The sequence below is a fragment of the Thaumasiovibrio subtropicus genome (genome assembly GCF_019703835.1).
Classification (GTDB): Bacteria; Pseudomonadota; Gammaproteobacteria; order Enterobacterales; family Vibrionaceae; genus Thaumasiovibrio; species Thaumasiovibrio subtropicus.
Genome location: NZ_AP023054.1, coordinates 691,436 through 749,106, shown reverse-complemented (window position 1 = coordinate 749,106; position 57,671 = coordinate 691,436). Strand labels below are relative to the sequence as shown.

Genomic DNA, 57,671 nt, shown 5'->3' with positions numbered 1-57,671 from the left:
GTCACCTTTACGCATCTTACGGAAGTTTTCACGAATACGGTCAAACACAACAACGGTATCATTGAGCGAGTAACCCACAACGGTCAGCAATGCTGCAACAATCGTCAGATCAACTTCAATCTTCAAAATCGAAAAAATACCGAGTGTGATAATAATATCGTGTGCGAGCGCGGCAACCGCACCCGTTGCCAAACGCCACTCAAAGCGCATCGATACATAAGCCAGAATACACAGTAGCGACGCTAAAATAGCTAAACCACCGGCTTCTGTTAGCTCATCACCAATCGCAGGTCCTAAGAACTCTAAACGACGAACTTCGACTTTCTGCTGTGTCCCTTTCTCAATTGACGCTAAGATCTGTTGGCTCAGTTGCTCACCTTTAACTCCGTCACGAGGACGAAGACGAACCATCACATCGCGCGTTGTACCGAAGTTTTGAACAACAGCATCACCGAACCCATCAGCGTCTAACGATTCACGAATAAGCTCAAGATCAGCAGGCTGCTCAAAGCCCACTTCAATCAAGGTACCACCGGTAAAGTCTAAGCCCCAGTTCAACTTATTGGTCGCAAGGGAAGCAAATGACCCCAAAATAACCAAAACAGAAAGAACAAAGGCAAAGCGAGACCAACGCATGAAGTTGATCGTATTTTCCGTTTTTAAAATCTGGAACATATCTTCAACTCCTAGATAGATAACTTATCAATGCGCTTCCCACCGTACACCAAGTTCACGATTGCTCGTGTCCCGATGATGGCGGTGAACATGGAAGTTACAATACCGAGCGATAGCGTGACCGCAAAGCCTTTGATCGCACCTGTACCGACTGCAAACAAGATAATCGCGGTGATCAAAGTGGTAATGTTGGCATCGGCAATCGTGCTCAATGCATTCGCATAGCCATGGTGAATCGCTTGCTGAGGAGAACGTCCTTCGCGAAGCTCTTCGCGTATACGTTCAAATATCAACACATTGGCGTCAACGGCCATACCGACGGTGAGTACAATACCGGCAATCCCTGGTAGCGTCATCGTCGCCCCCGGAATCATCGACATTAAACCAATCACCAGAATCAGGTTCATCAACAATGCCATGTTGGCAAACAGACCAAAACGACGGTAGTAAACCAAAGTAAACAGCATTACCGCAGCCATACCCCAAAGCATCGCCGCCATACCTTTATCGATATTTTGCTGTCCCATTGATGGACCAATGGTACGCTCTTCGACAATTGAAATCGGCGCTATCAAAGCACCAGCACGAAGTAGCAGTGCCAAGTTCATAGCTTCAGCTTGAGAGTCGATACCCGTAATACGGAAGTTACGACCAAGCGCCGTCTGAATGGTTGCCTGGTTAATCACTTCTTCGTGTTTATCCAAGATAACGCGACCATCTTCGGTACGTTCACCGCTGTCTTTATACTCAGCGAAAACTGTTGCCATCAACTTACCCACGTTGTTACGTGAGAATGCAGTCATCTTGCTTCCACCTTCGCTATCTAGCGAGATGTTCACTTGCGGGCGACCATACTCATCAGCGCTTGAACTCGCGTCAGTAATATGAGAACCGCCAAGAATAATGCGTTTTTTCAGTACAACAGGTTGACCATTACGATCGAACTTCACTTCGCTGTCAGCAGGCACGCGACCAGACGCTGCTGCTGCTAGATCAACCACCGAATCGACTTCACGGAACTCGAGTGTTGCCGTCGCACCCAGAATTTCCTTCGCTCGCGCAGTATCTTGAACACCCGGCAGTTCAACAACAATACGGTTGGCACCTTGGCGCTGAACGAGTGGCTCAGCCACACCCAGTTCATTAACACGGTTACGTAGAATGGTGATGTTCTGATTGACTGCATAGTTGCGAACTTCAAGCAGGCGCGCTTCAGTAAACTCACCAACTAACGTCTGACGAGCCTCATCAATTTCAAACGTCATATCTTGATGAAGGGGAGCAAGCACAGCGCGCGCTTCTGCTGCATCTTCGGCATTGCGAAGACGCACTTCAACAGCATCTGATGTTTTTGTTATTGAACGATAACGAAGTCGTGCTTCACGGAGCTCAACACGAAATGCTTCTTCTTGTTGGGATAGCAGCTTTTCCATCGCCGCGTCCATGTCTACTTCCATCAGGAAGTGAACACCACCACGCAGGTCAAGACCAAGTTTCATCGGTTGTGCACCAATGGACTGCAGCCAACGAGGGGTTGCAGGAGCAAGGTTTAAAGCAACAATGAAATCTTCATCTTCAAGCTGTTCTGAGAGTAGGTCTCGAGCACGGATTTGAGATTCAGTATCGTTGAAACGCACTAACACAGAGCCATTTTCAAACGCGACTGCTTTTTGGGAAAGATTTGCATCTGAGAGAATATCGGTGACGAGATCAAGGGCTGACATATCAACCGAGGCGCCACGCGCCCCGGTTACCTGTACAGCTGGATCTTCACCGTAAATGTTGGGAAGCGCATAAAGGCCACCGATCAGCAGTGCGAACACGACCATCAGCGTCTTCCACAAGGGATAACGGTTTAACACAGCTTATTTCCTTGATTACAGCGACTTCATTGTGCCTTTTGGCAATACAGCAGTCACAAAGTCCTTTTTAATGGTCACTTCATTGTTGTCGTTTAGCGCGATAACGATGTAGTCATTTTCAGCAGAGATCTTAGTGATTTTACCAACAAGGCCGCCACCAGTAAGTACTTCATCACCTTTACCCATCGCTTCCATCAGGCTTTTGTGCTCTTTCACACGCTTCGCTTGCGGGCGATAAATCATGAAGTAGAAGATAGCCCCGAACATCACCAGCATGAAAATTAACTGCATGCCACCACCTTGTGGCGCACCTTCAGCTGCTGCATGGGCTTGAGAAATAAACAGACTCATTGATTAACGTCCTCGTTGATTATTACTTATTCATTGGTGGAACTTCACGATCGCGACGAGCGTAGAACTCTTCTACAAATTGCTCGAATCGATCTTCTTCAATCGCATTACGGATGCTCTCCATCAAACGCTGGTAATAGCGCAAGTTGTGAATGGTGTTTAATCGAGCACCCAAAATTTCGTTACAACGGTCTAAGTGGTGGAGATACGACTTAGAGTAGTTGCGACAAGTGTAACAGTCACAGTGCGGATCTAAAGGGGTGGTATCCGTTTTATGTTTCGCATTGCGGATCTTGATCACACCGCCAGTAACAAACAGATGTCCATTACGTGCATTTCGGGTCGGCATCACACAATCGAACATATCGATACCACGACGAACACCTTCAACCAAATCTTCTGGTTTGCCCACACCCATGAGATAACGTGGTTTATCTTCAGGGAGTTGCGGGCAAGTGTGTTCTAGCACCTTGTGCATTTCTTCTTTTGGTTCGCCAACTGCAAGACCACCGACAGCATAACCGTCAAAGCCGATATCTGTCAGCCCTTTTACAGAAATATCACGTAAATCTTCATAAACACTACCTTGAACAATACCAAACAAGGCATTTGGGTTTTCAAGCTTGTCGAAATGATTGCGGCTACGCTGTGCCCAACGCAAAGACATCTCCATCGATTTCTTTGCTTCATCATGCGTCGCTGGATATGGCGTACACTCGTCAAAGATCATCACCACATCAGAGCCAAGGTCGTCCTGAATTTCCATTGATTTTTCTGCATCCATGAAAATCTTGTCACCGTTGACCGGGTTACGGAAATGCACACCCTCTTCCGTGATTTTACGAATATCGCCTAAACTAAAGACTTGGAAGCCACCAGAGTCAGTCAAGATAGGACCCTGCCAGTTCATAAAGTCATGCAGGTCGCCATGCATCTTCATCACTTCTTGCCCGGGGCGAAGCCAAAGATGAAAGGTATTGCCCAACAGGATTTGCGCGCCAGTCCCTTCAACTTCTTCCGGCGTCATACCTTTTACCGTACCGTAGGTACCAACAGGCATAAACGCAGGCGTCTCAACTGTACCACGCTCAAATTTCAATCGACCACGTCGGGCACGACCTTGCTTTTTATCTAATTCAAATTTCACAGGAACCTCCAAAAGCCAGAAAAACAATCTGACGTTGCCCCTATTATAGGGAAAAATGCCACCGAGATTGACCTCAGCGCATGGACTCACACCTTTGTAAGGCGTATTCAGACAACAAGGGTAACCATGTCGGTTACCCTTGATTCAGAATTCAGTGGGGGATATTAACGGGTTTTGCGGCGAATAAACATCGCATCACCGTAACTGAAGAAGCGGTATTGCTCTTGAACCGCCGTTCTGTAAGCATTCATCGTATGCTCATAGCCTGCAAACGAGCTGACCAACATGATCAATGTTGATTCCGGTAAGTGGAAGTTAGTTATCAAGGCATCGACGACCTGCCAGTCGTAACCGGGGTAGATAAAGATCGAAGTGTCGTTGAAAAAGGGGGATAGCCCTTCTCCTTTTTCTTTCGATGCTTGTGCTGCACTTTCTAATGAACGGACGGATGTCGTGCCTACCGCAACCACTTTCCCCCCACGTTCACGGGTGGCGTTCACCGCATCGACCACATCTTGTGGCACTTCAGCATATTCAGCGTGCATGTGATGATCATTGATGTTCTCTACACGCACAGGTTGAAACGTCCCCGCTCCGACATGCAACGTCACGAACGCAACATCCACACCTTTCGCTTTGATTTTTTCAAGCAATGCATCATCAAAATGCAACCCCGCAGTTGGCGCAGCGACCGCACCGGGTTTTTCATTGTAAACCGTCTGATAACGCTCTTTATCTGCATCTTCATCAGGACGATCAATGTAAGGAGGAAGTGGCATATGCCCCACTTCTTCCAAGATCTCCAACACGGTTTTGTCACTCTTAAAGCGGATTTCAAACAGCGCGTCATGACGGGCAACCATTTCGGCTTCATAGTCGTCATTATCACCGAGAAACAGCTGTGTGCCGGGCTTTGGTGATTTAGATGAACGGACATGCGCGAGTATAGATTCATCATCTAACATGCGCTCGACAAGCACTTCCAGTTTGCCGCCACTGGCTTTTTTGCCAAACAAACGAGCAGGAATAACACGGGTATTATTAAAAACTAATAGATCCCCCGCCTCGACTTGTTCAAGAATATCCGTGAAGCCACCATGGCTTAACGCACCGGTGTTGCCATCTAGCTGCAGCAAGCGACTTGCAGTGCGCTCTGATTGTGGATAACGCGCGATCAACGCATCTGGAAGATCGAAATGAAAGTCTGAAACTTGCATCGAAGTTGGCATGGTCCCTCGTCTATTCTTGACCCAAAAAAAAGCAGGCAGCTAGTATAGGCTGCCATCGCTTATAATCAAGAATAGAGTATTTATCAGACGGATTATTTTCGTAACTTAATACGTCCAACTGCCGCAACACCCAACAGAAGCAGTCCCCATAGTGAAAAGCTACTGCCGCCACCGTTTGTACCAATAATTCCCCCGCCTGAGCCAGGCTCATCGCCTACACCACTGTACTTACTCGCATCAAAGGGATTTTCGGTAAACGTCGGGTTAACAACGGGTAAAGAGCCACCTGTATTTTCTTGGATAAAGTCCAAATAATTTGAGACTTGAGCATAAACGCCTGGCGGCTTTGTTTGATCACAAGTCTTAATACCAAAAGAGACGATTCCAGCCAAACGCAAACCACGATCCGCATCTGCTACATGATCAGGATCTTGCCAGACTAGTGGCCCCCCAGAATCACCAGAGCAAGATTCTCGAACTAGCTCAGGTTCAGAGCTTGTAGCACATAAATGTATGCTATTGACAATAGTCGCTCCCCCTCCCCACTGTGTTCGACAAATGTTATCAGGCACCCCACCAAGCACAGTCTGTCTTAAAATACTCGATGTAAAAGCACTGTTCCCAGACGTTTTTCCCCAACCAGAAACCAACAAATTAAACTGTGTCGACTGTGTCTCACTATAAGTATTCGCAAACAGCTGATCCATCGCGACCTGATCTGCCTGTGAAGCTAGCTTTATTGGCTGAATGTTTGCCGGCAAATCACCTTGAATCTTGAGCAATGCGATATCATCGCTAATTAGCTGAGCGTTGTAATTCGGATTGATAACAACAGTGGCGCCGAATCCCGTTCCTTGTTTAAATCCCTCACTAGACGTGGCGCCACCGAATAGTTCTAAACTAATATTACGGTTTCCTTGGTTATTAAAAAAACAATGTGCCGCTGACAGCGCGTAGCCATCACCGATATAAACAGCTCCACACTGCTGAGGTCTTGTACCTATATATTCAGTAACCAAAAAGAGCTGCCAAGGCACTTCATTATTTGCACTTGGAATGCCACCTACAACTCGAGGTTCAGCCTCATACGGTTCACCCGCCAATGCCACCAGCGGGAAGAATAACATAGTCAGTACCGACAAAAACTTCATCATTCCCTCTCCTTATACATTTACGCTAGCTCTACCTTAGCGGATATTTTAAGCAAGACCACAGTTTTTAGAGTACGTTATTAGTAGTACGAGCAATATCAATGACAAGGTCCATTATTCTTGAAAATTATGCCTAGGAATCTCTTTTCCTATTCAGACTATAGTTGCCGAAACTGTTAACTGCCATACAGATCAACGCAAACAAAAAACAGAGCCACACAAGGTATAGTTCTGTTTATTTGAGAAAAATTTCACTAGCTATTTCGGCGGCGCCCAATACCAAGCAAACATAACACCAAGAACGCGAAGGACACACTACTCGCATTTCCGGCTCGATTACTTGCCATCCCGCTGCCAGGTCGATCCCCCGCGTTGCCGACATCGGCATCAAAGGCATTTTTTTCATAATTGGCCGTCGCTTGGGGTAAACCGCGCGGTGTATTTGCATTGATGAAGGTCGAGTAAGAACTGACTTGAGTAAACACAGCAGGCGCGTTTGCATTGCATAGCTCGTAGTTGTACAGAATCCCAAACGAGGTTAGACCGATCAAGCGAATACCGAAATCATTATCATCAATTTTATCCGCATTTTGCCAAATCAGTGGCCCCCCAGAATCACCTTGGCAAGTATCTCTAACCAAAGTAGGATCTGGAGTAGCCGCACAAACATAATAACTAGTAGGGTGTGCCGAAAGCATGCCTTCCCACAACTGACTACAGGTATTATCAGGCACACCAGTTAATTTGGTGTGGCGCAACACATCGGAGCCCACCTGAGCATTACCAAACGTTTTCCCCCAACCGGACACCATCACATTTTCTGGGCTGATCCCACTCACCACATAACTATTCGAAAACGTCAGATCAGCATCTCTCTGTTCGTCTGTTGATGCAATAGAGATCGGCAACACTCCGTCAGGTACCGAGCTAAGATCAAGCACGGCGATGTCATTAATGAAAGTTTCGGCATTGTAGTCTGGATGAGGGACATAGGTCGCCAGTGAGGCGCGTCCCGAGACAAAACTGTTTTTATCGACGCTCCCGCCATAAACCTCAACAACATCTGAGGCAATGGCCCCTTGATACTCAAAGCAGTGTGCCGCTGAGAGTGCATAGTTATTGCCTATATACACAGCCCCACAGTTGAACTCGTTTCCACCAATATCCACCCGTAGGAAAAGTTGCCAAGGGTGTTGCTCAATCTCAGCTGAGACGCCGCCTACAACATATGGAGTAATTTCCGCTGCACTCGACGTAGCAACGTTGCACATTAAAGGAAGAGCACTCAATCCAAGTAACCAATATTTTTTCATCACAATCCCTGACAAAACTTGCTGTAGATATGACCAAACTACCAAATTGGCATTCTCGGTAAGGGGCATTTTGTGGGAGAAAAGAAAAACTCCGACAGATCTCTAAGCTTTTGTTAGCAATTTCCGCTAGTTTTATAAATAAGTGCTTTGTCCATCGAAAATTTTCGGAGGTGCAGTATGTTTACCGTCGCCGATATGATGACACCCAACCCACATACCTTGACCCTATCAAGTACTGTGGGTGATGCTAATCAGTTAATGAAGCGTGCCGACATTCGCCATATCCCCTTGCTTGATGAAAACAACACGCTTTGCGCTATTATCACTCAACGTGATCTCCTCGCCGCCCAACACTCGCAACTCGAATCTCTCACCGATCAGCAGAGCTCGATACTGCAAGCGCCTCTATCGAGATTAGCGAAGCGAGAGTTCATTACTGTGAGTCGACACGCTAGCTTGAAACAAGCGGCTATTTATATGCAAAAGCATAAGATTGGCTGCCTGCCCGTCGTGGATGACGGTGAACTTTTCGGTATCATTACCGACAGTGACTTTGTCACCATCGCCATTAATTTGTTGGAGATACAGGAAGAAAGCGAGCCACTCGCGTATGATGAGTAACCTCATTTAAACCGTGTGGTACGCATTTGAACTATCTTGCCCATTTACATCTTGCTGAGTTAGCAAATAGCCACTTAGCGGCTAACCTATTAGCGGATTTTGTCAGAGGAAAACCCGAGGGGCGCTTCTCAAGTGAGGTTGTGCAAGGCATTTACCTACATCGATTTATAGATGGGCAAGTCGATAGTACACAGCAAGTCAAAGCCGCCAAGCAGTACTTTCCACCCTCCCTACGCCGCTTTAGCGGTATCGCGCTAGACATGTTCTGGGATCACTTTCTTGCGGTTCATTGGCATCAATACCACGACAAAACGTTGAACAATTTTCTTCACCATGCCGAGTTGCAAATCACGCAGTACCACCCACCCCACTTACCCGAACGTTACGTGAAACTGCAACAAATGATGTGGCAAGGCCGATGGCTAGAGAGTTATCAGCAAACCGAGAATATCCGCTTCGCCCTGCAACGTATCTCACTGAGGCGACCACGGTTCCAACCTTTAGCCGATTGCGGGGATTACCTCGAAAAGCACTATGATAGTTTTGAAGCCCTCTTTTTTAGCCTTTATCCAGAGATGATGAATCGAGTACTCGAATGGAAAAAAAAGCGCTGAGTGAGAAACCCAGCGCTGGCGTGATAGATACATACCAAAACCACACTCTTTTTCACCTTCATATGGCGCAAAAATTGCGCCATATGAACTCGATATCAAAATTGATCTTCTTCTGTCGATCCTGTCAGTGCTGTCACAGATGATTGGCCACCTTGAATGGTATTCGTCATCTTATCAAAATAGCCTGTTCCGACTTCTTGCTGGTGAGCAACAAAGGTATAACCTCGTTCTGCGGCAGCAAACTCTGGACGCTGCACCATTTCAACATAGTGCTTCATACCTTCGCCTTGGGCATACTTGTGAGAAAGCTCAAACATGTTAAACCACATATTGTGAATACCCGCTAAGGTAATGAACTGGTAAACATATCCCATGTTAGCGAGCTCTTGCTGGAACTTAGCAATCGTCTCAGCATCGAGGTTTTTCTCCCAGTTGAAAGAAGGCGAGCAGTTATAAGCAAGCAATTGATCTGGGTATTTCTCATGAATGGCATCAGCAAACTTTTTCGCTTCTTCTAAACAAGGTGTTGCTGTTTCACACCAGATTAAGTCCGCATAAGGGGCATAGGCTAATCCGCGAGAAATGGCTTGGTCGATGCCAGCACGCACACGATAGAAACCTTCAGAAGAGCGCTCCCCTTCAATAAAGTCGCGATCATACGGGTCACAATCTGAAGTCAGCAGGTCCGCTGCATTCGCATCAGTACGCGCGATCACTAAGGTCGTTGTCCCAGCAACGTCAGCAGCCAAGCGTGCCGCAATCAGTTTTTGCACAGCCTCTTGCGTAGGGACTAAGACTTTACCGCCCATATGGCCACATTTCTTCACGGATGCGAGCTGGTCTTCAAAGTGAACTCCGGCTGCACCCGCTTCTATCATATGGCGCATCAGCTCAAACGCATTCAACACACCACCAAAACCCGCTTCTGCATCCGCAACAATCGGGATAAAGTAATCAGTACCTTCTTCGGGCGACTTACCATTTGACCATTGGATTTGATCGGCGCGGCGAAACGCATTATTGATCCTTTTCACCACAGATGGCACAGAATCGACAGGGTAGAGAGATTGATCCGGATACATAGTCGACGCGGTATTATTGTCCGCTGCAACTTGCCAGCCAGATAAGTAGACCGCTTCAATGCCAGCTTTCGCTTGCTGAACCGCTTGTCCGCCTGTGAGCGCACCTAAGCAATTAACATAACCTTTTTTCGCGCTACCGTTGACGAGATCCCAGAGCTTATCAGCCCCACGCTGTGCGATGGTTTGCTCCGGCGCAAACGAACCTCGCAAGTTAATCACTTCTTCAGCACTGTATGTACGTTTTACATTTTTCCAGCGTGGATTCTCTGCCCAATCTTTTTCCAACGCTTCAATTTGCTGTTGACGTGTCAAAGTCATAGTTCTGTCCCTCTTTAAACTGTACATGGCTATGCGCTTAGCATCTCGAAGTTACAGGCGAAACACTCTCGCGCGCGGTAAATCATCCTTCTGCGCTAGGGCAGATATTCGTAACCTGGTAATGTTAAGAAATTCGTTAACTCATCGCTGGTTGTCAGTGATGCCATTAGCTCTGCCGCTTGAGCAAATTGCCCTGCATTGAAGCGCGCCTCTCCGAGTTCTTCTTTAACCACTAACAACTCTTGTTCTAGCATTTCGGTAAACAACGCTTTCGTCACGACCTTGCCATTGCTCAACGCTTTGCCGTGCTTGATCCACTGCCAAATGGATGCTCGTGAAATCTCGGCTGTCGCCGCATCTTCCATCAGCCCATAGATAGGCACACACCCATTACCTTGAATCCAAGCTTCCACATACTGAACCGCAACACGAATGTTATGGCGCATCCCCTCTTCCGTGCGATCGCCGTCGCAGGGTGCTAACAACTCTTGTGCAGAAATGGGGGCATCGTCTTCACGTAGAATGTTGAGTTGATTGCTTCTCGCTCCCAAAGCGTTATCAAAAACGGCGATTGCCGTATCAGCCAACCCTGGATGCGCAATCCAGCTGCCGTCATGGCCATTATTGGCTTCTAAAGATTTATCCGTCTCAATCTTATTCAGCACCCAAGCGTTCTTTTCAGGATCTTTGGACGGAATAAAGGCGGCCATTCCCCCCATGGCAAATGCACCTCGGCGGTGACAGGTTTTGACAAGCAATCTTGAGTAAGCATTGAGGAAAGGCTTATCCATTGTCACCACTTGTCTATCAGGTAACACTCGGTCTGGATAGTTCTTCAATGTCTTGATATAGCTAAATATGTAGTCCCAACGCCCACAGTTTAAGCCAACAATATGTTCTCTAAGCGCATGCAGGATTTCATCCATTTCAAACACCGCAGGCAGCGTTTCGATCAATACGGTTGCTTTGATAGTGCCACGAGGCAGTTTGAAATGATCTTCTGTAAAGGAGAAAACATCACTCCACCACTGTGCTTCTTGGTGCGCTTGTAGTTTAGGAATATAGAAGTAAGGCCCAGAGTTTTTGGATAGCAGTTGGCGGAAGTTATGAAAAAAATAGAGCCCAAAATCGAGCAACGCACCCGGCAGAGGATTACCACTATAAAAAACATGCTTCTCAGGTAGGTGTATCCCACGAACACGGCAGATTAACACCGCTGGGTCCTCTTTTAACTGATAGTGCTTGCCGTTCTCGGGGTTGGTGTATTCAATCACGCCCATGTTGGCATCACGTAGGTTTCTTTGCCCTTCGATTAGCTGAGGCCAGGCTGGTGCAAACGAGTCCTCAAAGTCCGCCATAAACACTTTTACATTCGCATTGAGGGCATTGATCACCATCTTGCGATCAACCGGTCCTGTGATTTCAATGCGGCGGTCCTGCAAGTCTTGAGGAATACCAGCAATTTTCCAGTTACTTTCTCGAATAGACTCAGTTTCCGGCAGAAAGTCAGGCAACTGACCAGAGTCAATCTCTGCTTGACGTCGCTCTCTTGTCGCCAGTAATTCTGGAATTCGTCCTGCAAACTTTTCTGCTAACTGCTCAACAAACGCCAACGCTTCTGTAGACAAGATGTCTTGTTGCTGCTCAGACACTGGCTGCTGGAGAGATAGCTTTACTTGGTATTGTTCTGACATTTCGCCCCCTTTCATTTGTAATCAAATAACCACAATTACAATGTAATTTATCAATGAGAACCGGCAACAAACCACTCACTTCCTTGATTAACAATGCACCAGACAACCAAATAGAATCAATAGCACCAAAGTATAACCAGTTTATTTAAAAACATGAACATATTAAAAACAAAGACTTATAAATATAACCACAAAATACCCAACAAGCATTATATTGCATAAACGTGACTATCTTCATCTTGATATACTAATCATTAAAAGAGCGAAAAAGTAAATAAATTACGTAATTAAAAACCAAAATAACCGCACCTAAACAGCAGTTATAAACCCGTTTTAAACGATAATTTTTTAGGTAAATCATTTAAAACAATGTGTTAACAACTTAATTCAAACGAAAAACACCCCAAAGTTCACTTTCAGTTATGGTTTTTTTCTGAAGCGAAACAAAAAAAAACCTCATTGCTGAAACAATGAGGTCTTTAAGAGGTAAATAAAAACAGCAGGTTAATTTGAAAAAAGGATCAAATCAGAGCGACCAAACGTGACTGTTATCACAAGCTTGAATTTTTTTCGAAAGCCGCCATCAGAAAACGCATCACTGTGGTCATTTCGCTATTCATTACAAGAGGTCGCTGACAATTTCAGCCAGACGATTAAACACAGCAATACGGTTTGATGTAGGCCGCCACACTAAGCCTATTTGTCGATAGGCTTGCTTACCCGGAGGATCTACAACCATAAGATTCAAGTTATCAATCAACCCGTGCTCAATGGCCATTTGGGGGATAAACGTCGTGCCTAAACCATTCGCAACCATTTGCACTAACGTATGGAGACTCGTCGCCGAGAATGGATTAATTTTCTCTTTACTGGTCAGTTTACAGGCAGACACTGCGTGATCGGTTAAACAGTGCTCTTTCTCCAATAAAAAAACTGACTCATCGGGTAAATGGGTATATTGAACTGGCAATGGCAGAGAAGAAGCTTGATAGCGACTAAACACCATTTTAAATGGATCAACACCAACGACTTTACTCTGCATGTTACCAATCTCGACCGGTAACGCTAGTATCAACACATCCATCTCACCATTGCGCAGCGCCGCAAGCAGGTTAGTCGTCGTATCTTCACGCAACAGTAAATTCATTGCTGGATATTGGCGACTCACCTCCTGAACTAAATCACACAGCAAAAACGGCGCGATGGTTGGGATACACCCTAGCCTAAGGTTTCCCTCCATTTGGTTATGATTGATTTGCGCGATATCTAAGAGATCTTGACTCCTTGCGAGGATATCTCGACTCCGCTGCACCACCTCTTCACCAATAGAAGTAAAGACAAGTGTTTTGTTGTCACGCTCAATCAGTTGTGTGTTCATCATCTCTTCGAGATTCTGGATCCCAGAACTCAGGGTAGATTGACTGACATAACACTGTTTGGCGGCAGCACCAAAGTGCCGAGTTTCATAAAGTGTCGTGAGGTAATGAAGTTGCTTTAATGAAGGAAATTTACTCATCGTTTTTTTCGATTATTACAATCTGTTTATTCCGCTTTTTTCAATGTACCAGCTTAGCTATAGTTTGTCTTGTCGAAACGGAATCAGTCACGAATGACTGAAAACTTCATCTTTTTAGGAGCACCATCATGGTACTAGTAGGTCGTCAAGCACCAGATTTCACAGCTGCAGCAGTTCTAGGTAACGGTGAAATCGTTGAGAACTTCAACTTTGCTGAGTTCACAAAAGGTAAGAAAGCGGTTGTTTTCTTCTACCCTCTTGACTTCACTTTCGTATGTCCATCTGAGCTAATCGCATTCGATAAGCGCTTTGAAGATTTCCAAGCTAAAGGCGTTGAAGTTATCGGTGTTTCTATCGATTCTCAGTTCTCTCACAATGCATGGCGTAACACTGCTGTTGAAGACGGCGGTATCGGTCAAGTTAAATACCCTCTAATCGCTGACGTTAAGCACGAAATCTGTAAAGCATACGACGTAGAGCACCCAGAAGCTGGCGTTGCTTTCCGTGGTTCTTTCCTGATTGACGAAGAAGGTGTTGTTCGCCACCAAGTTGTTAACGACCTACCTCTAGGCCGTAACATCGATGAAATGCTACGCATGGTTGACGCGCTAAACTTCCACCAGAAAAACGGTGAAGTTTGCCCAGCACAGTGGGAAGAAGGTAAAGCAGGTATGGACGCATCACCAACAGGTGTAGCGGCTTACCTATCTGAGCACACTGAAGATCTATAATTACCGACGAAAGCACTCTGCAGGCGCTCAACCCTGCTAAAGAGAAACAAAGTCAGTAAAATGAGGCCCGGACCACCGGGCCCTTTTTATTTCAACCGATAGCAAAGCATTTAACCGGTTGACGTCAAAGACCTTTTCTTTTTCTCCAAGCCAAACTCTTTCTCTTCCTCGCCTTCGCTCCGATCCTGTTTAGGTATATACTCAATACTTTGGTGTTGCGCTTTTGCAACCCGAGAATACGCTTGATTACTAACGGGAATCACCATGGAAATAGAAGTCTGTATCGATAACATCGAGTCTTTGCATACTGCACAAAAAGCGGGTGCGACACGTATTGAGCTTTGTTCTTCTCTCGCGGTAGGTGGATTAACACCAAGTATTGGATTGATGCGACAAGCCGCACTCCATGCACACGTTCCCGTGTATGCGATGATCCGTCCACGCCAAGGCGACTTCCTATTTAATGATGGTGATTTGGCTGTCATGCTTGATGATATCCGTGCAGTAAAAGAATCAGGATTACACGGTATTGTTATCGGCTGTCTCACACCCAATGGGGAAGTTGATATGCCGATGTGCCAACAACTTGTTGACGCCGCAAACGGATTGGGAATCACCTTTCATCGTGCCATTGACCAGTGTGTTGACTACCATGCCGCACTCGACAACATTATTGCTTTAGGGTGCGAGCGCGTATTAACGTCAGGCTTAGAAGCCTCTGCCCACCAAGGTATCAATACATTAAAAGAGATGGTCAATTACTGCGGTGATCGTCTATCCATCATGGCAGGAGCAGGAGTCAGTGCTCAGAATGTCTCAAGCATCATTAGAAATTCGGGTGTTCAAGAAATTCATCTTTCAGGTAAAACGACCCGCCCTAGCTATATGACAAACTTCTCTTCGGCAGCAAGCATGGGCAGTGTTGATGACTTTGCTATTCCTGTCACTGACTATGACAAAATTGCAGCCGTGAGCGTCATGTTGAAGGGAAGACCACAATAGAAAAGATCATCGCGCGGTCGCATTCTCGCACCTCGGTCAACCCAATCCGTGTGTTCCTCTTTACAAATGCGCCATTCTCAGTGTTTATTAAGTCATGCTCAACAACTCGCTCGATGTCTCTATCGAGCGCCATCGCAAGGAAGTATTATGGCTAAACTCAGTAAAAAAACCTACGAAGCCGACTTGGCTGAACTGCAAATTGAACTGGTGAAACTTCAAGAATGGGTCAAACACAAAGAACTCAAAGTCGTTGTCCTTTTTGAAGGTCGAGATGCAGCAGGTAAAGGCGGAGCCATTAAACGTATCACTGAAAAGCTCAATCCTCGCGTCTGCCGTGTTGTCGCTCTAGGAACGCCAACCGAACGTGAAAAAAGCCAATGGTATTTCCAACGTTACGTACCGCACCTCCCCGCCGCTGGAGAAATGGTACTGTTCGATCGTAGCTGGTATAACCGAGCAGGCGTAGAAAAAGTGATGGGATTTTGTAGTGATGATGAATATGAAGAGTTTTTACGCTCTTGCCCAGAGTTCGAACGAATGCTGATGCGCTCTGGTATCATCTTGATTAAATACTGGTTTTCGGTTTCTGATGAAGAGCAAGAAAAACGCTTTAACGAACGCATTAACACGCCAATAAAAAGGTGGAAGTTCAGCCCAATGGATCTTGAGTCTCGCAACCGCTGGGCTGCCTATTCAGAAGCCAAAGACAAAATGTTTGCCTACACAGATACTAAGCAATCACCTTGGTGGGTCGTTGAGGCGGATAACAAGAAAAGAGCGCGTTTGAATTGCATTCGTCATCTCCTCAGTCAAATCGAATATGAAGAGATCAGTTACCCTGAGTTAACGCTACCACCGGTCAATAAGGAAGGCTATTTACGCGCCCCGCTCGAAGAGCAGACCTTTGTCCCAGATCACTACAGCGAAGACTGATTTTATCTCGGCCAAGTCTTGCTTGGCCTTTTAACACCACGACTCCAAGACACATTATGGCTAAAGATCTCTACCAGAACCTCGACCTCAACCTACTTCGTACTTTGCTAGTGATCTATCAAGAGAGAAACTTGCGTAAAGCGGCTGAACGTTTGTTCGTAACTCAACCCGCTGTCAGTCAAGCATTGCAAAAACTCCGCCATCATTTCGATGACGAGCTGTTTGTCAAAGTGAGATCTGGGCTCGCGCCAACGCCATATACAGACGAGCTTTGCCTCAACCTCATCCCGGTGCTTGAACACCTCAGCGCGACACTCAACCAACAGCAGCAACTCGATCTTAGTCACTTAGAACGTACGGTTCGCATTGCCGTGAGCCCCCAGTTCCTTTGCCGCCTTGGAAGCCATGCTTACCACTTCTTTAAACAAGCTGCACCGCACGTCAGAATCGAGTTGCACGAGTGGCACAGAACCACTCTATCGCTCATAGAAGAAGGATTCATTGATCTTGGCATCAATCGGCAGTTGGCTGTGTCGAGCGCTATTTACACTCACCCTATATTGGAGTCTTTGCGGGGTTGCATCTATGTTCGCCAAGAACACCCTTTCAAAGGTGACGTCATCCGAGCGGAAGATACTGCTCAATTTCAATGGGTTAACTTAATTCTCCCTGGATTTACTGACATCCAAACGGAAGTGGAGAAGATCTTGAATGCCCGCGATATTCCTTGCCGAATCGCGCACCGTACTACCAGCACCTATAACTTAATCGAGACACTGAAAAGCACTGACTTACTCTTTCCAAGTGGTGCAAATTTTTTCCCGCACACCGAAACCGCTTTTCGGACGATTCCTATACATGAAGAAGATGAGTTCGCCCTATACGATGTCGTTGCATTCATGCATAAGAAGCACACCAAAGACCCTCTTCATACCTGGTTACTCGATAACATGAGCAAGCTTCTTTAAGGCGGCGATAAGCCAAACTTATCACCGACTGAAGCACTGCTCATTTCAAAATAAAACACCGTGCAATTAAGATAAGCGTCATTCCTTGTTATGAAGTATTGATTACTGCCCATGAGAAAATTACTTGCACTTACCCTCCTCACCCTGCCCATTAACGTGTTTGCTAACAGTATTTATGTTGGCGGCAATATCGCGTTAGGCTCATCAGATCGTTCAGTTTTTGGTGATTCCGCTTCTGTGCTCATTGGTTATGATTTTCCAGTCAGTGCAGAACTGAGTCTCGGTATTGAAGCTGAATATCGTGACTTTGGTGATGAGAGCTACTATTTCAATTGGAGCGGTTTACGCGATCATCACGTGAAAGCGAAATCCTATGGCCTCAATATAAAACCGACGTACCACTTTGATTTTGAGGGCAGAAACTTTTACCTCAGTGGTATCTTGGGTGTGCATGAGCATAAAGAAAAATGGCGGGTACCGCTGGGGAATCAAGGCTACGAAATGCAAACATTCTCAGATACAGCGGTGACTTGGGGGGCAGAATTTGGCTTAAAGCTCAATCAAACATTAGCTTTAAACTCGGGGTTCAAACGCTCTCGTCCTCATCTAAAAGGAGGCAGTGTCGAATATGATCAGTTTTTTATGGGGCTTAACCTATACTTCTAGCTCGCCAATCAAAAACAGCGACCATTGGGTCGCTGCTTAAACTCGAACTGCCTCAAGATGCGCAATTCGGGAAGCTTACCACTGCCTCAATCAAACCTGTGTTAGTCGAGATAACTGGTGATTTCGTTAGGGTCAATATGCCGAATATCCTTACCTTTCACATAATAGATGATGTACTCACAAATATTCTGACAACGATCGCCGATACGCTCGATAGAACGCGCAGACCACATCACTTGCATCACATTCGGGATTGAACGCGGATCTTCCATCATATACGTCATCAATTGGCGAATGATCGCTTCATACTCTTGATCTATACGATCATCTTCTTGGTAAATATCTATCGCCGCGTTGACATCCATGCGTGCGAAAGCGTCCAAAACGCCATGTAACATACGCACCACTTGCATACCCAGCGCATCCAATGACACCAAGAGTGTCTGCTGATTATTGGTGAAATTTTCCAACGCCATCTTTGCGATACTGTCGGCAACATCACCGATCCGTTCGAGATCAGTAATGGTCTTAATGATCGCCATGACCAAGCGTAAGTCACTGGCCGTCGGTTGACGCTTCGCGATGATACGGGTGCACGCCTCATCGATCATCACTTCCTTACCATTCACTTTGTGATCGTTACGGATCACTTTTCGTGCAAGCTCTACGTCTTGCTTGTGCATGGCTTTGAGCGCATCAATCAGTTGTTGTTCGACCAAGCCGCCCATCGCCAACACTTCACTTCGGATTTGTTCAAGTTCAGCATTGAACTGGTTGGAGATATGCCGCCCGATATTTAAATTGTCCATCGTCACTCCTTACCCATACCGACCGGTAATGTAATCTTCTGTACGCTTATCTGAAGGGGTAGTAAAAATCGTATCCGTATCTTTATATTCCACCAACTCGCCCATATGAATGAAAGCAGTTTGATCAGATACACGCGCCGCTTGCTGCATGTTATGAGTCACAATCACCACGGTATACTTTTTCTTCAACACGTTAATCAACTCTTCAATCGTCAACGTTGAGATTGGATCTAGGGCAGATGTTGGCTCATCTAAAAGTAATACTTCCGGTTCAATCGCGATGGCCCGAGCTATCACCAAACGTTGTTGCTGGCCGCCCGACAATCCGAAGGCATTCTCATGCAAACGATCCTTCACTTCATCCCATAACGCCGCCCCGCGTAGTGAACTCTCAGCAGCATCATCTAAGGTGCGTTTATCTCGCACCCCTTGCAGACGTAAGCCATAAATCACATTTTCATAGATAGATTTCGGAAACGGATTTGGACGCTGGAATACCATCCCTACTCGGCGGCGTAGCCCAGCGACATCGACATTACGCTCATAGACATTGGTACCATGCAGCATCACCTGCCCTGTGACCCGACTATGCTCGACCAAATCGTTCATGCGATTAATACAGCGCAATAAGGTGGATTTACCACAACCTGAAGGACCGATGAACGAAGTGACTTGCCCTTTGGGAATCCGCATATTGATATCAAACAGTGCCTGACTCTCGCCATAGAAGAGATTCAAATTCTCAATCGATAATGCCGTTTTCTCCGGAGGTAAATTTTCCAGATCTAACGGTGGAGCAAAGCCGAGAGAGGCGGCGTTGAATATCATTTATACCTCGAATCTATTACTGCTCTAAGGAGCGGAACTTGTCACGTAGATGATTGCGAATACCAATTGCCGTTAAGTTTAAACTGACGATAACTAACACCAACAGGAAGGATGTAGCATAAACCAATGGACGCGCCGCTTCTATATTTGGACTTTGGAAGCCCACATCATAAATGTGATAGCCCAAGTGCATAAACTTACGATCTAGGTGGAGATAAGGAAAGTTTGCATCAATCGGTAATGTCGGCGCCATTTTAACCACACCCACCAGCATTAAAGGGGCCACTTCGCCCGCCGCACGTGCAACCGCCAAGATCAATCCAGTCATAATGGCAGGGCTCGCCATCGGCAAGACGATTCGCCATAATGTTTCGAACTGAGTAGCCCCCAACGCTAAGGAGCCTTCACGCACCGATTGGGGCACTCGGCTCAACCCCTCTTCCGTTGAAACAATCACAACAGGCAGTGTTAAAATCGCCAGCGTCAATGCTGACCAAAGGATACCTGGCGCACCAAACGTGGGGGCAGGCAACGATTCGGCATAAAACAGGTTGTCGATGGTGCCACCGACCATGTAAACAAAAAAGCCGAGCCCAAACACACCGTAAACAATCGATGGCACACCCGCCAAGTTTATAATCGCGATACGAATCAGCCGAGTAAACGCGTTATTCCCCGCATACTCATTGAGGTAAATGGCGGCGATGACGCCAAAAGGAGTCACAATGACACTCATCAACAGCACCATCAATACCGTGCCAAATATTGCAGGGAACACCCCCCCTTCCGTATTCGCTTCTCGAGGGTCATCGCTCACAAACTTCCCAATCTGTTTGCGCCAATGATTCATTTTCTGCAGTACCGACATCTGATTAGGATGCCAGATATCGAGCACATCAGACATCGGGAGCGTATGAAGCGCCCCTTTGGCATCTCTTACAACCAAGGCATCCCGCTCAATCAGCACGCGCATTTCAGTGAGCTGATCGGCGAGTTGATGATAATTGTGCTGTAAACTCAGCCGTTGCTGCTCGATTGCCAACTGCTCTTCCTGCGTGAGCGACGCCGCCATCTGCAGTTTTCGCTCTTGTAAGCGTAGTTGCTCCAATGACCAGTTAATCGCGCCAATTTCTTGCTTCTCTATTTGGCGGATCAGCTCGCGCGTTTCTGTCACTTCATCGAGTAGCTCACCGAGCTTGGCGACAGGGTATTGCTCTCCATCATTGATCACCGCGACAGGAAAACCAAAAAAGTCGCCCTCACGACTACGCTCAATCACAGCGGCGTTTTCTGGCACGGTTTGAGAGAAGATATGCTGATCCAGAACGCTAATGAAGTCGCTACCTTCCACGTCACGATTGGCTGTTTTGATCAGTAACCGTTGTGCATCTGGCGCGTCGACTGATAAGCCAAGTTGATAGGACGAAACGGTTTCACGACCATATACTTCGCCAATCACAATCTCAACATGTTCACCCCGCTCTATCTCAAACTGATAAAGCGTCGTAGGCCAAAAAAAGCTCAGTCCTTTCCATCCAATAAGCAGTAACAGGCCAAGAACCGCCAATAAGCTTAAACTGACTGCACCAGCAGTTAGCCAAATCCAAGGTGCTCCTGATTTAATCCACTTCATTTCAATCTCTCAGGCGCTATAAATTACTGTACTGCTCGCGCAGCCGTTGACGAACCACTTCCGCCAAGGTGTTAAAGATGAAGGTAAAAATAAACAGCACTAACGCAGACAAGAAAAGTACACGATAGTGTGAGCTACCCACTTCCGATTCCGGCATTTCAATCGCAATGTTAGCGGCTAAGGTCCGCATCCCTTGCAATAAGTTCATTTCCATAATCGGTGTATTTCCTGTTGCCATCAAAACAATCATGGTTTCGCCAATGGCGCGCGCCACACCCATCATTATTGCTGAAAATATCCCCGGACTCGCTGTGATCAAAATGACCCGTGACAGGGTTTGCCAATGTGTTGCCCCCAGCGCCAATGAACCACTGGTCAAATGCTGAGGCACGGAGTAAATCGCATCTTCAGCAATAGTGAAAATGGTGGGAATAACCGCAAACCCCATGGCGATGCCCACAACGATCGCATTGCGTTGGTCAAAACCCAACCCCAATTCACGACTCAGATATAAGCGAGCATCACCATCAAACAGCGTCAATTCAGCCCACTCGTTTGCGGCAAAGCAGCCCCAAACCACCAGCACGAGCAAGGGGAGTAACAGAACCACGTGCAAACCATTCGGAATTTGCCAACCTAAACGTTGCGGCCCCCAGTACCAAAACAATCCCATTACCAGCGTCATTAAGGGAACAGCAAACACGAGAAGAAAAAGTGCTGACAGGTTGTTCTCAACAAGCGGAGCCAACCAAAGTCCGGCAAGAAACCCGAGGATAACGGTCGGCAATGCCTCCATCAACTCAATGGTGGGCTTAACAACAGCCCGCATGCGTGACGACATAAAGTAAGCAGTATAAACAGCACCAGACACGGCTAGCGGGACAGAAAACAGCATAGCAACCGCGGCAGCCTTTAATGTGCCAAAGACAAGTGGCACTAAACTCATCTTGGGCTCGAACTGCTCACTGCCTGAGGTAGACTGCCAAACGAAATCGGGTTCTGGGTAGCCCTCGTACCAGACCTTTTCAAATAGCGAGGAGAAGGTCACTTCTGGGTGTGGATTGCGTACAGATAACTGATAAACCCCCTCCATGTAGGAAAGCGTGACGCCATCACCATAACTTGAGAAGCTTATGGCATTTGGCATCTGGTGGGGTAACGCCAACTGGGTTTGTAACAGGGGACGTCGGCTAGTGGTGTAAAACAGCCCCACTTCGCCATCAGGCTGCACTGTCATAAAACTCTTTCGATATTGCTCGACGACAATCTTTGGAATACCCTCGCCGCGCAAGGTATAGGTGCGAATGGGAGTGAGCGAGCGACGTCCCTCATCATCACGCACATCAAACCATTGTCGAACCTTGCTCGCAGAACCAATCAGTACCGAAGAAGCGCCAGGTAACACAGCCAGTTCAGTCGCCGGATCGGCTTCACTCCCCACTCTCACCGTTTCCCGTAGAAAGTAGCCGTCGTCCGTTGCGGTGTAGACATAAACACGATTACGCGCCAAAACATAGATAAACTGCCCCGTGGGCGCTAATGCAATCGCATCATAATCATTGGGAATAGGAAGCGTAAACCTTGTCTCATGCCATTCCGTTTTATAGGTAATCGGGTTAACGTCCCCTTCAAGACGTATCCCAAGCCATCTGCCATCAAGGGTTTGTCCAACCGCAGTGAAAAACTCATTCGACATTGACGTTTTCAGGCTAACGATAGGTTGACCTTGCGGATCGAGCTGCAACTGCCGGCCACCAAAAGGATACTCAATGCCTGTCAATGGAACGGAATTCCCCTCAAATCGACTCTCTTTTTCTACCGGTTCAAATACCGTTATTTCACCCGTACTGTGACCAAATGCCATAACACGCCCGCCCGCAACAGGCCCTGCATAGGCGCTCACATCAGGAAACTGAATATCATGCTGTTTCTCGATGCGATCACCCAAAGAGTAAAATGACACAATGCCGGATTCTGCCACTCGGTAAAGGTGTTTGTTATCCGCTAAGGTACCAACGTGAAGGCTTTCACCTTGCCAAGTCGGTGTCTGATTTTGGTAACTAATCGAAACGGAGGCTTGCTTGACCGTCGGGAAGATGACCATCAAGAGATAAAAGAAGATAAGAACGAGCATCAGCAGTGCCGAAACACCACCAGCGGTAACGAAAATCCGAGCTACGCGATCCCAAAAACGCCTTGCCGTACCGGCAGTCATTTCAAAATTGGGCGCTGTTGCCATGGGGACCTCGTTAATTGAATCAACACGTTACTATATGACTAAAAAATGACACTAATATTACAAACGACGAAAAAGCCGTCTTATATGTCAGTCTGTTAATATGCAATAAAAGTGTAACACAAGCCGTCTACTCTCTGCGGAAACAAGTGGTTAGTTGCCCCTCGTCGCGAATACGTTCCGCGGACTTTTTGCTCTGTGGACAGTACGTAGTCAAGCTCGCATAATAGGATTACTGCCTAAGGATGAGGACATGAGTATGAAGCACTTAGTTATTTCTGTTATTGGTCAAGATTCACCAGGACTGGTTGACACCCTTTCAGATACCGTTTTTCAACATCACGGGAATTGGTTAGCCAGTAGTCTGACGCAACTTGCCGGGCAATTTGCAGGCATACTGCAAATCAGTGTTGAAGAGCAATACGAAGCAGCACTTATTACCGCCCTCAAATCACAGCAAGCCTTTCATATTCATGTCGTCGACGGAAACGAAACACCGCCAGCAGAGCAAACTATCGCCTTGACTGTATCTGGAAACGATCGCCGCGGTATTGTTAACCAAGTCTCCCATCTGCTTGGGCAAAATGGCATCAATATCAGCAAACTAAAGACAGAAACCAAAAGCGCACCCGCATGGGGCTATCCCTTGTTTTATGCTTACTTTCAACTTGAGACGAAAACCGAAATCGATCTGGATGAAATCCAGAGCCAGCTAGAACAGTTAGCTGATGATCTTACCATCGATTTTGATTAACTCTCCGACATTGGTACATAAAATAAGATGAGCACAGATAAGCTGCATGTAGACAAAGAATTAAGTTGGCTCTCATTTAACGAACGCGTTCTACAAGAGGCGGCTGACAAGTCCAACCCAATTATCGAACGCGTCCGTTTTTTAGGGATCTATTCCAATAACTTTGATGAATTTTACAAGGTTCGCTTTGCTGACGTAAAGCGCCGTATCATTATCAATGAAGAGCAAGGTGGTGATGAAAGCGCCAAACACTTACTCAATAAAATGCAGAGTAAGGCTGCACGACTCGGCGAGCGCTTTGACGAACTGTACAATGAAGTCTTGCTAGAAATGGCACGTCGACACATCTTCTTGGTCAATGAAAAGCAATTGAGTGAGCAACAAATCACTTGGATGCGAAAATACTTCCGTGCCAAGATTTTGCCATATATAACCCCCATCATTTTCAATCCAAGCACGGATTTATTGCAGTTCCTAAAAGATGAGTCCTCATACCTCGCGATAGATCTGATCACAGGCGATCAAAAACAACGTGCATTGATCGAGATCCCAACCGAGCAAGTCGATCGTTTCATCGTCCTTCCGAAAGAGAAAGGCAGCCGCCGTACAACCATCATTTTACTTGATAACATCATCAGACTCTGCCTTGCAGATGTGTTTAAAGGGCTGTTTGAGTTTGATGAAGTCCACGCCTATGCGATGAAAATGAACCGTGATGCAGAATATGTACTGACTCCCGAGGTGGAGCACGGTTTACTTGAGCAAATGTCGGAAGGATTAAGCCAACGCTTAACACAGATGCCAGTGCGTTTTGTCTATCAGCGTGACATGCCTGTCGATACCCTCGACATGCTGATGAAAGCGTTGCAAGTCTCAAACTACGACAGTGTCGTCCCGAGTGGACGATATCATAACCACAAAGACTTTTTAGGCTTCCCCAACGTAGGCGCTCGCTACCTTGAAAACCCACCAATGCAAGCACTAGAGAGCTACCAACTCGCTAATACACAAACGGCATTTGAAGCGATCAAGAAAAAAGATGTCCTGCTCTACTACCCGTATCACACCTTCGAGCATGTGACAGAATGGCTTCGCCAAGCCGCCTATGACCCGAAAGTGTACAGCATCAAAATTAATATTTATCGCGTCGCAAAAAATTCTCGCATCATCGACGCGATGACCGATGCCGCTAACAATGGTAAACGTGTCACCGTAGTTGTCGAGCTAATGGCACGATTTGATGAAGAGGCAAACATTGAATGGTCTCGCCGTCTCACAGAAGCTGGCGTTCGCGTCGTTTTCGGCATTCCAGGAATGAAAATCCACTCGAAACTGTGTGTCGTTAGCCGAAAAGAAGAGGGGAAAATCGTTCGCTATGCTCACTTAGGAACGGGCAACTTTAATGAAAAAACTGCAAAAATCTACACGGACTTCTCTCTACTTACCGCAGATAAGAGCATCACAGATGAAGTACGCGCTGTTTTTGACTACATCGAAAACCCATTCCGCCCGGTCAAATTCAAAGAGCTAATCGTATCGCCTCGTAACTCGCGCGGCCGTATATATAACCTCATCGACAATGAAATTGCCAACGCCCGAAATGGCATCAAGGCAAGTGTCACGTTAAAAGTGAACAACTTAGTCGATAAAGGTCTTGTGAATCGCCTTTACGAAGCCAGCCAAGCTGGTGTGAAAATACGCATCATTGTTCGCGGTATGTGCAGTTTAATTCCTGGACTCCCGGGTATCAGTGACAATGTCTCAGCAATTAGTATTGTGGATCGCTTTCTTGAACACCCCCGTGTCGCCGTATTTGCCAACAATGGCGACCCATTTGTGATGATTTCATCGGCAGACTGGATGACCCGCAACATCGACAATCGTGTCGAAGTCGGGGCACCGGTCAAAGATCCAGACCTTAAAAAACGCATTATCGACATTCTTGAGCTTCAATTTAAAGACACGGTTAAAGCGCGAATTATCAATAAAGATATGGACAATCGGTATGTTCCGCGCGGAAATCGACGTAAAATCCGCTCTCAAATTGCTATTTACGACTATTTGAAGCAAAGTGAAAAGCAGATAAAAAAGAAGACCGAGAAAGAGAAAAGCGTTGATGAGCAACCCGATCGTTGAACCTGCCCGAGAAATTGCGGCAATTGATATTGGCTCAAACAGTTTTCATCTAGTTGTCGCGAAAGTCATCGGACAACGTTTACAGATTATCAGCCGACACAAGCAGCGAGTGCGCCTCGCTGCTGGTCTGGACGAAAACCACAACTTGGACCACGCTTCCATGCAGCGTGGTTTAGACTGCTTGACCATGTTTGCTGAGCGTCTGCAGGGATTCCATCCCGATAACGTTCGTATCGCAGCGACCTACACATTGCGCCAAGCACAGAATGCGCATCTATTTTTGCAGCGCGCGCGTAATGTCATTCCTTATCAAATTGAAATCATCCCCGGTACAGAAGAAGCGCGATTGATTTATCTTGGGGTTGCCCACACTCAGCCCAAGTCAGGGACTAAACTTGTCATCGACATTGGCGGTGGTAGCACTGAACTCATTATTGGCGAAGAATTTGAAGCCAAACAGATGACCAGTAAGCACATGGGATGTGTCAGCTACAACAAGCGCTTTTTTAGCGAAGGCAAAATCAGTAAAAAACGCTTTGAAGCAGCACAGCTTGCCGCCGCTCAAAAGCTCGAGAATGTCGCATCTCGATACAAGTACCGAGGCTGGGATATCGCGATTGGCGCCTCAGGCACGATTAAAACCATCTGCGAAGTGATAAAACAACGCGGTTCCGAGAAAGGGACTATCACACGAAAAGCACTAGAACAGCTTGGTCACGATTTAATCAAAGTAAAACACTATAACGACCTCGATTGGGGAGGCCTTTCTGAAGAGAGAAAACCCATTATTGCTGCTGGATTGGCGATACTCACCGCCGTCTTTGCCGCTCTCGATATCGACGAAATGCACTTTTCAGATGGCGCGCTAAGAGAAGGGCTGCTCTACGAGATGGAGGAACGTTTCCGTCATCACGATATTCGTGAGCGCACTACGAATGCGCTAGCGAAGCAATACCATGTCGACCTTGCCCAAGCCGAACGGATTAAAGCGACAGCATCCATGCTCTATTCACAAATTGAAAGCGAGCTGGGTGGCAAGCAACTCGTCCTTGGCTCACTCTTAAAGTGGGCGGCAGTGTTACATGAAGTCGGGTTGAGCATCAGTTACTCTGGATTCCATCGCCATTGTGGTTATATCCTACAACATGCCTCTATGCCCGGCTTTAACCAAGAAGAACAAACAGTACTGGCGACGCTCACACGCTTCCAGCGAAAAACACTTAAGCTCAACGAAATGCCTGAGTTAAGTATCTATAAACGTAAGCACGTCTACCCACTCATTCGCACATTGCGGCTTGCTGTCGCCATGCATGGCCAGCGCAACGATGACCCTTTGCCAACCATTAAAGTCACTGCGAACAAAGAGCATTGGCAGTTACATATGCCGAGCGACTGGCAGGTCAATAACCGCTTACTTGAAGCAGATTTAGTGAAAGAGCAAGAATATTGGCAGAATGCGGGATGGCAGTTAGAAATCCTCACTCCAGACATTGAGAACTAATTTCACTCCGACTTAAATCAAAACAGGACGCAGATGCGTCCTGTTTTGAACTGTAAAAAGGCTAGATCCCAAGTCGCGATAACTCTTGCTCAATGACGCTCGCGGGCAAAGAGACATACCCTTCACGAGACACCAAATTTTGACCTTGCGCAGATAAGATGTAGCGCACAAACTCGCGCTCCAACGGAGAGAGCGGCCGCTCTGGATGTTTGTTGACATAAATATAGAGAAATCGAGAGAGTGGGTACTCCCCGCTGACCGCATTTTCTCGATTCGCAATCACATAATCCTGCCCGGTTTCTGCGATTGGCAAGGCTTTTACTGCGGAAGTGGTATAACCAATCCCAGAAAAACCGATAGAGTTCAGTGATGTCGAGATGGACTGTACAACCGACGCAGATCCAGGCTGCTCATTAAAACGCGCCACAAAGTCACCATTGCACAACGCCTTCTGTTTAAAAAAGCCATAAGTACCGGAGACCGAATTCCGCCCAAACAGCTGGATATCACGATCTTCCCACAACCCTTCTAAACCGAGATCGGCCCATTGGGTGATCGGTGCATTCGCCCCACACAGCAAGGTACGAGAAAAGATGGCATCCAGCTGATAAAAATTCAGCCCTTGAAGTGGATTGTCTTGGTGAACAAATACGGCCAACGCATCAATAGCCACGCGAATAGGCATAGGCTTATAGCCATGTTCACGTTCAAACACCTCAATCTCACGGGGACGCATCGGGCGACTCATCGGGCCAAACTGCGTTGTCGCTTCTGTCAATGCTGTTGGTGCCGTTGACGATCCTGCTGATTGAATCTCGATATTGATGTTGGGGTAATACCGTTTAAATGACTCAGCCCAAACCGTCATTAAATTAGATAACGTATCAGACCCCATGGAGCTTAGGTTGCCTGAAACGCCCACGACCTTTTGATAAGGAGGTAAGGGGTCAGCAGCACTGCCAAAGGCAAGACTCATGCTCAACAGCGCGCCAGCGCCCATCATTAATAGACGTTTCATTCCTCACCCACCACGAGGCGTTTAGGTAAGGTAAATGCAAAGGTACTCCCTTCACCCACAGTACTGGCAATTTCCAACTGTGCGTCGTGATGGCTTAGTGCATGTTTGACGATAGCCAACCCTAAGCCACTGCCTCCCGTTTCACGGGAGCGTGCTTTATCTACACGATAAAAACGCTCCGTCAAACGATGGATATGCTGAGGGGCAATACCTTCACCGCTATCTTGCACTTCTAATCTTGGGCCTTTTGACGTGTTAAACCAACGCACAGAAATTTCAGCGTTCGGAGGAGTATGCTTCACCGCATTGTAGACAAGGTTGGATATCGCACTGCGTAACTGATCTTCATCAGCAAACACATTGAGATCGCTTTCAACATCAAAATGAAAGATCTGATCCTTATCACCGCTGAGCGATATCGCTTCTTTTTCTAATATCTCTAGCATGGCAGGCACAGTAACAATCTCTGAGAGCTCAACGACTGGCGCTGCTTCAATTTTAGAGAGCGTCAACAACTGATTGACCAGCCCACTCATACGTTCGAGTTGCTCAGTCATAACCGTATGGGCTTTGTCCCACATCGGGCGAGGCATCATCTCAGGATCTGATGTCATCTCTAAATAACCTTGCAATACCGTCATCGGCGTACGTAATTCATGAGAAACATTCGCAAAGAAGTTTCGGCGCATCCCTTCAAGCTGTTTTACTTGCGACACATCACGGACCACCATGATGTACTCTCCATCGGTATAAGGCATGATGCGCAGTTCTAGGGTGCGATCAGGATTGGTCGGTGCAGTGATTTCAATCGGATGCTCAAAGCGGCGTTTTGACAGATAACGAACAAAATCTGGACTACGCAATAAATTATTGATTGGCTGCCCCGCGTCATCGGGCCAACGAAAACCCAACACATGCTGAGCCAGTTTGTTACACCAAACAATATGCCCTTCACTACGAAAAACCACGAGTGCATCGGGCATAGATTCCGCGCCACTGCGAAAACGGCGAATAAGCGTCGCTAGCTCTTTTCGACGACGGCGGTTTCGGATCTGTAATCGATAGATCCCATTAAAGAGAGGCTCCCAACTGCCAGAGCCCGAAGGCGGCGTTAAACTGCGCTCTTTCCAGAGCCAATCAGACATTTTCAGCTGATTATAATAATGCCACAGCAATTGAATCCAGGTCGCGGCTAAAAGAAACCACGCCATATGTCCGAATATGGCGCCAAGGCCAATCCAAGGTAGGTAAAAAAAAGCCAGCTCCCAAGCCAGCTTTTTCCAAGACAGTCGTTCGACCATTACGTCTCCAAGCACGAAAGGAGCTTGCGCTCCTCTCTGGTCTTTCAGGTTGTTCAGTACTACTAAATGCGTGTTGAGAAACGGTATCCTGCACCACGTACAGTCTGTACCATTTTGTCATGACCGCCTGTTTCTAGCGCTTTACGCAAACGACGGATATGCACGTCTACTGTTCGGTCTTCTACATATACATTGGTACCCCAAACTTGGTTTAGCAGTTGCTCACGGCTATAAACACGCTCTTGGTGTGTCATAAAGAAGTGCAACATCTTAAACTCAGTTGGGCCCATTTCTAGCGGTTGCTCATTGGATGTAACACGGTGAGAAACTGGGTCCAGTTTCAAACCTTGTACATCAATCACATCATCCAGAGCAGTGGGGGATACGCGACGCATAACAGCTTTCAAACGCGCCATCAATTCTTTGGGTGAAAAAGGCTTCGTAATGTAATCATCCGCACCCACTTCGAGGCCACGAACTTTGTCTTCTTCTTCACCGCGCGCTGTCAGCATCACCACAGGAATCTGACGAGTTAACTCATCACGCTTCAGGTGTTTAATGAGATTAATACCTGAACCTCCTGGTAGCATCCAATCGAGCAGAATAAGCTCCGGATACGGTTCGCAGATTTTTTCCAGCGCGGTATCATAATCTTCTGCTTCAACTGCATGATAGCCTTTCTGTTCAAGTACAAAGCAAAGCATTTCACGAATAGGTGCTTCGTCTTCAACAACGAGGATGCGTTTAACCATAGTGTATCTATACCCAGTGAACGATAAAATCTGGAGCCATTATGTGTGTTTATTATGACACTTTTGTGACCAGTGGTGAAATTTTAACACGCTGAAATTTCACCTAAAGTCGCAGAGAATCTTCCCTGTTTCGTCCATTGATGGCAGTTATCCTTTCACTCTCACTTCACTCCGGCCGCTGCCTTTTGCTTCTATCGCAACCTGCACACCAATACGCTCGACTAAAGTGGAAACGTGGGAAATAACACCAATTTGACGACCATTCGCCTGCAAGGCATCTAAACACGATAGCGCCATTTCTAAGCTTTCTGGGTCCAACGTTCCAAAACCTTCATCAATGAATAAGGAACCCAACTGACGAGTATCCGCTGCCAGTGAGGCAAGCGCTAGCGCCAAGGAGAGTGACAGCAAAAAGGTTTCCCCTCCCGAGAGAGACTCTACGCTGCGCACCTCATCCCCCATGTCGTGATCAATAACTTGCAATGCCAACGGGCTACCGGGAACAGGCTGCAAGGCATAGCGAGGAGACAATTCACTCAAGTGAGTGTTGGCCACCAGCACCAGTTGCTGCAGGGTCAGCCCTTGAGCGAGGGTACGGAACTTACTGCCTGTTGCAGAGCCTATCAGCTCATTCAACTTAAGCCATGTTTCGGTCACAGCATGTTGCTTCATCCACTGTTGCTCCAGCTCCCCCGCTTGCTTTTTGGCCGTCTCCGCGTCATGTAAACGACGTTTCGCCTCAAATAGCAGATTACTCTGCTGTTTGCGGATTCCCTGAAGTTTTTCCAAATGCTCGCTTAACTGGCTTTCAAGCAATGCTAAATCATCACTCTCATCCATACCTAGCCAAACTTTAAGTTCACTTAAACGACTATGTTGCTGTTCGAGTCGCTGCTCGCGCTCCTTTTGCAATAACATAGTAGACGCGACAGCATCCTCTAATGCTTTTATCGCTTCTTGCTGTACCTCTCGCCAAGCTGTGTCATGTTCGAGCAACGCCTTCAGCGCTTCATTACTCAGTGAATAGCGCTCAAGCCACTGCTGCCATTCTTGTTCATGAGCTTGCTGAGAGGCATTAAGTCCATCCTGCTGCGCGACCAGCAACTGCTGCTCTTTTTGAAGTGCTGCTCTTGTTTCACCTAAAGATTGCCGTCGAATCTCAGCCTGCTTAAGAGACTGCTCTGCCACAGCCATACCACCTTGATGTAATTGCTCTATCTCTTGCAGTGATTGCTCACCGACCAACTCAGCACGCTGTTGCCAAAGTTCGTTGATTTCACGACGAAGACTTGCCTGTTTTTCCTCTATGCTCAGTTGTATCTGACGACCGCCCTCAAGCTGTGTCGTTAACTCAGTCAACTTAGGCTGCTGTTCTGACAGCTGTCGCTCAATACTCTGTAGCGCTTGCTGCCAATCAATCACGCTGGCTAACTGCAGACGAAACTGTTGGAAGAAGTGGTCATTCTCGGCTATTGATAGCCAGCGATACTCAGCAAAAATATCCGCTAACAATGTCGCCCGCTCTGCCTGCTGTGCGGTTATTGCATCAAGTTGGTCTCGCAACGCCTTATCACGTTCCTCCAAGGTTGCCAGCGTTTGCTGTACGCCATTCACATCCTGATTGAGCTGTTTTTCACCTTGCACCATCTGGCTCAATTCTTGTTGCCAACGGCCGCCCAACTCGAGTTGATGCTGGATAGAACGAAACTCGCTATCCAGTTCTGCCTGTTTACGACTAATCGATTCTGCTTGTTGTTGCCAAACTTGAATGTGCGTAGGCAGTTCACTTTGATCAACCGCAGCCAGCTCAGGCGCTAGCGCAACGATACGTTGCCAGCATTGCGACAGAATAGGCGTAAGCTGCGCTTTTTCATGTTGAATTTGCTGTAATTGGCGCTCAGTTTGAACACCTTGCTGAGTCAGGAAATGGCGTTGCGATTCCCCTTGTTGCAGCTCTGATTGCAACTGCTCCAAACGCGCCTGCTGCTGATGTATCAAACTTTCGACGGCCGGCTGACTCGAATCATAAGGGTGCTCAAGGCTCCCACAGAGCGGACAAGGCTGTTCCTCTTCCAGTAACACACGATAGTCCGCTAACTCAAAAGTGGCGCGGCTCAAATCAAACTGGCGCTTCGCTTCATCGAATGTGGCACGTTGTACCTTAAGCGCTTGCAACAAAACATCGAGTTGTTTTTCCCCTTCCTGCTGCTGTGCAAGCGCTGTTTGCCATGCCGTTTCTAACTGCTGACGTTGGGTGTCGGCATGCAACCAATCTTGCGCCATGGTGCGTTGCTGGTTTAACGCCTCAAGTTGCTTCGTTTGTGTTTGAAAGTCTTGCTGACAAGCAGATTGACGTGCCAATAAGGTGTCGAGAGAGAGTGCTTCAATCCGCTTTTCTAACGCTTCTCGCAGCCCAACTAACTGCCGATGCTCATGTTGATAGCCATTTAAGGCATGTTGAAGTTGCTGCTTTTGTCGACTCAACTGTCCCTGTTGTTGTCGCAAGTCTGTGCTTTGCGATACAGAACGTCGATAGTGCGTTATGTTTTCCAGCGCCGACTCTCCCCGTGGCGCAATCGCAACTAGTTCTGGATGCTGAGCCAGCTGTTGCTTCAATTGGTCTGCTTGCCGTTGCCAATGCTTTAGATCGTTCTCCAAACCAGATAGGGCTTGCTGCACCTGTTGAACCTGATGGGACTGACGTTGCGACTCATCTGTCGCCTCCCGCCACTGTTGTTGCTTTTCTTTATGTTGCGTCTCTAGGGAGAGTGCTTGCTTGAGCTTAGGCGCTATCGCCTCCCATTCTGCTTTCGCATGCGTGTCCATTCGGCGTTGTGTGGCAACCTCGTCATCACTCGCCAACAATGCTAAATCATTCGCCGCCGCGCGTTGCTTGAGTTCTATTTGCGCTTGTTGGTTCTCTTGCTGTTGCTGCCTTTGACGCACCAGTGCCTGATAGCACTCACGCGCGCCTTGCACCGCTTGTACTTGCGCATAATAGTCGACCTCTGGCTGGGCTTTTTCGCGAGCGAGGAGCGCTGACTGGCTCGCCAACTTCGCTTCATCTAGCGCTTTATGCGATTGCAAGTGATCCGTCAAACTCTGCTGATAACCCAGCGCTTTCTGGACATGCACTTCACTCTGTTGGTGTTCCGTCTCGATATCGGCTATCTCGATCACCAGCTTTGCCATCGCTTCGTCATCGATGAGGGTGATATCGCCCAGTTGTCCCTGCAGTTGCTCTAAGCGCTGTTTTTCTTCACGAGTACGCTCATGCGCGGCTATCGACAACTGACTATAAATTTCTCCCCCCGTCATTCGCTCCAATAGCGACGCACGTTCATCGGCATTCGCTTTTAGAAAAGCAGCAAACTCACCTTGAGGTAGCATCACAGCACGACGAAATTGCTCAAAACTTAGGCCTACTAGGCGCTCAACTTCTTGCTGTATTTCTTGCTTTTTCCCCGCAAAGCGCTGGCCTGTCTCTATGCTTTCAAGCCAATGTTCGGCCGCTTGAATACGCCCATCCGCCCGACCACGTGCGCGGCGAACTCGCCAATGCGCTCGCCACTCACTACCGTCATGCGCTCGAAAATCGACTTCAGCAAAACCCTCGGATTTACCGCGACTTAATATACTCCGTACGTCATTGGCTTTTAGTCGACTCGCATCATCATCACGACCAATCTCTGCATCATTTTTTTTGTTCGCTTGTAAGCGAGGCATGCGATCAAACAGCGCTAAGCAAATAGCATCCAATAATGTTGATTTGCCTGCCCCCGTACGCCCGGTAATCGCAAAGAGCCCTGATTCACCCAGTCGGCCTTTTGCAAAATCAATCTCGAAGCGAGACTGTAAGCTCGCAAGGTTTTCCCCTCGAAGTGCCAAGATTTTCATTGCTCGGCCTCCTGCTCTTCTACCTGAATCAACAACTGCTCAAATGCTTCACGCATCTCTTCATCTGGCTCGCCGTCATAGCGCTGCTGCCAACTCAAACTGAACACATCCTGCGGTGAGACCTCGCTAAGCTGTTGCTGCATCAAGCTACTCGATGACGATTTCTCTGGGTAATGGGGCGTTATTTTGGCTAACCGTACGGCTTTTTCACCCATCGCGGCGAGCACTTTTTCTCGCAACATAGCCTGAGGCTTATCAAGCAAAACAGGCACTTCTAACAAAGGCTGTAATGACAGAGATTTCTCTTCAAACTCAGCTGCTTCTAAGGCCTCGAGTACCTTATCCAATGGCTGTGGCTGAGCCGGAATGGACAACATGTCGACGGCGCGGGGCACACACTTTGTCTCAATACTTTCGATCTTGGCATCAGTGAGCGTGACAATGGCGACTTGGTGTTTGTAATGCTTTTCTGACATTGACAACGGAATGGGTGAGCCCGAATAACGAACGTGCTCTTTTCCTCCCACGCGCTGCGCAAGATGAAGATGACCCAGCGCCACATAGCTGATTGACTCATCGAAAATAGTCACTGGCAATGCGTGCTGATTGCCACCAAGCACACGACGTTCAGACATTTCAGATAGCTGCGACGCCGCCATATAGGCATGTCCCATCGCGATCAACGCTTGATCAGATGAGCGTTTGGATAACGCTGCGGCGGTAACCTGAGTGTAGAGTTGCTCTACCCCCTTGACTAATCGGTCATCGTCTTCCGATAAATTTTCTGTCCGTAAATCACTGCTACGCAGAAAGGGCACTGCCATGACCCAAGCTGCCGTTTGTCCCTTTTTATCCGTTAACGGCACCAGCATACGTTCTGTTTCCAGCATGCCATCAACATTTCGCCGGATCCCACCAACCAAATGCAGATCAAAAGCCCGAAGTAGTTCATGAGGAGCATCAAGCTTTGAAGGCGAGTCGTGGTTGCCTCCAATCATCACAACATTTAGGTGGGGTAATTGCTTCGACAACGTGGCGAGAAAGCGATAGAGCATTTGCCATGCCGTTGCAGGTGGATTCGCGGTGTCAAAAATATCGCCCGCGACCAACAGCGCGTCGATCTCTTCATCAATGAGAATTTCAACTAACCAATCGAGAAAAAGTTGATGTTCAGTGTCTCGGCTATACCCATGCAGTTGGTGACCAAGATGCCAGTCAGAGGTATGAAGTATTTTCATGTGGCGCTGCTTATCCATGCCAAAATTTGCTTACCCGGATTCTACCAAGAACCGCGACAAAAACATCTTAATCGCATAACATTGTCGCTCTTGTGGGAAGATTGGGAACCGACCAAACATGATGTGGTTTAAAAACATACTCGCCTATCGTTTTAGCAAAGATGTCGATATCAATGCTGATGAACTAGAGAAGCAACTGAGCGAATTCCGCTTTACTCCTTGCGGCAGCCAAGATCAGCAAAAATATGGCTGGGTCACTGCAATGGGTCGACATGGCGACATGATGACGCACGTCTCGGGTAACAACATTCTGATCTGTGCACGCAAAGAAGAAAAAATGCTGCCGGCATCGGTTATCAAGGAGTCATTAAATGCCAAAGTCGAAGCGATGGAGCAAGAGCAAGGGCGACCGCTAAAGAAGAAAGAAAAAGATGCGCTCAAAGACGACATCATCATTGATCTACTGCCGCGCGCTTTTAGCCGAAATAGCCAAACCTATGCGCTCATTATGCCTTCTGAAGGCTACATTTTGGTAGATGCGGGTAGCCATAAGAAATCCGAAGAGCTACTAGCACTGCTCCGAAAATCAATGGGGAGCCTACCGGTTATCCCAGTAATTGCCGAGAAACCCATTGAACAGACGATGACCGAATGGGTACGCAGCCATCAGTCACCAGCTGGCTTTGTCATGGGTGAAGAAGCTGAGTTTAAAGCCATTCTAGAAGAAGGCGGGGTTATTCGTTGCAAGCAACAAGATCTGACAAGCGATGAAATCCTAGCGCACATTGAAGCGGACAAAGTCGTCACTAAGCTAGCGCTAGATTGGCAAGAGCGTATCAACTTTATCCTCGGTGAAGATCTTACGATAAAACGAGTGAAGTTCTCCGATGAGATTAAGGATGAAAATGATGACATCGACCGAGAAGATATCGCTCAACGTTTTGATGCCGACATGTCACTTTTCTGTGGTGAAATGGCCGTTTTTCTGCCTGCCCTGTTTGAAGCACTTGGCGGCCTAGAGGCGCGCGACTAACCAAGCTGATCAACGGGAGAGCATCGCTCTCCCTACTTACACTCAAGCGACCTCGAGATACAGAATTTAGAAACGGGCTAGCGATTCCCTGATGCTTTGCCACTAAACGATGACACCGCTTTCTTTACCTGCTTTTTTGGTGAGAAATTCGCCGATATACCCCTTTTTATTGCGCGGCTAAAGCTGTAAAATCCAGCCTCCTTCCATACCACCAGGTGGTATGGCCTGATTTGCAATCAGATTAATCGAGACAAAGAGCAATGTTTACACCAGAACTACTTTCGCCTGCGGGCAGCCTTAAAAACATGCGTTACGCTTTCGCGTATGGTGCAGATGCGGTTTATGCTGGCCAACCACGTTATAGCCTTCGTGTTCGTAATAATGAGTTCAATCACGAAAACCTCAAGATCGGTATCGATGAAGCTCACGCGCAAGGTAAAAAATTCTATGTGGTTTGCAATATTCAACCGCATAACTCAAAGCTAAAAACCTTCATTCGTGACTTAAAGCCTGTTGTAGATATGGGGCCAGATGCGCTCATCATGTCTGATCCAGGTTTGATCATGATGGTGCGAGAAAGCTTCCCTGACGTTGCGATTCACCTTTCGGTTCAAGCAAATGCCGTGAACTGGGCAACGGTGAAGTTCTGGGCCTCTCAAGGTGTCGAGCGCGTCATTGTTTCACGCGAGCTTTCGCTTGAAGAGATTGAGGAAATTCGTAAACAGTGTCCTGAAACTGAGCTTGAAGTTTTCGTCCATGGCGCATTATGTATGGCGTATTCGGGTCGTTGCCTTCTGTCTGGTTACATCAACAAACGCGATCCTAATCAGGGTACATGCACCAATGCTTGCCGTTGGGATTACAACGTTGAAAAAGCAACTGAAAATGACGCAGGCCAAATTGTTGAAATTCAAGAGCCTGAAGCACGTCCAGACAATACATTAGGACTGGGTAAACCTACTGACGAAGTGGTCTTGCTTGAAGAGGGTCGCCGTCCTGGTGAAAAAATGGCAGCATTTGAAGATGAGCATGGCACCTATATCATGAACTCAAAAGATCTTCGCGCTGTTCAGCACGTTGAACGCCTAACTAAAATGGGCGTCCATTCTCTGAAAATTGAAGGCCGTACTAAGTCGTTCTACTACTGTGCACGTACCGCGCAGGTTTACCGTAAAGCTATCGATGATGCTGTAGCTGGCAAGCCATTTGATGAAAACCTGATGGGCACACTGGAGAGCCTTGCTCACCGTGGCTATACCGAGGGCTTTTTAAAGCGCCACAACCATACTGAATACCAGAACTATGATTATGGCTACTCGGTCTCGGATGCACAGCAGTTTGTTGGTGAATTTACCGGCAAGCGTCGCGGCGACCTTGCTGAAGTCGAAGTAAAAAATAAATTTGTTGTCGGTGATAGCTTGGAGCTAATGACACCGAAAGGCAATGTCATCTTCACACTCGAAACGATGGAAAACCGTAAATCTGAAGTGATCGATGATGCCAAAGGAAATGGGCATTTTGTGTTTATCCCTGTTCCCGCTGATATGGATCTGGAGTACGGCTTGCTTATGCGTAATCTTAATACTGGCGAGAATACCCGTAATCCACACGGTAGCTAATCCATGGCATTACTGATTACCGATAAATGCATCAACTGTGATATGTGCGATCCTGAGTGCCCAAACGGTGCTATTACTATGGGCGAGGAGTTCTACGAGATCGACCCAAACCTCTGTACTGAGTGTAAAGGGCACTACGAGAAGCCGACATGTCAATCAGTTTGCCCAATCACCAAATGCATTATCGTGGATCCAGACAATGTTGAAACAGAAGAAGCACTGCTTGATAAGTTTGTGCAAATTCAGGGGCTAGCATAAGCCCCCTTTCAGCACTTAAGATCCAGTCAATACAGCCTCACATTGTTGAGGCTTTATTTTTACCACACGCGCTGGCTTCTGATTCCCTCGAAGCTCTTTTACCCCACTTTGCTGCTGCCCTTGCTCCTTCGGCGGTGCTTTTGGACGCCAAGAATAAAGCTCTTTGCCACAGCCGTCTCCAGGAGGTGGTGCCGCTTGGTTTTTACAGTACGCATCGCCTTGTGGGCAAGTGAGCCTGACATGCATGTGCGAGGTGTGCCCATACCATGGACGGATCTTACGCAACCAGCTTCGATCTTCCCAAGTCCCTCTGCAAAGAGTTTCCTTAATCACTGGATGGACAAAAATCCGCGACACTCTGACATCTTCTGCCGCAAAACGAACAATGTTGGCATGATCCTCAGTCCAATTTTTAAACTGAATGCGATAGTTTTTCAAATCCACCATATTGAGCGCAGATAAGGACTCTCGCTCTTGCAACGACATCTTTCTATCTGCCATTAACATCCAAATATCCGCATCTAAGCCCGTTTGATGACTCTGATGACCGGAAACAAAATTACCACCACGCGGCATGGAAATATCGCCAATCAGAAGATCATCGATGCCAGCCCGATTGACCCGTTTACCTAAATCTTGCAAAAAGGTGATCATGTTCGGGTGGCCATAATAGCGCTCACGAGATGTTCGAATAACTTGATAACCTTCACCATCTAACGGCAATGGCTGTCCGCCCGAAAGACAGCCATTCGCATAAGAACCTATCGCACTACCTTCTCCGCTCGTCGGTTTGGTAACATGGTGCCACTCTGATGCCATAGCACCACTTGAAAGTAAGGCTAACCCTAAAGCCATTGCTCTCATTCACTACTCCCTATGCGCAGCGCCCGTTAAGGCATCTGCTTATCCAAATTCAATATTGATGTCGCGTTACTCACACTCGTTGCCAACACATCAACGACGCCAGATCGCAGTGCACCAAGTAAAGCTAGAGCCTTACTCTCTTCTGAAGCAACGGCAATGACCGTTGGAATGCGTCGTAGTTCATCGATACTGAGACCAATCACTCGCCCATTCATACTGGTATCCACGGGTTCACCTCGCGCGTTAATAAAGTCATAACCCGCAATGTCACCTACAACACCGCTCTTAATTTTGGCTTCAATGATCTCTTGCGACGTAAACCAACCTAATTTCACCAAATGGCTCTTTTCATTAAGATCACCGACACCAATTAGCGCTATATCTGATTTTCTTGCCCGATCAAGGCTGCCTTTCACCGTTGAATTACGCATAAAAGCCAGCTTGATCAGCTTATCGTCAACATAAGCGGGGGCGTATAACGTCTCACTATTACCCCCATACTTTTTCGCTAACTGACGACAGATATGATCCGCGTTGATATCACTGCCTTCACCATGAATACCGCCAATGCCTGATATAAAAATGCAGGTTTTTTGAGGTACAACCCCCACGTGCTTTGCAACTGCAGCAACGTTTCGTCCCTGACCTGCCGTTACGACCGTGCCTTCACGAATTTGAGAAGATAAATAGTTAGATGCCAAGCTCGCAACCTGCTCACGTTGTGACTCATCATCAGGCTGATCCAACGCGATAAGTGCTCGCTTGAGCTTAAACCTTTCCTTAAGCTGCTGCTCTAACTTGGCACTAAAGACGGGGTGATATTTCACCGTAATTTCAACGATGCCCTCTTCTCGGGCTTTCTTCAACAGTCGGCCTACTTTCACTCGAGACAGTCCAAACTTTTTCGCTATGGCTTCTTGAGTATCACCATCTTGGTAATAGGCAACGGATATTTCAGTTAACAGTTCGCTGTCAACAGGGGCATTATCTACAGGTTCCACGTCACTACTTCGCTACTGATTATCGGTGAGTTATGGTTGTCATCTTGACATCCCAATAGGCATAACTTGGGTATCGAGCCTATATAGTAGCAAAAAAAATTGAGACTAAAGGGCTAATCCGTAAGGGTAAAAACGGCAAACAAAGAAGGGAGAATAGAAAAGGGAGCCGCTAAAGGCTCCCATTAAGAAGGGTAGGTATAACCTAGAAGGCGTAAGAGGCACTCAATCGAATATCTCGACCGGCTTGAAGTGTACCCGTTGCGATAGCATTGCTTTCTGCATAGCTCGCGTGATCACGGTACGCTTTATCGAACACATTTTTCACGGTGAATGTGACCTTCAACTCGTCCATGGTGAGAGGTTGCCATTGCGCATAGACATCATGAATCGCGTAACCCGGCTTTTCGTCATACCCTTCAGCAACATCGGTCAAACGCTCTACATAGTTCCCGGTATAACCGATACTTAAGCTATCTATCACGTCATAGTGCATGTCCAGTACCCAAGTATCACCGATAGATGTACCAATGCCCTTATTATCATCACTCAGTGGCTCGCCATTGAGTTCAGGGCGAGACTGGCTGTAACTTAGGCCCAGTTGAAAATCTTCCCACCGATAACGAGAGCTCAGTGAGAAACCAACGTTTTTCAAGTCTCCATCATTTTTTAGAACTCGTGGCTTAACAGAATAGTCTTCAACCACAACATCACTAATATCGGTTCGGAAGATGACGGCAGAAAGGTTAAAGCCACCTCGATGCCAGCGTACACCAAACTCGCTATTCTTCGCGCTCTCTTCTTTTCGATCTGGGCTACTTTTAGCGCCGTCGAGCTTAAAGATTTCACGTACTTGTGCGCCACGAATGGCCTCTGCGTACGAAATGTAAGCCGTCACATTAGATGGAAAACTGTATTGGAGTAGTGCATTAGGGCTAAAGCCCTCATGCTTAAACTCAGCACCCGTTGTCTCTTGCAAACGATACGTATCAAATCGCCCTCCGACACTAAACAACAGGTTATTGGTGAGTTCGAAATCACCTTGAATATAGTTACCTAACACTCTCCCCTTATCAGATTCAACGCCATAAACGGGACTAGATAACGTACCTTTGTCACGGCGAAAATCTACACCGTAAACAAGTTTTAGCGCGCCAACTACTGAGGTAAAACGCACATCGCCACCTGAAGTCTCTGCCGTACCACCAAAGTCTCCCCACGGGCCATCCAAATGATCCAGCGTCGTATCAGTGTTGTAAAGAGTCGCGTCTAAGCTAAAACCACCAATGTGGCTAGGCTCATACAAAAAATTTGCAGTATAGGTTCTGCGGATCATTTCTTGATCGAAAGGAATATTCTTCTTACTTGGCACCCATTGAGGACGGTGATAACGCGTCGCTTCATCCCCCCGCTGTTCGAAGCTCAAAGTTAGCTTGTGCTCTTCTGTGATATCTGCGACCAGCTTAACCAAACCCACCTTGTGCTCAGAAGCGGTATGCGGTTGTTTGTACCCAGTACCGTCTTCAAAATCATCATGATCGCTGTAGATAATTGTCGCCAATGCACTGACATTATCGGTTAAGTATCCATAACCGCTCGCACTGGTTTTTACACCGTCTGTATTACTAAAGTAGCCAGCCTTGAGCAATGCACCCGCACGTTGATCACCGGACAGTAAATCTTCAGGATCTTTGGTTTTAAAACGTATTGCGCCACCTAATGCGCCCGGACCGTCTGTTGCGCGACCAGCGCCTGCAGAGATCTCAACTTGCTTAAGTAGTTCTGGCTCAATCGATAATCGCCCTTGGTGGTGATACAGATTACCGGACTGCGTCGCACCATCAATTTGAACATTGAGCATGTTATCTTCAAGACCGCGGACATAAATCTTTTGAGAAACACTGGATCCGCCGCCAACCGAAACATCCGGTTCCGTTCTGAAAATATCATTAAGTTCATTTGCCTGACGCTGTTTAAGCGAAAGCGCATCAACATGAATACTCGCGTCTTGAATACGCTCGGCTTCTACAGTGACAACCTCATCGGACGCCAGTGTTGGTGAAGATAATGCTCCTGTTATTGCAAGCGCCAAGAGAGAAATTTTTGGTGAACGACCGTGTTTCATAAATCCTTTCCAGTAATGATAACTATTATCAACAATTGGAGGGTATACTCTATTTATCGGTGTTATCAGTAAAGGACTTTTACAACTGTTACATCAATATGTAAGACAATAACCAACACCGTGGACAGTGCGGATTCTCTCAGCCTCTAGACCAGCTTCTGTCAGCTTTTTCCGTACACGGCTAAGATGCATATCCAAAGTACGATCATGCGGTGTCAGCGCCTTCTGCAACACGCTCTTATACAAGAACGCCTTATCTAAAACTTGCGTTCTATGCGTCGCCAGTACCCAAAGCAAACTGAACTGTATCGGAGTCATCGCGACCGTTGTTCCAGAAACTTTTACAATGCTCTTGCGTCTATTAAGGTAGAGGTCTTCGAGCAACATTTCGTGACGTGATAAAGCAACAGAGACCCGCTGTGAGCGCCGCCATGTTGCAACAATACGAGAAGGGAGTTCTTGCAAGTGTTTAGGGCCTGCTACATAGTCATCCCCCCCACGCTCAAAGCACTGATTACATTGCGCCAGTGAGTATTCGTACACTAAAACTAATACAGGTAATGTCGAGTAGATACGGATACGTTCAAGCAACACATTGCTTAGATCTGTAAATTCTTCATCGCCGATCACGATGACATCATATTCATCAACAAACGATTCTACGTCGCACAGTTGTGAAAATTGCTTGTGTGTTACGACAAAATCACCGTTGTTCAAGGTGCTTAAAAAAAATGCCAAACTATACCCAGGATAATTCGCATCAAAGGCATCAGGCGTCGCCAACAAAACGCGTTTCTTATCAAAAATATTTTCAGTAGATAGCATTTTCTCACCATGAAACAGGCTATTAATTGATAACCAAACTATCAAAAATGCGTTGAATTATAAAGTAATGGTTATAAGAAGAGGCGCTAATGAATCCCTCTTAAGACCATCGAGAATGAGCGGTACTCTTTTAGACCAAAATCAAACACAGAGAGCACAGCTAACGATTGAGTGGCTCCAAAACGAAGGGCTGGGCTTGCGCACAAGCGGGACTCATGCCGCAGGCTCGTGAGAGTCCCTTTTCCATGCTGCAGATAGCAAAAAACCTCGTCTTTCGTCGGGGACGCCTAGTCGAGGCTTCTTAAGAAGTGGCGGAGGGCCGAGCTCGCGTACAGCGGGATTCATTCGCCTGCAAGGCGAACATATCTCTCTCAGACGTAAAAAAGCCCGAGTCAAAAGACTCGGGCTTAGTATAAGTGGCGGAGGGCCGGGCTTGCGTACAAGCGGGACTCGAACCCGCGATTGCCTTCGGCAGCGTGACAGGCCGCTTCTTTCAAGGTAAAAAGCTAACCAACTGAACTACCGCTCTATACTGCACATACAAAAAGTCCCCAGCATTGCTGCTAGGGACTCAATGATTGGCGGAGTGGACGGGACTCGAACCCGCGACCCCCGGCGTGACAGGCCGGTATTCTAACCAACTGAACTACCACTCCGCACTAATTTGGAGCTTGGCGATGTCCTACTCTCACATGGGGAGACCCCACACTACCATCGGCGCTATTGCGTTTCACTACTGAGTTCGGCATGGAGTCAGGTGGGTCCACAATGCTATGGTCGCCAAGCAAATTTTGTTCAAACTAGGAAAACTGATTCGTCTTGCTCTCAACACATTCAAGCGCGATTAAGTCCGATAAAACACCTTGGGTGTTGTATGGTTAAGCCTCACGGGCAATTAGTACAGGTTAGCTCAACGCCTCACAACGCTTACACACCCTGCCTATCAACGTCGTAGTCTACGACAACCCTTTAGGACAGTTAAACTGCCAGGGAGAACTCATCTCAAGGCTCGCTTCCCGCTTAGATGCTTTCAGCGGTTATCGATTCCGAACTTAGCTACCGGGCAATGCGTCTGGCGACACAACCCGAACACCAGAGGTTCGTCCACTCCGGTCCTCTCGTACTAGGAGCAGCCCCTTTCAATTCTCCAACGCCCACGGCAGATAGGGACCGAACTGTCTCACGACGTTCTAAACCCAGCTCGCGTACCACTTTAAATGGCGAACAGCCATACCCTTGGGACCGACTTCAGCCCCAGGATGTGATGAGCCGACATCGAGGTGCCAAACACCGCCGTCGATATGAACTCTTGGGCGGTATCAGCCTGTTATCCCCGGAGTACCTTTTATCCGTTGAGCGATGGCCCTTCCATTCAGAACCACCGGATCACTATGACCTGCTTTCGCACCTGCTCGACTTGTCAGTCTCGCAGTCAAGCGGGCTTATGCCATTGCACTAACCTCACGATGTCCGACCGTGATTAGCCCACCTTCGTGCTCCTCCGTTACGCTTTGGGAGGAGACCGCCCCAGTCAAACTACCCACCAGGCACTGTCCTCACCCCGGATAACGGGGCCAAGTTAGAACATCAAACATACAAGGGTGGTATTTCAAGGATGACTCCACGCTATCTGGCGACAACGCTTCAAAGTCTCCCACCTATCCTACACATGTAGGCTCAATGTTCAGTGCCAAGCTGTAGTAAAGGTTCACGGGGTCTTTCCGTCTAGCCGCGGGTACACAGCATCTTCACTGCGATTTCAATTTCACTGAGTCTCGGGTGGAGACAGCGTGGCCATCATTACGCCATTCGTGCAGGTCGGAACTTACCCGACAAGGAATTTCGCTACCTTAGGACCGTTATAGTTACGGCCGCCGTTTACCGGGGCTTCGATCAAGAGCTTCGACCGAAGTCTAACCCCATCAATTAACCTTCCGGCACCGGGCAGGCGTCACACCGTATACGTCATCTTTCGATTTTGCACAGTGCTGTGTTTTTAATAAACAGTTGCAGCCACCTGGTATCTGCGACTCCCGTTAGCTCCATCCGCGAGGGACTTCACCGACAGGAGCGTACCTTCTCCCGAAGTTACGGTACCATTTTGCCTAGTTCCTTCACCCGAGTTCTCTCAAGCGCCTTGGTATTCTCTACCCGACCACCTGTGTCGGTTTGGGGTACGATTCCTTACAATCTGAAGCTTAGAAGCTTTTCCCGGAAGCATGGCATCAATGACTTCACTGCCGTAGCAGCTCGACGTCGTATCTCAGTCTTAGGTGTCCGGATTTGCCTAAACACCCAACCTACATACTTGAACCTGGACAACCGTCGCCAGGCCCACCTAGCCTTCTCCGTCCCTCCATCGCAATTGTAAGAAGTACGGGAATATTAACCCGTTTCCCATCGACTACGCTCTTCAGCCTCGCCTTAGGGTCGACTTACCCTGCCCCGATTAACGTTGGACAGGAACCCTTGGTCTTCCGGCGAGGGGTTTTCACCCCTTTATCGTTACTCATGTCAGCATTCGCACTTCTGATACCTCCAGCATGCCTTACAGCACACCTTCAACAGCTTACAGAACGCTCCCCTACCCAATACACATAAGTGCATTGCCGCAGCTTCGGTTTACTACTTAGCCCCGTTACATCTTCCGCGCAGGCCGACTCGACCAGTGAGCTATTACGCTTTCTTTAAATGATGGCTGCTTCTAAGCCAACATCCTGGCTGTCTGAGCCTTCCCACATCGTTTCCCACTTAGTAGTAATTTGGGACCTTAGCTGGCGGTCTGGGTTGTTTCCCTCTCCACGACGGACGTTAGCACCCGCCGTGTGTCTCCCGGATAGTACTTACTGGTATTCGGAGTTTGCAAAGGGTTGGTAAGTCGGGATGACCCCCTAGCCTTAACAGTGCTCTACCCCAGTAGTATTCGTCCGAGGCGCTACCTAAATAGCTTTCGGGGAGAACCAGCTATCTCCAGGTTTGATTGGCCTTTCACCCCAGCCACAAGTCATCCGCTAATTTTTCAACATTAGTCGGTTCGGTCCTCCAGTAAGTGTTACCTCACCTTCAACCTGCCCATGGCTAGATCACCTGGTTTCGGGTCTACACCCTGCAACTGTACGCCCAGTTAAGACTCGGTTTCCCTACGGCTCCCCTATTCGGTTAACCTTGCTACAGAATGTAAGTCGCTGACCCATTATACAAAAGGTACGCAGTCACCCCGAAGGGCTCCCACTGCTTGTACGTACACGGTTTCAGGTTCTATTTCACTCCCCTCACAGGGGTTCTTTTCGCCTTTCCCTCACGGTACTGGTTCACTATCGGTCAGTCAGGAGTATTTAGCCTTGGAGGATGGTCCCCCCCTATTCAGACAACGTTTCACGTGCGCCGTCCTACTCGATTTCACTGATAAGGGATTGTCGGTTACGGGGCTATCACCCTGTATCGCGGCACTTTCCAGAGCCTTCACCTAATCCCAAACCAGCTTAAGGGCTACTCCGATTTCGCTCGCCGCTACTTTCGGAATCTCTGTTGATGTCTTTTCCTTCGGGTACTTAGATGTTTCAGTTCCCCGAGTTCGCCTCATAACGCTATGTATTCACGTTATGATGACCGCTTATGCGGCCGGGTTTCCCCATTCGGAAATCCATGAGTATAGTGACTCTTACCGTCTTCTCATGGCTTATCGCAGGTTAGCACGTCCTTCATCGCCTCTGACTGCCAAGGCATCCACCGTGTACGCTTAGTCACTTAACCATACAACCCCAAGGCGTCTTTATTTCACTTTAGAAAGTGAAGACACATAGGCGTATGGCAAACAACCAAGGTTTACATGTTTTCGCCGGACTCAATACAAGACACTTGAATGTGTTTGTTGTATTTACTTGCGTAAATACGATTTGAGAACTTGTTCATTTTTCAATGAACGATTCAATCTATCGATTGAATTTACTAGTCAGCTTTCCAGTTTGTTAAAGAGCATGTGAATCTATCAAAGACCACTTTTTAAATATTCTCTGCGAGAAAACACTTAAAGAGTGGTGGAGCTAAGCAGGATCGAACTGCTGACCTCCTGCGTGCAAAGCAGGCGCTCTCCCAGCTGAGCTATAGCCCCACAATAAGTTTCTTAGTTACCACTTCGCTTAGCCCAGTCAAGTTTGAAGCGAGAAGCGCAGTGTGCGATAGCACATGAGCATCGCAGCTATCAAAGATGACGCCGGATAAGTAGAAGTGGTGGGTCTGAGTGGACTTGAACCACCGACCTCACCCTTATCAGGGGTGCGCTCTAACCACCTGAGCTACAGACCCACTAAGAGTACTCTAGGTTTGGGCACCTAAAGTCTTATTCTTTCACATTACGACCAAGCAATCTGTGTGGACACTGCATTTAACAGCAGTCTTATCGTTAAGGAGGTGATCCAGCCCCAGGTTCCCCTAGGGCTACCTTGTTACGACTTCACCCCAGTCATGAACCACACCGTGGTAAACGCCCTCCCAAAGGTTAAGCTATCTACTTCTGGTGCAGCCCACTCCCATGGTGTGACGGGCGGTGTGTACAAGGCCCGGGAACGTATTCACCGTAGCATTCTGATCTACGATTACTAGCGATTCCGACTTCATGGAGTCGAGTTGCAGACTCCAATCCGGACTACGACGCACTTTTTGGGATTCGCTCACTTTCGCAAGTTGGCCGCCCTCTGTATGCGCCATTGTAGCACGTGTGTAGCCCTACTCGTAAGGGCCATGATGACTTGACGTCGTCCCCACCTTCCTCCGGTTTATCACCGGCAGTCTCCCTGGAGTTCCCACCCGAAGTGCTGGCAAACAAGGATAAGGGTTGCGCTCGTTGCGGGACTTAACCCAACATTTCACAACACGAGCTGACGACAGCCATGCAGCACCTGTCTTACAGTTCCCGAAGGCACACTCGAATCTCTTCAAGCTTCTGTAGATGTCAAGAGTAGGTAAGGTTCTTCGCGTTGCATCGAATTAAACCACATGCTCCACCGCTTGTGCGGGCCCCGTCAATTCATTTGAGTTTTAATCTTGCGACCGTACTCCCCAGGCGGTCTACTTAACGCGTTAGCTCCGAAAGCCAGTGTTCAAGACACCAACCTCCAAGTAGACATCGTTTACGGCGTGGACTACCAGGGTATCTAATCCTGTTTGCTCCCCACGCTTTCGCATCTGAGCGTCAGTCTTTGTCCAGGGGGCCGCCTTCGCCACCGGTATTCCTTCAGATCTCTACGCATTTCACCGCTACACCTGAAATTCTACCCCCCTCTACAAGACTCTAGCCTGCCAGTTTCAAATGCGGTTCCGAGGTTAAGCCCCGGGCTTTCACATCTGACTTAACAGACCGCCTGCATGCGCTTTACGCCCAGTAATTCCGATTAACGCTCGCACCCTCCGTATTACCGCGGCTGCTGGCACGGAGTTAGCCGGTGCTTCTTCTGCAGCTAACGTCAAATCTAGCAGGTATTAACTACTAAACCTTCCTCACTGCTGAAAGTACTTTACAACCCGAAGGCCTTCTTCATACACGCGGCATGGCTGCATCAGGGTTTCCCCCATTGTGCAATATTCCCCACTGCTGCCTCCCGTAGGAGTCTGGACCGTGTCTCAGTTCCAGTGTGGCTGATCATCCTCTCAAACCAGCTAGGGATCGTCGCCTAGGTGAGCCGTTACCTCACCTACTAGCTAATCCCAACTGGGCCCATCCTAACGCGAGAAGCCCGAAGGTCCTCCTCTTTGCTCCGTAGAGATTATGCGGTATTAGCCATCGTTTCCAATGGTTATCCCCCTCGTTAGGGCAGGTTCCCAGCCATTACTCACCCGTCCGCCGCTCGACGCCCTTAACGTCACCCGAAGGCTCAGTTAAGTCGTTTCCGCTCGACTTGCATGTGTTAGGCCTGCCGCCAGCGTTCAATCTGAGCCATGATCAAACTCTTCAATTAAAGATTTTTGATTTGGACTCAATGAATACTGATATTACTTATTGCTAAGTAATGAATTGACTGTGCTAAGACCGAAGTCTTAATTTGGTCACTAGTATCATTGATGCCACATTTGCTTTCACTTTTAAAAGTGAAGACAAACAGTTTTGACTATCTATTCAACGAGTGCCCACACAGATTGCATGGTCATATTGTTAAAGAACGCTGTTGCCTTACTTGGTAACCCTGCGAATAACGCTGTGTTTTCCGTGACAACGGAAGCGCATTATAGGGATAGATTTTTTGCTGGCAACCCCTTTTTAAGAGAAAATTAAAAAAATGGCGCCAAGCGGATAAAAATCACACAAAGACGCCATTTTTCAATCAAATTTTCACCAATAGCATGAAATTAAAGCTGAGTAGCAATAACTTCATCCTCTTTCACTTCGAGCTTTAAAGGTTTATCCGGAGTCAGCTCTCCAGATAGAATCTGTTGCGCCAAAGGATTCTCAACGAGTTGTTGGATGGCTCGCTTAAGTGGCCGCGCGCCGTAAACTGGATCGAATCCTGCTTGCGCTATTTTTTCATAAACCGCTTCATCAATCGTAAATTCAAACTCTTTCTCAGCTAAACGGTTAGCAAGCTTTTGTAATTGAATCTCAGCGATATGCTGAATATGTTGACCACTGAGCGGGTGGAAGACAACACTCTCATCAACGCGGTTAATAAACTCTGGTCTGAAATGATGACCAACAACTTCCATTACCATGGATTTCATTCCGTCGTAGTCTTGTTCACCAAAATGTTCTTGAATACGATCCGAGCCCAGGTTGGACGTCATAATGACCACAGAGTTGCGAAAATCAACTGTACGACCTTGGCCATCCGTTAAGCGGCCATCATCGAGTACTTGCAGCAGAATATTAAATACATCTGGATGGGCTTTCTCGACTTCATCTAGCAAGATGACAGAATAGGGACGACGACGCACCGCTTCAGTCAGATAGCCACCTTCCTCATAACCGACATACCCAGGAGGCGCACCGACTAGTCGAGCCACTGAGTGTTTCTCCATAAACTCTGACATGTCAATGCGAACCATGGCTTCTTCGCTATCAAACATAAAGGTCGCTAGTGCTTTACAGAGCTCTGTTTTACCGACCCCCGTTGGCCCCAAGAACAAGAAAGAGCCGATAGGACGGTTGGGATCAGCAAGTCCAGCGCGACTTCGACGTATGGCATTCGCAACCGCATCCACAGCCTCATCTTGTCCAATGACACGTTGATGCAGCGCTTGCTCCATTTTAAGCAGCTTCTCTCTCTCTCCTTCGAGCATCTTAGAAACAGGAATCCCCGTTTGACGAGAGAGCACCTCGGCAATTTCTGCGTCTGTGACTTTATTTTTCAACAGACTCATCTCTTGCATTTCCGCCAACGAAGCAAAGTCGAGCTGCTTCTCTAGCTCAGGAATTCGTCCATATTGCAGCTCAGACATACGATTGAGATCACCCGCTCGACGGGCAATATCCATGTCTGTTCTCGCTTGTTCAAGCTCTGCTTTGATGTGCTGAGTACCAGACAGCGCTGCTTTTTCTGCTTTCCAAACTTCTTCGAGCTCAGCGAAATCCCGCTCTTTCTCCATCAACTCAGATTTTAAGCTGTCACTACGTCGACGACTCACTTCATCTTGCTCTTTTTCCATCGCCTGAAGTTCAATTTTGAGTTGAATTATCTTCCTTTCCAACTTATCCAACGCTTCAGGCTTAGAATCTATCTCCATGCGGATGCTTGACGCCGCCTCATCAATAAGGTCAATCGCTTTATCGGGGAGTTGTCGATCCGAGATATAACGGTTTGACAAGCTTGCAGCCGCTACGATAGCTGGGTCTGTGATTTCAACATGGTGGTGAAGCTCATAACGCTCTTTTAAACCACGTAAGATAGCGACGGTATCTTCAACACTAGGTTCATCCACCAGCACTTTTTGAAAGCGTCGCTCTAAAGCCGCATCTTTTTCGATGTACTGTCGGTACTCATCTAATGTCGTTGCCCCAACACAGTGCAACTCACCTCGGGCGAGAGCAGGTTTAAGCATATTACCTGCATCCATTGCCCCCTCTCCTTTGCCCGCACCCACCATGGTATGCAGCTCATCAATGAATAAGATGATATTGCCTTCTTCTTTAGCCAGTTCATTGAGCACGGATTTTAAGCGTTCTTCAAACTCACCACGGAATTTAGCGCCCGCGATCAACGCCCCCATATCAAGAGAGAGAACACGCTTGTTCTTCAACCCTTCAGGCACCTCACCGTTCACAACTCGTTGAGCTAATCCTTCAACAATCGCGGTTTTACCGACACCAGGCTCACCAATGATTACCGGGTTATTCTTGGTTCTTCGTTGCAGCACTTGAATGGTTCTGCGAATCTCATCGTCTCGACCAATCACTGGATCTAACTTGCCCTGCTCTGCACGCTCGGTCAGATCGATAGTGAACTTTTCAAGCGCCTGACGATTATCTTCTGCATTTTGATCGTCGACCTTATTACCACCGCGTACTTGTTCAATTGCCGCTTCCACTTTCGCGGCAGTAATTTGCAACTCTTTAAGTAGCTTTCCTAGCGCCCCTTTGTCTTCAACTGCGGCAAGTATGAATAACTCTGAACTGATGTATTTATCTTTTCTCTTCTGCGCAAGCTTGTCGCAAAGGTTCAGCAACATCCCCATGCCACTCGAAAGCTGGACATCACCACCAATACCACTCACTTTAGGGCAACGATCTAATAGCTCTGATAGACGAGAGCGCAACTGAGCGACATCAACACCCAATAACGTCATTAAGGGACGAATCGTACTGCCATCTTGATTAAGCAATGCGACCATTAAGTGCTCTGGCTCGATATACTGATGGTCACGCCCTAACGCCAAAGATTGAGCATCAGAGATAGCCATCTGAAATTTACTGGTAAATCGGTCAAGACGCATGCGACTTCCTCATCAATTATCGTTCTTCTTATGCTTATATATGGCTATAGCAACGCCGTTTTTCAACCACAGGCACAAAAACTAACGATACAATTGCCCCAATCAAATTGAAGGTAGCTCGCAACATTCGCTGCAATAGAAGTAGAGATAAGAAAGGAGGTTCGGCGCGATTCGCAACTAAATGAAAAGTTCGGTTTACTGCTTTCCTACCACCATCAAGTAGGCAAATATTCTCGGCACATTCATCGCAGTTTTTTATGATTGTAGGACAAAGAAAAATGACTTTGAAAGAGAAGTACTTAATTGGAGCTAGCCTTAGTTGCCTGTTTTTTTCACCCACTAGCTTGGCATGCATGGATGAAGAATATAATGCTCACGTTACTTACGTTTACGTGGAGGAATATACCCAGGACAGAAACCCTGGTCAGATTTTAAAACAGCATGTTGATGCATTAAAAAGAACACTCTCAGGGCCAGAATTTGAACGTCATTCAGCTATAAATACCAGCATTTCTTTCTACGATGAATCAGAGGGGGTATCGAACTTAATCCTCACCCTTTCGGCTTCCTATACCGGCGCTTATGAAGCAGTGACAGAACTCATCCGTGCAAAAGGGCATGTTTCCATTGATATCGGGCAGTGCATCAATTGATGCCTTCATCGGTCAACCAAATCATCGATGCTTGACGACCCGTTCGCCCATCTCGACGATAGGAAAAAAAACGTTGAGCATCGGATACCGTACACCAATTGCCGCCATAAATGGCGCTCACACCCAGCGCCTCTAAACGCTGTCGAGCCAGCAAATAGATATCAGCTAGCCATTTTTCTCCCTTTGGCGTAAATGCTAAGGCTGCTTTCGCATCAAACGCAATAAACGCATCTCTGACTTCACTGCCCACTTCAAACTCTTGTGGACCAATCGCAGGTCCTAGCCAAGCCAATATCTCCTTGGCTGGTGCCGAAAACGTTGCCACGGTATTTTCTAGCACACCATCGACTAAGCCTCGCCAACCGGCGTGCGCAGCTGCAACTTCAGATCCGGATTGATCACAAAAAAGCACGGGGAGGCAGTCCGCCGTCATAACGAGAGCGACAGTTTCCCTCTGAGAGGTGTAAGACGCATCCGCATCAGGCGGGCCATCAGCAAAAGCAGCATTACTTAGATCAATCACATGCGTACTGTGTATTTGATTAAGCCAATAAGGCGATGAAGGCAAGGATAGACCTAATTGACGGCGATTTTCCTCTACCTTCATAAGATCATCCCCAACATGAACACCAAGATTGAAACTGCTATAAGGCGCTTTGCTCACTCCACCACTGCGTGTCGTGCTCAGTGCTCTCACATTTCTTGGTGCGGGCCACTCAGGAACAATCCAATCCATGGTTAATACTCGTCTTCGCCGTATTTCAGCATGTCTTGGCGGAGAATCTCTGCCAGCGCCACCATGTCATCAGGTACAGGTGCGTGCCATTCCATCAGCTCTTTCGTGGTTGGATGCTCTAAACGAAGCATACGTGCATGCAGTGCTTGTCGGTCAAATCCTCGTAGCGCTTGCACCAGTTCGTCATCCGCATTACGTGGTGGACGAGGGCGTCCGCCATACTGAGGGTCACCGACAAGAGGATGCGTTAAGTAAGCCATGTGCACACGAATCTGGTGCGTACGGCCTGTTTCAAGGCGAAGTACGATACGCGTATGCTCACGGTAATGCTCCGCAACGCGATAATGGGTGATTGCAGGCTTGCCCAACTCGTTCACAGCCATCAATGTCCGTTTAGTTGAATGACGACCGATAGGCTTTTCAACCGTGCCTCCTCCCGTCATTTTACCGATGGCAATGGCTTCGTACTCTCGCGTAAATTTACGCTTTTGCAACTGACGCACTAAACGAGTTTGTGCTGGCACCGTCTTGGCTACAACCATCAACCCCGTGGTCTCTTTATCAAGGCGGTGAACAATACCAGCGCGAGGCACTTCAGCAATGTCAGGGTAATGGAAAAGCAACGCATTCAACACGGTGCCATCTGGCGTACCCGCACCGGGATGCACAACAAAACCACGCGGCTTGTTGATCACTAAGATATCATCGTCCTCATAGACAATATTCAACGGGATATCTTGTGGCTCGTAGCGCTGCTCATCTTCAATTTCTGCTTTGATGAGGATATCTTCTCCCCCCATCACCTTATGACGAGGTTTAGCACAGAGCTCACCTTCCAAAAACACACGCTCTTCGAGGATCCAATCCTTGATGCGTGAACGGGAGTAATCAGGAAATAATTCAGCTAACGCCTGATCCAGACGTTGCCCTAATTGTGAAGGTGCAACCGTTGCGGTTAATTCTATCTGCTGTGCCATGTCGAACTTTTTTAAAAACTGTGGGACTAATTGACGCATGGTGCGTAAAATAGGTGAATTACGCTATTGTATCCCTAATCGGCGCTGCCGACACGTTTATTGCAACAATTTTTAGTTCAAGGAAGCTTACGCGGTAATGAAACGACTAACCCTTTCCGGCTTATTAGCCATCGCTCTGCTTGCAGGTTGCTCTACCAGCAAAGAAACGGTTGTACCAGACATTCCTCCAGCAGATCTCTATGCAGAAGCGCAAACAGCCCTACAAGAAGGCAGTTGGCAAACTGCGATTGAGAAACTGGAAGCGTTAGACTCGCGTTATCCATTTGGTGCTTATTCTGAGCAAGTACAGCTAGACCTTATCTACGCTTACTACAAGAATGACGACCTCGCATTGAGTGAAGCAACGATTAACCGTTTTAATCGATTGCATCCAACTCACGACCGTGCTGACTGGGTACTTTATATGCGTGGCCTATCAGCAATGGCACAAGATCGCAGCTTTATGCATGATCTATTCAACATTGATCGCTCAGATCGCGACCCAGAACCAGCACGCAAAGCGTTTGCTGATTTCCGTCGTCTTCTAGAGCGTTACCCAGACAGTGTTTACGCCAATGATGCTCAGGCACGGATGGTCTTTTTGAAGAGCCGCCTTGCTGAGTATGAGCTCTCCACCATCGATTTTTATATTCGACGCGAAGCTTGGATTGCCGCCATTAACCGCGCTCAGCAATTACAGCAGCACTACCCCAATACAGAAGCGGCTAAGCGCTCTTTGACTTACATGTTAAAAGCATACGAAGAGTTGGGATTAGAAGAGCCAGCGCAACGCACGCGCGAACTGATTGAGCTTAATCCGGTTTAATCAGCCTCGAGAACAAAAAAACCGCGATATCCATCGCGGTTTTTTTGTTTTTAATCTCGTCATCTTCGGCCTGAATAGCTGTAGCCGAATGTCCCCGAAGCAGAACGCGCTCAATTCATAAGCAATATCAATAACCAGTCAACGAAAGCCCATTAGCTTGTTTGTCGTTTTTTTGTTCAGCACACTTTTGAAGATTGAGTGAATCCCCTAAAAGCACAGGCAATTAGCGTTCTCGATAACTCCATACTGCCTTAAGTTTAACGGGCCACACAAGTGTTTTTTACCTATTCACTAAACAAAAACACTCATTGCTCACACTTCCCTACCCATTTTAAAAATCAGCACAAAAACATGACTTAGATCACATTATAGAGGCGATAAATCCGTATTCTGAAGTTAACCCAACAAGGGGTAGCAACAGAGGAAAATACTATATGAATCTAGAAATTACTGGCAAAAACCTTGAAGTCACTCCTGCTATCCGCGCTCGTATCGAAGCAAAATTCACCAAATTGGAGAAATGGGAAGTTCCTCTGCTAAAACGTCACGCCGTTATCAGCCAAGAGCCTAATAAACGCTTTAAGATCGAAGCATCTGCATCAATTCCTGGCGGTAAACTCATCGCATCGGCTGACCATGAAGACATGTATGGGGCAATCACTGATATGTTCCAAAAAATGGAACGTCAGATGAATAAACAACAGCATAAACCTGAAGCACGCCGTGCCTCTCACGCGCAACCTGTTGTCGAAACGACTGAAGAAGAAGCTGAATAAGGATTGCAGGGTCCCGCAGAGGCGGGACCTCAAAACTTGACATCCCTCGCCAACCTCCCTATTGTAAAAATCTCATTATTTCTGAATAGATAATCACATGCGACCAACTCTGTTTTTCTTTGCTTTCTTTTTTACCTTGCCTAACCAGTGAGGGAGCCCTGCGCAGTCGAAAAAGAAAACCAAGACAAGCAGACAGCCTCCCAACCGGGAGGCTTTTTTATATCGCTGAACAAAAAGACTATAGGTAACACAATGACAGACGCCCCTATGCCGCTGGAGCAAATACGCGAAGAGATAACCGATCTCGATAATCAGCTCGTCGCCTTACTCGCTCGCCGCCGAAGCCTAAGTATTGAAGTCGCTAAAAGTAAAATAGGCACCACTAAGCCCGTGCGCGATCAAACCCGCGAACAACTCCTGCTTCAGCGCCTCATTTCTGAGGGGCAAAAACATCAACTTGATGCACAGTATGTCACCCAAATTTTCCATACCATCATTGCCGACTCTGTGCTTTATCAACAATCTTATCTTCAAACACTCACTAATCCAGAAAGCACGCAACCCACAGCTCGCGTTACCTTCCTCGGTAACAAAGGGTCGTATTCTCACCTTGCTACTCGCAATTACTTTAGCCGCAAACAGACACAAGTTGTTGAGATGAGCTGTCATAGCTTTAAAGATATTGTTAGCCAAGTAGAGAAAGGCAACGCAGACTATGGTGTGCTACCGATCGAAAACACCAGTTCAGGCTCCATTAATGAGGTTTACGACCTCCTACAGCACACGCGTTTAGCGATTGTTGGGGAAATTACATTACCGATTGAACACTGCTTGCTGACCGCAGTCGATACCAAACTAGAAGATATCGACACACTCTACTCGCATCCGCAACCCCACCAGCAGTGTAGTGAGTTTGTTCATCGCCTTGGTGGCGTGACACAAGAATATTGCTCTAGCACTGCCGAAGCTATGGCTGTTGTCGCCGAGAAAAAGCAGGGGAATATTGCGGCGATTGGTCATGCGAGCAGCGGCGCACTCTATGGTTTA

At 47.4% G+C, this 57,671-nt stretch carries 43 protein-coding genes, 3 tRNA genes, 3 rRNA genes and 1 other annotated feature (2 of these 50 running past the window's edge); of the genes, 17 read left to right on the top strand and 32 right to left on the bottom strand.

All coding sequences use genetic code 11. The annotated features are described in order from the left end of the window. The 7 genes from secF to TSUB_RS03520 form a co-directional block, all read right to left on the bottom strand. Positions 1-675: the 5' portion of a protein translocase subunit SecF gene (secF, locus tag TSUB_RS03550; protein ID WP_087022856.1), read on the bottom strand. The gene continues 270 nt to the left of window position 1, outside the view; only the first 675 of its 945 coding nucleotides appear in the window; it begins with the start codon at positions 673-675; its stop codon lies beyond the left edge, outside the window. An 11-nt stretch (positions 676-686) separates the two neighbouring features. After that, entirely contained in the window at positions 687-2,537 is a 1,851-nt protein-coding gene (secD, locus tag TSUB_RS03545; RefSeq protein WP_087022858.1) for a protein translocase subunit SecD, read from the bottom strand. A 15-nt stretch (positions 2,538-2,552) separates the two neighbouring features. Continuing rightward, positions 2,553-2,882 (bottom strand): preprotein translocase subunit YajC, encoded by a 330-nt coding sequence (gene yajC / locus TSUB_RS03540; RefSeq protein WP_159064946.1) that lies wholly within the window; start codon positions 2,880-2,882, stop codon positions 2,553-2,555. Positions 2,883-2,910: 28 nt separating this feature from the next. Then, a complete protein-coding gene (gene tgt, locus TSUB_RS03535) occupies positions 2,911-4,035 on the bottom strand; it encodes a tRNA guanosine(34) transglycosylase Tgt (protein ID WP_414718362.1) in 1,125 nt (374 codons plus the stop codon). A 164-nt stretch (positions 4,036-4,199) separates the two neighbouring features. Continuing rightward, positions 4,200-5,252 carry a tRNA preQ1(34) S-adenosylmethionine ribosyltransferase-isomerase QueA gene (gene queA, locus TSUB_RS03530; protein ID WP_087022881.1) on the bottom strand — a complete coding sequence of 351 codons (1,053 nt, stop codon included), beginning with the start codon at positions 5,250-5,252 and terminating at the stop codon, positions 4,200-4,202. Positions 5,253-5,356: 104 nt separating this feature from the next. Next, positions 5,357-6,418, bottom strand: a complete 1,062-nt coding sequence (locus TSUB_RS03525; RefSeq protein ID WP_087022862.1) for a S1 family serine peptidase — start codon at positions 6,416-6,418, stop codon at positions 5,357-5,359. A 251-nt stretch (positions 6,419-6,669) separates the two neighbouring features. After that, positions 6,670-7,728 carry a S1 family peptidase gene (locus tag TSUB_RS03520; RefSeq protein WP_159064945.1) on the bottom strand — a complete coding sequence of 353 codons (1,059 nt, stop codon included), beginning with the start codon at positions 7,726-7,728 and terminating at the stop codon, positions 6,670-6,672. Positions 7,729-7,905: 177 nt separating this feature from the next. Here TSUB_RS03520 and TSUB_RS03515 point away from each other — a divergent pair, with 177 nt between their 5' ends. Continuing rightward, a complete protein-coding gene (locus TSUB_RS03515; protein ID WP_087022867.1) occupies positions 7,906-8,349 on the top strand; it encodes a CBS domain-containing protein in 444 nt (147 codons plus the stop codon). 26 nt (positions 8,350-8,375) lie between these two features. Then, on the top strand, positions 8,376-8,963 hold the full coding sequence (locus tag TSUB_RS03510) for an acyl carrier protein phosphodiesterase (protein ID WP_087022869.1): 588 nt from the start codon (positions 8,376-8,378) through the stop codon (positions 8,961-8,963). 95 nt (positions 8,964-9,058) lie between these two features. On the opposite strand, the gene aceA is transcribed toward TSUB_RS03510, so the two are convergent. From aceA to TSUB_RS03495, 3 genes are all read right to left on the bottom strand, one after another. Further along, the gene (gene aceA / locus TSUB_RS03505; protein WP_087022871.1) at positions 9,059-10,363 is read right to left on the bottom strand and encodes an isocitrate lyase; all 1,305 of its coding nucleotides are present in this window, start codon (positions 10,361-10,363) and stop codon (positions 9,059-9,061) included. Between the two features lie 95 nt (positions 10,364-10,458). After that, on the bottom strand, positions 10,459-12,057 hold the full coding sequence (aceB, locus tag TSUB_RS03500) for a malate synthase A (RefSeq protein ID WP_087022873.1): 1,599 nt from the start codon (positions 12,055-12,057) through the stop codon (positions 10,459-10,461). A gap of 619 nt (positions 12,058-12,676) precedes the next feature. Then, positions 12,677-13,573, bottom strand: a complete 897-nt coding sequence (locus TSUB_RS03495) for a hydrogen peroxide-inducible genes activator (RefSeq protein ID WP_087025233.1) — start codon at positions 13,571-13,573, stop codon at positions 12,677-12,679. 128 nt (positions 13,574-13,701) lie between these two features. Here TSUB_RS03495 and TSUB_RS03490 point away from each other — a divergent pair, with 128 nt between their 5' ends. From TSUB_RS03490 to TSUB_RS03470, 5 genes are all read left to right on the top strand, one after another. Next, a complete protein-coding gene (locus tag TSUB_RS03490) occupies positions 13,702-14,304 on the top strand; it encodes a peroxiredoxin C (RefSeq protein WP_087025235.1) in 603 nt (200 codons plus the stop codon). A gap of 258 nt (positions 14,305-14,562) precedes the next feature. Continuing rightward, positions 14,563-15,306 (top strand): copper homeostasis protein CutC, encoded by a 744-nt coding sequence (locus TSUB_RS03485; protein ID WP_087025237.1) that lies wholly within the window; start codon positions 14,563-14,565, stop codon positions 15,304-15,306. 147 nt (positions 15,307-15,453) lie between these two features. Continuing rightward, on the top strand, positions 15,454-16,239 hold the full coding sequence (gene ppk2 / locus TSUB_RS03480; RefSeq protein WP_087025239.1) for a polyphosphate kinase 2: 786 nt from the start codon (positions 15,454-15,456) through the stop codon (positions 16,237-16,239). Positions 16,240-16,295: 56 nt separating this feature from the next. After that, positions 16,296-17,207, top strand: a complete 912-nt coding sequence (locus TSUB_RS03475; protein ID WP_087025241.1) for a LysR family transcriptional regulator — start codon at positions 16,296-16,298, stop codon at positions 17,205-17,207. A gap of 111 nt (positions 17,208-17,318) precedes the next feature. After that, entirely contained in the window at positions 17,319-17,873 is a 555-nt protein-coding gene (locus TSUB_RS03470) for an outer membrane beta-barrel protein (RefSeq protein WP_087025243.1), read from the top strand. A gap of 101 nt (positions 17,874-17,974) precedes the next feature. Here the strand turns inward: TSUB_RS03470 and phoU are convergent, their stop codons facing one another. From phoU to TSUB_RS03450, 4 genes are read right to left on the bottom strand one after another with little or no spacing between them, the layout of a single operon-like run. After that, the gene (gene phoU / locus TSUB_RS03465; RefSeq protein WP_087025244.1) at positions 17,975-18,682 is read right to left on the bottom strand and encodes a phosphate signaling complex protein PhoU; all 708 of its coding nucleotides are present in this window, start codon (positions 18,680-18,682) and stop codon (positions 17,975-17,977) included. Between the two features lie 9 nt (positions 18,683-18,691). Then, entirely contained in the window at positions 18,692-19,510 is an 819-nt protein-coding gene (gene pstB / locus TSUB_RS03460) for a phosphate ABC transporter ATP-binding protein PstB (protein WP_087025246.1), read from the bottom strand. Positions 19,511-19,526: 16 nt separating this feature from the next. Next, complete coding sequence (pstA, locus tag TSUB_RS03455; protein WP_202819779.1) at positions 19,527-21,143, bottom strand: phosphate ABC transporter permease PstA; 1,617 nt, start codon at positions 21,141-21,143, stop codon at positions 19,527-19,529. A 16-nt stretch (positions 21,144-21,159) separates the two neighbouring features. Then, a complete protein-coding gene (locus TSUB_RS03450) occupies positions 21,160-23,382 on the bottom strand; it encodes an ABC transporter permease subunit (protein ID WP_087025251.1) in 2,223 nt (740 codons plus the stop codon). A 250-nt stretch (positions 23,383-23,632) separates the two neighbouring features. Between TSUB_RS03450 and TSUB_RS03445 the strand changes: the two genes are divergently transcribed. From TSUB_RS03445 to ppx, 3 genes are read left to right on the top strand one after another with little or no spacing between them, the layout of a single operon-like run. After that, the gene (locus tag TSUB_RS03445; RefSeq protein ID WP_343231774.1) at positions 23,633-24,133 is read left to right on the top strand and encodes a glycine cleavage system transcriptional repressor; all 501 of its coding nucleotides are present in this window, start codon (positions 23,633-23,635) and stop codon (positions 24,131-24,133) included. 27 nt (positions 24,134-24,160) lie between these two features. Further along, positions 24,161-26,269, top strand: a complete 2,109-nt coding sequence (gene ppk1, locus TSUB_RS03440) for a polyphosphate kinase 1 (RefSeq protein WP_087025253.1) — start codon at positions 24,161-24,163, stop codon at positions 26,267-26,269. Beyond that, entirely contained in the window at positions 26,250-27,770 is a 1,521-nt protein-coding gene (gene ppx, locus TSUB_RS03435) for an exopolyphosphatase (protein WP_087025256.1), read from the top strand. The genes ppk1 and ppx overlap by 20 nt, the downstream gene beginning before the upstream one ends. A gap of 61 nt (positions 27,771-27,831) precedes the next feature. Here ppx and TSUB_RS03430 read toward each other — a convergent pair whose 3' ends face one another. The 5 genes from TSUB_RS03430 to TSUB_RS03410 all read right to left on the bottom strand — a co-directional run bounded on the left by TSUB_RS03430 (position 27,832) and on the right by TSUB_RS03410 (position 35,976). Further along, positions 27,832-28,788 (bottom strand): PstS family phosphate ABC transporter substrate-binding protein, encoded by a 957-nt coding sequence (locus TSUB_RS03430; RefSeq protein WP_087025259.1) that lies wholly within the window; start codon positions 28,786-28,788, stop codon positions 27,832-27,834. Next, positions 28,785-30,089 carry a phosphate regulon sensor histidine kinase PhoR gene (gene phoR / locus TSUB_RS03425; protein WP_087025262.1) on the bottom strand — a complete coding sequence of 435 codons (1,305 nt, stop codon included), beginning with the start codon at positions 30,087-30,089 and terminating at the stop codon, positions 28,785-28,787. The genes TSUB_RS03430 and phoR overlap by 4 nt, the downstream gene beginning before the upstream one ends. 62 nt (positions 30,090-30,151) lie before the next feature. Then, positions 30,152-30,841: a phosphate regulon transcriptional regulator PhoB gene (phoB, locus tag TSUB_RS03420; protein WP_087025264.1), complete on the bottom strand. Its 690-nt coding sequence runs from the start codon at positions 30,839-30,841 to the stop codon at positions 30,152-30,154. A 147-nt stretch (positions 30,842-30,988) separates the two neighbouring features. After that, positions 30,989-34,738 carry an AAA family ATPase gene (locus TSUB_RS03415; protein ID WP_087025267.1) on the bottom strand — a complete coding sequence of 1,250 codons (3,750 nt, stop codon included), beginning with the start codon at positions 34,736-34,738 and terminating at the stop codon, positions 30,989-30,991. Further along, positions 34,735-35,976 carry an exonuclease SbcCD subunit D gene (locus TSUB_RS03410; protein WP_087025294.1) on the bottom strand — a complete coding sequence of 414 codons (1,242 nt, stop codon included), beginning with the start codon at positions 35,974-35,976 and terminating at the stop codon, positions 34,735-34,737. The genes TSUB_RS03415 and TSUB_RS03410 overlap by 4 nt, the downstream gene beginning before the upstream one ends. Before the next feature lie 121 nt (positions 35,977-36,097). On the opposite strand from TSUB_RS03410, the gene rdgC reads away from it, so the two are divergent. The 3 genes from rdgC (at position 36,098) to TSUB_RS03395 (ending at position 38,886) form a co-directional block, all read left to right on the top strand. Beyond that, on the top strand, positions 36,098-37,009 hold the full coding sequence (rdgC, locus tag TSUB_RS03405) for a recombination-associated protein RdgC (protein WP_192867878.1): 912 nt from the start codon (positions 36,098-36,100) through the stop codon (positions 37,007-37,009). 260 nt (positions 37,010-37,269) lie between these two features. Further along, positions 37,270-38,628 (top strand): prephenate-dependent tRNA uridine(34) hydroxylase TrhP, encoded by a 1,359-nt coding sequence (gene trhP / locus TSUB_RS03400; RefSeq protein ID WP_087025273.1) that lies wholly within the window; start codon positions 37,270-37,272, stop codon positions 38,626-38,628. A 3-nt stretch (positions 38,629-38,631) separates the two neighbouring features. Continuing rightward, entirely contained in the window at positions 38,632-38,886 is a 255-nt protein-coding gene (locus tag TSUB_RS03395) for a YfhL family 4Fe-4S dicluster ferredoxin (RefSeq protein ID WP_087025276.1), read from the top strand. A gap of 15 nt (positions 38,887-38,901) precedes the next feature. On the opposite strand, the gene mepA is transcribed toward TSUB_RS03395, so the two are convergent. From mepA to clpB, 11 genes are all read right to left on the bottom strand, one after another. Beyond that, positions 38,902-39,750 carry a penicillin-insensitive murein endopeptidase gene (mepA, locus tag TSUB_RS03390; protein WP_087025279.1) on the bottom strand — a complete coding sequence of 283 codons (849 nt, stop codon included), beginning with the start codon at positions 39,748-39,750 and terminating at the stop codon, positions 38,902-38,904. Positions 39,751-39,776: 26 nt separating this feature from the next. Beyond that, entirely contained in the window at positions 39,777-40,751 is a 975-nt protein-coding gene (locus TSUB_RS03385) for a sugar-binding transcriptional regulator (RefSeq protein ID WP_087025282.1), read from the bottom strand. Positions 40,752-40,953: 202 nt separating this feature from the next. After that, a complete protein-coding gene (locus TSUB_RS03380; RefSeq protein ID WP_087025285.1) occupies positions 40,954-42,873 on the bottom strand; it encodes a TonB-dependent receptor domain-containing protein in 1,920 nt (639 codons plus the stop codon). 93 nt (positions 42,874-42,966) lie between these two features. Then, on the bottom strand, positions 42,967-43,698 hold the full coding sequence (locus tag TSUB_RS03375; protein ID WP_087025288.1) for a response regulator transcription factor: 732 nt from the start codon (positions 43,696-43,698) through the stop codon (positions 42,967-42,969). A 579-nt stretch (positions 43,699-44,277) separates the two neighbouring features. Continuing rightward, positions 44,278-44,354: transfer RNA gene (locus TSUB_RS03370), tRNA-Asp, on the bottom strand. Between the two features lie 13 nt (positions 44,355-44,367). Then, a 5S ribosomal RNA gene (gene rrf, locus TSUB_RS03365) occupies positions 44,368-44,483 on the bottom strand. Positions 44,484-44,572: 89 nt separating this feature from the next. Next, a 23S ribosomal RNA gene (locus TSUB_RS03360) occupies positions 44,573-47,451 on the bottom strand. A gap of 282 nt (positions 47,452-47,733) precedes the next feature. Then, positions 47,734-47,809: transfer RNA gene (locus tag TSUB_RS03355), tRNA-Ala, on the bottom strand. Between the two features lie 117 nt (positions 47,810-47,926). Next, positions 47,927-48,003 (bottom strand) — tRNA-Ile (locus tag TSUB_RS03350). Positions 48,004-48,101: 98 nt separating this feature from the next. After that, positions 48,102-49,652: ribosomal RNA gene (locus TSUB_RS03345) — 16S ribosomal RNA — on the bottom strand. The 16S, 23S and 5S rRNA genes sit together here with 3 tRNA genes alongside, the layout of an rRNA operon. Before the next feature lie 388 nt (positions 49,653-50,040). Beyond that, entirely contained in the window at positions 50,041-52,617 is a 2,577-nt protein-coding gene (clpB, locus tag TSUB_RS03340) for an ATP-dependent chaperone ClpB (protein ID WP_087019078.1), read from the bottom strand. A 278-nt stretch (positions 52,618-52,895) separates the two neighbouring features. Here clpB and TSUB_RS03335 point away from each other — a divergent pair, with 278 nt between their 5' ends. After that, positions 52,896-53,270 (top strand): hypothetical protein, encoded by a 375-nt coding sequence (locus tag TSUB_RS03335; RefSeq protein WP_087019080.1) that lies wholly within the window; start codon positions 52,896-52,898, stop codon positions 53,268-53,270. Here the strand turns inward: TSUB_RS03335 and yfiH are convergent. Together yfiH and rluD are read right to left on the bottom strand one after the other, a co-directional pair. Further along, complete coding sequence (gene yfiH / locus TSUB_RS03330; RefSeq protein ID WP_087019082.1) at positions 53,263-54,006, bottom strand: purine nucleoside phosphorylase YfiH; 744 nt, start codon at positions 54,004-54,006, stop codon at positions 53,263-53,265. The two genes, TSUB_RS03335 and yfiH, sit on opposite strands and share 8 nt — an antisense overlap. Positions 54,007-54,008: 2 nt before the next feature. Next, positions 54,009-54,983 (bottom strand): 23S rRNA pseudouridine(1911/1915/1917) synthase RluD, encoded by a 975-nt coding sequence (gene rluD / locus TSUB_RS03325; protein ID WP_087019099.1) that lies wholly within the window; start codon positions 54,981-54,983, stop codon positions 54,009-54,011. Between the two features lie 136 nt (positions 54,984-55,119). Here rluD and bamD point away from each other — a divergent pair, with 136 nt between their 5' ends. From bamD to pheA, 3 genes are all read left to right on the top strand, one after another. Further along, on the top strand, positions 55,120-55,848 hold the full coding sequence (gene bamD, locus TSUB_RS03320) for an outer membrane protein assembly factor BamD (RefSeq protein ID WP_087019084.1): 729 nt from the start codon (positions 55,120-55,122) through the stop codon (positions 55,846-55,848). 434 nt (positions 55,849-56,282) lie between these two features. Continuing rightward, the gene (gene hpf / locus TSUB_RS03315) at positions 56,283-56,624 is read left to right on the top strand and encodes a ribosome hibernation-promoting factor, HPF/YfiA family (protein ID WP_087019085.1); all 342 of its coding nucleotides are present in this window, start codon (positions 56,283-56,285) and stop codon (positions 56,622-56,624) included. A gap of 96 nt (positions 56,625-56,720) precedes the next feature. Further along, positions 56,721-56,846: a sequence feature (Phe leader region), on the top strand. 30 nt (positions 56,847-56,876) lie between these two features. After that, positions 56,877-57,671, top strand: the 5' portion of a protein-coding gene (pheA, locus tag TSUB_RS03310) for a prephenate dehydratase (RefSeq protein ID WP_087019087.1). It continues 393 nt past the right edge of the window; only the first 795 of its 1,188 coding nucleotides appear in the window; the start codon lies at positions 56,877-56,879; its stop codon lies off the right edge, out of view.

Bases quoted from the DNA above. Each gene is read 5' to 3' on its own strand.
- phoU (WP_087025244.1), bottom strand. From the start codon at position 18,682: ATGGACAATTTAAATATCGGGCGGCATATCTCCAACCAGTTCAATGCT.
- pstB (WP_087025246.1), bottom strand. From the start codon at position 19,510: ATGATATTCAACGCCGCCTCTCTCGGCTTTGCTCCACCGTTAGATCTG.
- mepA (WP_087025279.1), bottom strand. From the start codon at position 39,750: ATGAGAGCAATGGCTTTAGGGTTAGCCTTACTTTCAAGTGGTGCTATG.
- yfiH (WP_087019082.1), bottom strand. From the start codon at position 54,006: ATGGATTGGATTGTTCCTGAGTGGCCCGCACCAAGAAATGTGAGAGCA.
- TSUB_RS03375 (WP_087025288.1), bottom strand. From the start codon at position 43,698: ATGCTATCTACTGAAAATATTTTTGATAAGAAACGCGTTTTGTTGGCG.
- queA (WP_087022881.1), bottom strand. From the start codon at position 5,252: ATGCAAGTTTCAGACTTTCATTTCGATCTTCCAGATGCGTTGATCGCG.
- TSUB_RS03520 (WP_159064945.1), bottom strand. From the start codon at position 7,728: ATGAAAAAATATTGGTTACTTGGATTGAGTGCTCTTCCTTTAATGTGC.
- TSUB_RS03475 (WP_087025241.1), top strand. From the start codon at position 16,296: ATGGCTAAAGATCTCTACCAGAACCTCGACCTCAACCTACTTCGTACT.
- ppk2 (WP_087025239.1), top strand. From the start codon at position 15,454: ATGGCTAAACTCAGTAAAAAAACCTACGAAGCCGACTTGGCTGAACTG.
- phoR (WP_087025262.1), bottom strand. From the start codon at position 30,089: ATGGTCGAACGACTGTCTTGGAAAAAGCTGGCTTGGGAGCTGGCTTTT.
- TSUB_RS03495 (WP_087025233.1), bottom strand. From the start codon at position 13,573: ATGAGTAAATTTCCTTCATTAAAGCAACTTCATTACCTCACGACACTT.
- rdgC (WP_192867878.1), top strand. From the start codon at position 36,098: ATGTGGTTTAAAAACATACTCGCCTATCGTTTTAGCAAAGATGTCGAT.
- TSUB_RS03395 (WP_087025276.1), top strand. From the start codon at position 38,632: ATGGCATTACTGATTACCGATAAATGCATCAACTGTGATATGTGCGAT.
- ppk1 (WP_087025253.1), top strand. From the start codon at position 24,161: ATGAGCACAGATAAGCTGCATGTAGACAAAGAATTAAGTTGGCTCTCA.
- TSUB_RS03380 (WP_087025285.1), bottom strand. From the start codon at position 42,873: ATGAAACACGGTCGTTCACCAAAAATTTCTCTCTTGGCGCTTGCAATA.
- hpf (WP_087019085.1), top strand. From the start codon at position 56,283: ATGAATCTAGAAATTACTGGCAAAAACCTTGAAGTCACTCCTGCTATC.
- aceB (WP_087022873.1), bottom strand. From the start codon at position 12,057: ATGTCAGAACAATACCAAGTAAAGCTATCTCTCCAGCAGCCAGTGTCT.
- pstA (WP_202819779.1), bottom strand. From the start codon at position 21,143: ATGAAGTGGATTAAATCAGGAGCACCTTGGATTTGGCTAACTGCTGGT.
- TSUB_RS03410 (WP_087025294.1), bottom strand. From the start codon at position 35,976: ATGAAAATACTTCATACCTCTGACTGGCATCTTGGTCACCAACTGCAT.
- TSUB_RS03415 (WP_087025267.1), bottom strand. From the start codon at position 34,738: ATGAAAATCTTGGCACTTCGAGGGGAAAACCTTGCGAGCTTACAGTCT.
- TSUB_RS03470 (WP_087025243.1), top strand. From the start codon at position 17,319: ATGAGAAAATTACTTGCACTTACCCTCCTCACCCTGCCCATTAACGTG.
- TSUB_RS03490 (WP_087025235.1), top strand. From the start codon at position 13,702: ATGGTACTAGTAGGTCGTCAAGCACCAGATTTCACAGCTGCAGCAGTT.
- clpB (WP_087019078.1), bottom strand. From the start codon at position 52,617: ATGCGTCTTGACCGATTTACCAGTAAATTTCAGATGGCTATCTCTGAT.
- aceA (WP_087022871.1), bottom strand. From the start codon at position 10,363: ATGACTTTGACACGTCAACAGCAAATTGAAGCGTTGGAAAAAGATTGG.
- TSUB_RS03430 (WP_087025259.1), bottom strand. From the start codon at position 28,788: ATGAAACGTCTATTAATGATGGGCGCTGGCGCGCTGTTGAGCATGAGT.
- TSUB_RS03525 (WP_087022862.1), bottom strand. From the start codon at position 6,418: ATGATGAAGTTTTTGTCGGTACTGACTATGTTATTCTTCCCGCTGGTG.
- trhP (WP_087025273.1), top strand. From the start codon at position 37,270: ATGTTTACACCAGAACTACTTTCGCCTGCGGGCAGCCTTAAAAACATG.
- TSUB_RS03450 (WP_087025251.1), bottom strand. From the start codon at position 23,382: ATGGCAACAGCGCCCAATTTTGAAATGACTGCCGGTACGGCAAGGCGT.
- TSUB_RS03335 (WP_087019080.1), top strand. From the start codon at position 52,896: ATGACTTTGAAAGAGAAGTACTTAATTGGAGCTAGCCTTAGTTGCCTG.
- phoB (WP_087025264.1), bottom strand. From the start codon at position 30,841: ATGGTTAAACGCATCCTCGTTGTTGAAGACGAAGCACCTATTCGTGAA.
- ppx (WP_087025256.1), top strand. From the start codon at position 26,250: ATGAGCAACCCGATCGTTGAACCTGCCCGAGAAATTGCGGCAATTGAT.
- TSUB_RS03515 (WP_087022867.1), top strand. From the start codon at position 7,906: ATGTTTACCGTCGCCGATATGATGACACCCAACCCACATACCTTGACC.
- bamD (WP_087019084.1), top strand. From the start codon at position 55,120: ATGAAACGACTAACCCTTTCCGGCTTATTAGCCATCGCTCTGCTTGCA.
- rluD (WP_087019099.1), bottom strand. From the start codon at position 54,983: ATGGCACAGCAGATAGAATTAACCGCAACGGTTGCACCTTCACAATTA.
- TSUB_RS03445 (WP_343231774.1), top strand. From the start codon at position 23,633: ATGAGTATGAAGCACTTAGTTATTTCTGTTATTGGTCAAGATTCACCA.